The sequence below is a fragment of the Catenuloplanes sp. NPDC051500 genome, from assembly GCF_044454585.1.
Taxonomy (GTDB): Bacteria; Actinomycetota; Actinomycetes; order Mycobacteriales; family Micromonosporaceae; genus Catenuloplanes.
In genome coordinates, this window is the sequence record NZ_JBITDX010000023.1 from 55924 (window position 1) to 113170 (window position 57247).

Sequence of the window (57247 nt, forward strand, 5' to 3'; positions counted from 1 at the left end):
GGTCGTCCCCGGCCACGAGCTGGTCGGCCGGGTCACCGAGACCGGCCCGTCCGTGACCACCCACGCGGTCGGCGACCTGGTCGCGGTCGGCCCGGTGATCGACTCGTGCCGCGAGTGCCCGCCCTGCCTGGCCGGCGAGGAGACACTCTGCCTGACCGTTGCCACCTCGACCTACGGCGCGCCAGACCGGCACGGCGACGGCGTCACCCGCGGCGGGTACGCGGAGCAGATCATCGGCGACGAGCGGTTCGTCTACCGGCTGCCGGACGGTCTCGATCCGGCGGCCGCCGCGCCGCTGCTCTGCGCGGGAAGCACAGTCTTCGCGCCGCTCCGGCACTGGGAGGCGGGCCCCGGTCGCACCGTCGGCATCGTCGGGATCGGCGGCCTGGGACATCTGGGCGTGAAGTTCGCGCGGGCAATGGGCGCGCACGTGGTCGCGTTCACGACGTCGCCGGCCAAGGCCGAGGACGCGCTGCGGCTCGGCGCGCACGAGGCGGTGATCACCGGCGATGGCGAGATGCCGGCCAACCGACTTGACCTGATCATCGACACCGTGCCGGCAGTGCACCCGATGACGCCGCTGGTCCAGGCGCTCGCCACGGACGGGACGCTTGTCAGCGTCGGACTGCCGGCCTCGTTCGACGTGGCGCCGTTCGCGCTCGCGGTCGGCCGGAAGTCGATCGCGGGCGCGGGCGCCGGCGGGACCCGCTCCACCCGGGAGATGCTCGAGTTCAGCGCGGCGCACGGGATCACCGCGGACATCGAGGTGGTCGGCACCGGCGACATCAACACCGCGCTGAAGCGTCTTGAGGCGAACGATGTGAAGTACCGCTTCGTCATCGACATGAAGCGCTGAGCCCGCCGCCCCGGCACCGGACCGGCGTCAGGCCGGGTCCGGCGGCAGCTGGGTGAGGAGCCACTCCAGCTGGTGGGCGGCGTGGAAGGCGTCGCCGGCCTCGTGGCCGTTGAAGGGGTACGCGTGGATCTCCTTCGGGGTGCGGGGCCCGCCGTAGGCGTTGAAGGCGGCGTACGCGCCGGTCGGCGGGCAGACGTTGTCCCGGAGGCCGGTGCCGAAGCAGGCCGGGGCGGTGGCGCGGCGGGCGAAGGTGACGCCCTCCATGTAGGACAGCGTGTCGAAGGCCGCGGGCGTCAGGTCCCGGCGGACGGCCAGGTAGGAGGCGACCTCGCCGTAGGGCGACGTCTCCACGTGGGAGAGCGCGTGGTGGATGTCGCACAGGAACGGCGAGGTGACGAGCAGCGCGGCCAGGTCCGGCACCAGGCCGGCGACGGCGAGCGCGAGTCCCCCACCCTGGCTGTTGCCGATCGCCGCCACCCGTGACGGGTCGACGCCGGGCAGCGCCCGCACCGCGAGCACGGCCCGGACCGCGTCAGTGATCAGGCGCCGGTAGTAGTAGGTGTCTGGTGAGCCGATCCCCCAGGTGACCGGCCACGGCGCGTCCGGGACCGCGCCGGGGTCGGGCGTGTCGCCGCCGTTGCCGTAGCGGCCGCCCTGGCCGCGCACGTCCATCAGCAGGTGGGCGTAGCCGGCTGACACCCACATCAGGCGCTCGTGCGGAAAGCCGCGGCCACGGCCGTAGCCGGGGAATTCGACGACCGCCGGGATGGTGACGTCCTCGACGAAGGACGGGCGGGAGTACCAGGCGCGGATCGGATGGCCGCCGAAGCCGGCGAACGCCACATCCCAAGTGGAGATCAGGCGCAGGCGGGTCTGCACCGGCGTCACGGAGAGCAGGATCGGGCCGCGCCGCTGCAGCGTGGAGGACCAGAACTCGTCGAAGTCAGGTGGGACGAGCACCTCCGGGTCGTACCCCTCCAGGTCCGGGGTCATGACGGCGGCGCCGTCGTCTCCCGCAGTACGAGCGAGGTGACGAAGTCGATGCGGCTTGCCTGCACGGGTACGCCCCGGGCCAGGTCGAGCAGCATGCGGGTGGCGGCGCCGGCCATCTCGCGCAGCGGCTGGTTGACGGTGGTGAGCGCGGGCCCGGTCCAGGCGGCGGTGGGCAGGTCGTCGTAGCCGATGACGGACAGGTCGCGGGGGACGGAGATGCCGAGGCGGGCGGCGGCGCGGAGCACGCCCATGGCCTGCATGTCCGACCCGGCGAAGATCGCGGTGGGGCGGTCCGGGCGGTCGAGCAGCCGGGCGCCGTGGTGCAGGCCGGCGTCGGCGGTGAAGTCGCCGTAGCGGACCAGGTCCGGGTCGACCGGCAGGTCCACCGACTCGTGGGCGAACCGGTAGCCGGCGACGCGGGCCTGACTGCAGAGCACGTCGCGCGGGCCGGAGACGACAGCGATCCGCCGGTGGCCGAGGTCGAGCAGGTGGCGGGTGGCGAGCAGGCCGCCGTTCCAGTTGTTGGCGCCGACCGTGGGCACGCGCGCGGAGGTGGCGCTGTCCGTGTCCACGATGACGAGCGGGATGCCGCGCCGGTCGAGCTGGAGCCGCTGCGCCTCGGCGAGCGCGCAGAGCACCATGAGCACGCCGAGCGGGCGGCGGGACATCAGCCGGTCGATGCGGGCGCGGTCCGGGCGGTGGCTGCCGTCGAGGTGCGAGACGACGACGGGCGTGCCGTCCGGTTCCGCGACCGAGCTGACGCCGCGCAGGATCTCCATCGCCCAGACCGAGTCGAGTTCGTGGAAGACCAGGTCGATGTGGCCGGCCGCGCGGCGGGTGGTGCGGCGCTGGTACTGGTGGCGGCGCAGGCTGGCCTCGACGCGATCGCGGGTGGACGCGGCCACGTCGGCATGGCCGTTGAGGACCTTGGACACGGTGGTGATCGAGACGCCGACCTCCTCCGCGATCAGCGCGATTGTGGGCTGGGTCATCGAAAGCAGCGCCGCAAGTTTCGGTCACGCGCAACAACCATGATCAACCCCAAGAGCCATCGTGGGTACGGGTAAAGCCTGTCTACACCGGTTGCGCCGCGATATCGAGACCTTGACATGTGTAGATGAATGGATTTAGGTTCCCGGCAGATATACCGGTTCAACTGCCGAAACTTTCGGAGGGGGTGCGCGTGACCACACTCGTGAAGGCACGGCCCACCACCGGAGGCACGACGCGCACGAAACGCCCGTGGCGCCGGGACCTGCAGCTCTACTCGCTCGCCGTACTCCCGCTGCTGTTCTTCCTGGTCTTCCGGTACGCCCCGATGCTCGGCAACGTGATCGCGTTCCGCCGGTTCCGCCCTGGTGGCAGCGTGTTCGGCGAGTACTGGGTGGGCCTGCGGTACGTCGAGATGTTCCTTGCCGACCCCGGTTTCTGGCAGGTCTTCACGAACACACTGATCCTCGGCGCGCTGTCGCTGGCGCTCTGCTTCCCACTGCCGATCATCCTGGCGCTGCTGCTCAACGAGGTGCGCATCAGGACCCTCAAGCGGTTCGTGCAGTCCGTGTCGTACCTGCCGCATTTCCTGTCCGTGGTGATCGTCGCGGGCATGATCGGGCAGTTGCTCTCCGTGGACGGCGCGATCAACGCGCTCGCCGGGACGGAGATCCCGTTCCTGCAGCGCCCCGAGTGGTTCCGGACGATCTACGTAAGTTCCGAGGTCTGGCAGACCGTCGGCTGGGGCACGATCCTCTACCTGGCCGCGCTGACCACGCTTGACGAGGAGCTCTACGACGCCGCGAAGATCGACGGGGCCGGGCGGTGGCGGCAGACCTGGCACGTCACGCTGCCCGGCATCCGGCCCACGATGATGACGCTGCTGATCCTGAACATCGGCACGTTCATGGCGGTCGGCTTCGAGAAGGTGCTGCTGCTCTACAACCCGCTCACCTACCCGACCGCGGACGTGATTCCGACCTATCTCTACCGGCTCGGCGTGGTCAGCGGGAACTTCTCCTACGGCGCCGCGATCGGGCTGTTCGAGGCGCTGATCGGGCTGATCCTGGTCTTCTCCGCGAACGCCATCAGCAGGCGCACTGTCGGAACGAGCCTCTGGTGAGACGCCTCTTCCACGTGATCAACGCGCTGATCCTCACCACTGTCGTCGTGGTGACGCTCTACCCGTTCGTCAACATCGTGGCGCGGTCCTTCTCCGACGAGGAGGAGATCATCGCCGGGCGGGTCACGCTGCTCCCCCGCGGGTTCGACCTGACCACGTACCGGCTGGTCATGTCCGATGATCTGTTCTGGACCAACTACCGCAACACTGTGGTCTACACGGTGGTCGCCACGCTCATCTCGATCGTGCTGACCACCTGCTACGCGTACGTGCTCTCCAAGCACCACCTGCGCGGACGCGGCCTGCTGGTCGGCATCGCGGTCTTCACCATGTTCTTCTCCGGCGGCCTGATCCCCAACTACGTGCTCGTCACCGGCCTCGGCCTGCGGAACACGATCTGGGCCGTGGTGCTGCCGAACGCGATCAACGTGTTCAACCTGCTGGTGATGAAGGCGTTCTTCGAGGGCCTGCCGGTCGAGCTCGAGGAGCAGGCCGCGGTCGACGGGCTCAATACCTACGGCATCCTGCTGCGGATCGTGCTGCCGCTGTCGAAGGCGATCGTCGCCACCATGCTGCTCTTCTACGCGGTCGCCTACTGGAACTCGTGGTTCACCGCGTTCCTCTACCTGGACCGGGCCGAACTGTTCCCGGTCACCGTCTACCTGCGGAACCTGATCGCGGGCGCGACGGACGCCACCTCCACCGGCAGCGCCGGCACCGACGTCGCACAGGTCGCGGCCAACATCAAGGCCGTGACCATGGTGCTGACAGTGGTGCCGATCCTGGCGGTCTACCCCTTCGTCCAGCGCTACTTCGTCTCCGGGGTCATGCTCGGCGCCGTCAAGGGCTGAAAGGTCTTCCCACTCATGAAACGTGTTGCAGCCTCCCTTCTTGCGTTAGCGACAGTCGCCGCCTGCGGTTCGAGTCCGGAGAGCACGAACCTGGACGAGAACCGGGCCGGCGCCATGACCGACTACGCGGTCGGCACGCAGTTCACCGCCACCGAGCCGATCACGTTCGACATGCTCTACAGCGACCACCCGAACTATGCGATCAAGAACGACTGGCTGTTCTGGCAGGAGCTGAGCAAGCGCACCAACATCACGCTCACGCCGTCAGTGGTGCCGGCCAGCGACTACAACCAGAAACGAAGCCTGGTGGTCAGCGCCGGAGACGCGCCGTTCATCATCCCGAAGGTCTACCCGCCGCAGGAGCAGCCGTTCGTGTCGTCCGGCGCGGTGCTGCCGGTCAGCGACTACGTCGACCTGATGCCGAACTTCAAGGACAAGATCGCGAAGTGGCGGCTGGAGCCACAGATCGACAACCTGCGTCAGGAGGACGGCAAGTTCTACGTGCTGCCCGGCCTGCACGAGGAGGTCTGGCAGGAATATTCGCTCGCCGTGCGCACGGACGTGCTCGCCGAGCTGGGGCTGCCCACGCCGAAGACCTGGGACGAGCTGCACACGACGCTGAAGGCGCTCAAGGCGAAGAACCCGGGGGCGTACCCGTTCTCCGACCGGTTCGCGATCCCGGACCCGGGCGGCAACCTGCTCAACATGATCTCGCTGGCCTACGGCACCACCGGCGGCTGGCAGTACCACAACGAGACCTGGGACGGGCAGAACTTCGTGCTCACCGGCGCGATGCCGGAGTACAAGGCCATGCTCACCTACCTGCACACGCTTGTCGCGGAAGGGCTGCTCGACCCGGAGAGCTTCACCCAGACCGACGACCAGGCCAAGCAGAAACTCGGCGCCGGCAAGACCATGGTGATCAGCACGAACGCGCAGACCCTGGTCAACGACTACCGCCCGCTGCTCAAGGACGGCGCCACAATCGCGAAGCTGCCGTTCCTGTCCGGGCCGGCCGGCGAGGTCAAGGGCTACACGCGGCTGGAGAGCGGCCTCATGATCTCCTCCAAGGCACGCGAGTCGAAGAACTTCGTGGCGCTCATGCAGTTCATCGACTGGCTCTACTACTCCGACGCGGGCCAGGAGTTCGCGAAGTGGGGCGTGGAGGGCGTCACATACACCAAGGACGCGACCGGCAAGCGCACGCTCACGCCGGACGTCAACTTCGTCGGGCTCAACCCGGCCGGCTCCAAACACCTGCAGAAGGACTTCGGCTTCTCCGGCGGCAACTTCGCCTACGGCGGCACCACCGAGCTGCTCAACTCCACGTTCTCCGCCGAGGAGCAGGCCTTCCAGCAGGGTATGGCCGCGAAGACGTCGATCCCGGTCCCGCCGCCCGCGCCACTGACCGACGAGGAACGCGAGCAGGCCACGCTCTGGGAGACCCCGCTCAAGGACTACGTCACCCAGCAGTCCCTGCGCTTCATCCTCGGCCAGCGCGACCTCGCCGAATGGGACACCTACGTCACGGAGCTGAGCGCCAAGAACGGCCCCGCCTACATCGAACTGGTCAACAAGGCCAGAGCCCGCTACGCGGACAAGAACAAATGACAACGCCATGAGGGTACGGCCGGAGGCGTCGATCCTGGACAGCCGGGCGGCCCGCACGGCGGCGTCGGTGCACCGGCTCCTCGTCACCGGCGTGTGGACCGCGCTTGGGTGTTCGCCCACAGTCGCCGCCGGGCTTGCGCTCGGCGGCGACGGGAGCAACCTGCCCCTGCTGGCCGTGGCCGCGCTGCCGGTCGGACCGGCCGTCGCGGCGGCGTTGTTCTCGCTTCGGGCACACCGGCCGGACCTGGGCGACCTGCATCCGTCCGCGGACTGGCTGCGCGGGTGGCGGTCGCTTGCCGGGCGGGCACTGCTGCTCTGGGCACCGTTCCTGGCGCTGCTCACCGTGCTCTCGATCAACCTGACGCACCTGGACGTGGCCGGAGTGCCCGGGTGGTGGGCAGCGCCACTGACGGTGATCGCGGTGACGGCGTGCCTGTGGGTGGCGGTGGCGCTCGTGCTCGTCGTGCTGTCCGAGGACGCGCCGGTGTCGGTGGTGGCGCGGCGGGCGGCGTACACGCTGATGACCCGGCCGCTTGTGACACTCGCGGTCGCGGTGCTGCTGATCGTGGCCGCCGCGGTCACGCTCGCCTGGTCCGAGGGGGCGCTGCTGATCGCGGCGCCGGTGCTGCTGCTGGCGCTGCTGCGAGCGGTGACCGCGTGAAGAGCACTCGCCCTTGATCAGCGCCAGTTGATCAGCGTCTTTGATCGGCGTCTTTCAGAGGGGCTGTCAGCGCTTGATCGCGACGCCGCCGCTCATCTGGACGTGCGGGTCCTGCTCGGCGGGGTCGGTGCCGGGCTCCGGGCGCCAGCGGTGGACCATGACCACGCCCGGCTCCTCGAGCTCGAGCGTGCGGAACAGCCCGCGGACCTCGTCGTCGGTGCGTGGCTTCGCCGGGATGCCGCGTGCCTTGTAGCCGGCGGCCGCGCCGACCGCCTGCGCGCTGTTCGCCGTCACTGTGGAGATCGCGAGCGCGCTGCCGGCCGGGACCGCGCTCAGCAGCTCATCGATGATCGCGTGCGCCTCCGCCTCCTCCGTGACGAACTGAAGTACCGCGATGAGGCTGATCGCAACCGGCTTGCTCAGGTCGAGCGTCTCGAGCAGCTGCTTCGCCCCGAGGATGGCCGGCACGTCGCGCAGGTCGGCGTCGAGGTAGGCGGTGATCCCGTCCGCGTGCGAGCTGAGCAGCGCGCGGGCGTGCGCCAGGACCAGCGGGTCGTTGTCGACGTAGACCACGCGGGACTCGGGCGCGACCTGCTGCACGACCTCGTGCAGGTTCGGCGAGGTGGGCAGCCCGGTGCCGATGTCAAGGAACTGGCGAATGCCGTGGTCCCTGGTCAGGTGGCGGGCGGCGCGCACCATGTAGTCGCGGTTGGCCCGCATGGAGATCGGCAGGCTCGGCGACGACTGCATGATCGCCTCGGCCGCCTTGCGGTCGGCCTCGAAGTTGTCCTTGCCGCCCAGCAGGTAGTCGTAGATGCGGGCGGAGTGGGCAACTGTCGTGTTCAGCTCAAGGGGCGGCACGACTGTTGAATCTACCTCCCACACGTCGTGCGTGGACAGCCGGTCTCATCGCGTTTTGGCATCACCCTCCGTAGATAACCGCTGCTTCCGACCGGTCGGTTCTCGCGATCATGACGCAACGCATACGCCGATGTCAATGATCGCTTTCGGGCGCCGTCCACAGTTGACTGAGCCACCGGACAGTGCGCATAGTCGATGTCGACGGCAGCCGATACGGGGGTTGAGGTTGGCCGTGCGTGCGATTCAGCGCGTGCGATGACGCCCCCGTGCGGTCCGAACCGACACGAGGGACAGCGATGAACAAGCTCAGCAAGGCGGCGTACGCAATCGCCGGTGGCATGGTGCTCAGCACGCTTGTGGTGGCGCCCGCACAGGCCGTTACCGCACACGGTTGCGGCTGGCCGCGGGTCTGCTTCTACCAGTCGGCCTCCCGCTACAACGCCGCCAACCCGAACGCGGCCTACCAGGACCGGGGCTACCAGACGCTCACCACCGCCGCGAAGGGCGCCGACTACATCTACAACAGCCGCAACGACGACGGCGCCCTGCTCTACACCCGCTGGGACGACGGCTCCTCCCGCACCTTCTGCATCTTCCCCAACGAGACCGTCCACCTCCTCAGCGACGAGACCGTCTACGCGATCAACATCAAGAACGCGGAGAACTGCAGCTCCTGACCCCCACCGGCCGGTCACGCCGCGGTGAGGCGCGACCGGCCGGTCACCTTTGCGATCATGTCCGCATGACACAGTGGAGGCCGGTCCAGGGGTGGCGCTTCGGGCATGTCCTGGTCGGGCTGATGTTCCTGTTCGGCGTGGGGATATTGGGAGTGGTCACGGTCGGCGTGCTGAGCGCCGAGGACGGCGACCCGAGGTCGCTGCTGGCCTACCCGTTCATCGCCCTGTGGCTGAGGCTCGTCTGGCAGATGGGCACGACCGGGCTGTTCGTCGGGCCGTCCGGCATCCGGATCCGGCGGTTGTTCCGGAGCCGTACCGTGGCATGGTCTGAAATCGCCCGGTTCGTCGTCGCGCCCGGTGAGGCGTCGGGTGGGCGGGACGCGATCTGGGTGTGGCTGGCCGACGGTGAGCGGCTCTCCACCAGGGTGTATCGCGACACGGGCCTGAACGTCACGCGGAACAGGCAGGACGAGGTGCTCAGCGCGGAGCGTTTCGACAGGGTCCTGGAGGATCTTCGCGGCCGGCTGGCGGTCGCCTGAGCTCAGCTGTGGAACTCCTCGACGTGGCGGCGCAGCACGTCGTCGCCGAAGTCGCAGTCGGGGTCGCGCCACACGGTGTGGACGTGGTTGACGTTGCGCTGGGTGTTGTCGTACTCGGCGAGCAGGTGGGGGCCCTGGAGACGGTAGTAGTGCGGGAGACCGCGCTCCAGACCGCCGGCCCAGGCGACGTGCACGTCGTGGAGGCGGTCACCGGCGAACTTCTCGGCCTCACGCGCGGCAAGCTCCTCCGGGACGCGGCCGATGAACACGTCGAGGAGCGCGCGGAGCCGGGCCTGCTGAGACGCGGACAGCTCGGCGGCGGCAATGCCCTTCGGAGCCGCGGTGAGACCGACCGCATCGTGGTGCTGCGGGCCGAAACCGGCGCGGGCCTCGGCGTTCTGATGGATCGAGGTGGCCAGGTCGTGCAGGCCGGGCTCGGGGAGATGGCCGCGCCAGACGTCCGGGAGCGGCATCAGGCGGTCGCCGTCACCGAGGCGCGGCCGGTTCCCGCTGACGATGTCGACCGGCGCGACCGGGCTGATCACCGCGCGGGAACGCTGCTCCTCGTCGAGCGACTCGATCAACTCGCGGGCCAGCTCCTCCGCCGCACCGAGCGGGCGCAACAGCAGGCCGCCGAGCAGCGGTGACGTGGCCGGATCGGCGCCGAGGAAGCACGGCGTGCTGGCCCGCACGCGGCCGTCCAGGATCAGGTGGTGCACGGAGACGTGGTGCCCGCCGAAGCGCCACGACCACGGCCCGGACAGGCTCGGCTCGCCGAACACGGTCAGCCAGTAGGCCAGCGGGTCGCGGTTGCGCTCCCGGCCCCAGTTGCCGGCCCACCCGTCCGCCTGGTCAAGCACATTCTCCAGGCCGATGATCGTCGACGCGGTCACGTAGCCGGGGTGCGACAGGCCGGCCGCGACCAGGCGCATCGCACGCTGCTGCTGCGCCGGGCGCATCCGCTGCAGCGGGAGCCCGCCGTGGTCGGTGGGCGTGTAGTACCAGCGGTGCCGTTCCTCCTCGGACGGCCAGGGCCGCACCGCGGCGGCACGCTGCTCACCGTCCAGCAGGTCCAGCCAGGCACGCGCCGCCTCGACCATGCGCTCGCCCACGACCCGGTCCGGCACGGACCCTCCCTCGCCTGCAGAATTCCCAGGCGGGAGCGCATGGGAGACGGCGGGCCCGCGAGGACAGGATCGACTCAACGGCCCGACGCGGCCCGGCGCGCCGGCCGGTCAGGCACGCCAGCCGGTCAGGCACGCCAGCCGGTCAGGTCCCATCGCGAATCCGCCACCGTCGACGATAGAACATCCTGATCGCCCACGCGCCGCACCCCGGACCGATCGGCCACGGAAACGCACGCCCGCCGGTCTTCCCGGGCCACGGCGGCACCGGCTCCGAGCGACGTGCGGAACGCCAGCGGAGCCCGACGCGCCGGCTTGCCCGCAGGAGCAACTCTGTTGCCATTCGCGTCCGGTCGTCTGGGGACCGACGATCGAATGGGCTGGGGCGTGGTGAGTGGTTTCGGCCGGTCGTTGCGGTTGCAGAGGGCGAGCAGCACGGCCGTCGTCACGGCGGCGGGCCGAGGCGCTGTGGGTCGAGACAGATCCGAACCGGGGCAGCCGCGAAGCGGGGCAGCCGCGGCTTGGGCGGGCACAAGGGCCGGCACCGAGGCCGCGGATTCCGCAGGAATGCGGGTTGGTCGTGGCACTTCAGCAGGCCTCAGGGCCGGGCATGAACGCAAAGCAACACCGGATCCGCATATGTCAGGACACAGCCCGCGCTCACGGCCCGCGTCAGGTGGAGGCCCCGCGGTCAGTGCCCAGGTCCGAGCGCTATGCGCCCGACATATCGTTATATGAGTGCCTGCCTGTGCGTTCATCCTGACGCCGAAGGCGCAGGAAGGCCCACGTCAAGATCCTTGCGGCTCTGGTGGCCCTTATCGCGCTCGGATAAGGGCCACCAGAGCCGCAAGGATCTTGCATCCCGCCAGATGGACGCGAGATCCCGCACAACGAACCCATCTCGGCGCGGAGCGCCCGAACTGCCGCAAGCCCTGGCGCGGCGATACGCGACAGCCAAGATCGACCGCAGCCCTGGCGCGGCGACACGCGAGAGCCAAGATCGACTGGTGCTTCGGCAAGCTCCCGGCTTCGGTGCGGGCCCTTGCGACCGCCCAGGCCGAGATCACCCCCGTGCCGGCCCTTCGACCGTGAGGCCGCAGACCGCCGCACGCGCATGGGCAGCAGAGTCGGGAGTGTGCGGGCCGCGACCACCCACAGAGTGGGTAGAGGCGGCTCTGGAATTGTGTGACGGGCCCGGGAGGGGTCGCTCACCTACTCGCCATCGCCGCGGCCGCGACGGTGCTGGTCAGGCTGCCGGGGCGATGAGTGGGCCGCGGCGGCCGAGGGCCCAGACCGCGAGCGCGAGGGCACAGACGGCGAGCTCGGCCAGGGTGATCGCGGGCCAGCCGCCGGAAGACCACAGTGGGGCGACCACGGCCGAGGCGACGGCGCCGGTCACGAAGTTGGTGGTGATCATCGCGGTGTTGACCCGGCTGCGCGCCTCCGGGACCAGGGCGAACAGCCGCGACGAGATCAGGACGGTGAGCGGGAACAGCGCGATGTGAAGCAGCACGATGCCTGCGATGAGCAGCGGCACGGAGTCCTGCGCGAGTCCGAGCAGCCCGAAGGACACCAGCGCCACACCCCATGTCACCCCGATCGCCGGCAGTGACAAGCCGCGGTCGTGCAGGACGCCGGTGCGTTGCGCGGCGACCGCGCCTGGCAGACCCGCCAGACCGAAAAGGCCGATGACGATCACGGGGTACGCGAACGGGGGCGCGCTGAGCAGGAAGGTCAACGAGGTCCAGAACATCATGAACGCGGCGAACTGCAGCGCGCTGAGCAGCAGGCTCCAGCGCACCATCCGATGCCTGCGGATCACGGTCCCGACCGAGGCGAGCAGCGCTGGATAGCGCAGGCGCGGCCGGTCGGGCAGCACCGGGATGCTGCGGTAGGCGAGCGCGGCCAGGATCAGTGTGGCGACGGCGGCGACCACATAGATGGCGCGCCAGCCCGCGGCTTGGGAGATCAGGCCGCTGAGGGTACGCGAGATGAGCGTGCCGCTGAGGAACCCGGCCATGACGGTGCCGATCACCCGCCCCCGCCCGGCGTCGTCCGCGAGATCCCCGGCCAGCGGGATCGCGACCTGCCCGGCGACAGTGCTCAGCCCGAGCAGCGCGATCGCGGCCAGCAGTGCGCCGAACGTCGGCGCGAACGCGCAGGCGAGCAGCGCCACCGCGGAGCAGGCCAGCAGCGCCGGGATCAGCAGGCGGCGGTTGAGGAAGTCGCCGAGCGGCACGACAAGCACGATGCCTGTGGCGTAGCCGATCTGGGTGGCGGTGACCAGCCAGCCCGCCGTGGCCGTGGAGACCTCCAGATCCTCCGCGATCAGCCGCAGCAGCGGCTGCGCCCAGTACAGGTTGCCGACGGCCACGCTGCCCATCACGGCGATCAGCAGCGTCAGCCCGCGGCTGATCGTGGGACGGGCCGGAGCCGGGTGCACGCTCATCACCCCAGTAGATCAGCGGGGACAGGTCCGCGCGCGCTTGGAGGACCGGCGGGCTGGTCGCGCGCGGCGACGACGTGTCTCAGGGGCGCAGCAGCGTCTTGATCGCGCGGCGCTCGTCCATCGCCCGGTAGCCCTCGGCCGCCTCCTCAAGCGGGAGCTCCAGGTCGAAAACCTTTCCGGGGTCGATGGTGCGGGCGGCGATCAGGTCCATCAGGTGCGGCAGGAAGCGGCGTACCGGGGCCGGGCCGCCGTGCAGGTGGACCAGGGAGAAGAACATCTCCATGCCGGGCAGGGCCACGTCGTGGGTGACGCCCACGTAGCCGACGTGGCCGCTCGGGCGGGTGGAGCGGATCGCCTGCATCATCGACTCCTGGGTGCCGACCGCCTCGATCACCGAGTGCGCGCCGAGCCCGCCGGTCAGCTCCTTGATCCTGGCGACGCCCTCGTCGCCACGCTCCGTGACCAGGTCGGTGGCGCCGAAGTCGAGCGCGAGCTTCTGGCGGGACTCGTGCCGGCTCATCGCGATGATCCGTTCCGCGCCGAGCTGCTTGGCGGCCAGGACCGCGAGCAGGCCGACCGCGCCGTCGCCGACGACCGCGACGGTCTTGCCCGGGCCGGCCTCGGCGGCGACCGCGGCGAACCAGCCGGTGCCGAGCACGTCGGACGAGGCCAGGTAGCTCGGGATCAGGTCGGCGGGCGGGGCCTCGGGCGTGGCGACGAGCGTGCCGTCGGCAAGCGGGACCCGCAGGTACTCGGCCTGGGAGCCGAGCATGCCCATCGGCACCCGGTGCACGCAGCCGCTCTGGTAGCCGGCCCGGCAGATCTCGCAGGTGTTGTCCGACGCCCAGAACGAGCCGACGACGAACTGGCCGGGCCGTACGGTGGTGACCTCGCCGCCGACCGCCTCGACGACGCCGACGTACTCGTGGCCCATGGGTGTCGGGCCGTCGAGCGGCTGGATGCCGCGGTACGGCCACAGGTCCGACCCGCAGACGCAGGCGGCCGACAGGCGGATGATCGCGTCCGTGGGCGCCTCGATCCGCGGGTCGTCCCGGTTCTCCACCCGGACGTCGCCGGGGGCGTGCATGACGGCTCCACGCATGATGTCTCTCCTTGAGGTCGTGCCCGGTAGCGGCGCTTTCTTCAACGCGCCGGACACCTTTCAGGAAACCGCGCCGGGGCGGAACGGGGGAGCCCCTGTGGTGAGGTGTACCGGCAGTACATCCCAGTTGCGCGCGCTGCCGCGTACCGTCGGGGAGGTGAACAACCGAGTCGAGGTGCAGGAGTTCCTCTCCTCCCGCCGCGCGAAGATCACACCGGAGCGGGCCGGCATTCCCGCTGGTGGGCAGCGGCGTGTTCCCGGGCTGCGCCGCGGCGAGGTCGCCGCGCTGGCCGGCATGAGCGTCGAGTACTACTCGAAGGTCGAGCGCGGCGCGCTGGCTGGTGTGTCCGCCGGCGTGCTCGAGGCGATCGCCCGCGCGCTGCACCTCGACGACGCGGAACGCGCCCACCTGATGCGCCTCGCCCAGGAGGCCAACGGCAGCAGCGCGCTGCTCAAACCGAGCCGGCGGCCGAGACGGCGTACGGTCCGGCCGAGCCTGCAGTGGACGCTCGACGCGATCACCTCCCCGGCGATCGTGGTCAACGGACGGCAGGACCTGCTCGCGGCGAACCTGCTCGGCCGTGCCCTGTTCCGCGACCTGTACGCCGGCCCGTCCGCCACGCCGAACTTTGGCACGTTCACGTTCCTCGACGCCGCCGCCCGCCGCCTCTACCCGGACTGGGAGCTGTTCGCGGACATGACGGTGGCGAACCTGCGCACCGCCGCCGGCGTCGACCCGCACGACAAGGGCCTGCACGACCTGGTCGGCGAGCTGTGCACCCGCAGCGACGACTTCCGCCGCCGCTGGGCCGCCCACAACGTCCGCATCCACGGCACCGGCACGAAGGACTTCCACCACCACGTGGTCGGCGATCTGACGCTCGCCTACGAGAGCATGGAGCTGCGCGCGGACAGCGACCTCACGCTGACGATCTACGCGGCCCAGCCGGGCTCGCCGACCGCGGAGGCGCTCGCGCTGCTGGCCTCCTGGGCCGCCACCACCGGCACGGCCGCCGCCGTCCCGTCCTGAGCTGATCGCCGAAGGGCCCCGGAGCGCTCCGGGGGCCCGTTGAGGGCCTGCGTGAGTTCGCCTACCCGCACGCGATCTCCGAGCGCACCGAGCCCGCGACCGGCCCGGTCACGACGACGTTCGGCCGGGCACCGGGCGCGATGGCGGCCGCGCTCGCCGCCGTCCGCGACCGGCTGGAGCGGACGGCCTGATCAGACGTGCCGCCACCGTCCGGGACGCAGGCTGTCCCGGCCGGCCCCCGCCTGTGGGCGAGGGCCGGCCGGGACGTTGCCAGGTGTCACCTCCCGTCGAGGAAGGTGAGGAGCATGGTTGTGGTCTCGGTGGGGTGTTCCTCGTAGATCCAGTGGCCGGAGTCGGGGATGACAGTGCCTGTGACGTCCGTGGCGTACTTCTGTGCCTGGTCACCGACGAAGGTGCCCATGGTGCCCGCCGCGCCGACCGCGAGTACCGGCATGGTCAGCGGCGTCTTCTGGTACTCGGCGTCGTTGGTGATGTCCTGTGGCAGCGTCCGGAACCAGGCGAAGCTCGCGGCGAGGTGGCCGGGCCGGCGCAGGTTGCGGGCGTAGACGGCGATGTCACCGCTTGTGAGTGAGCCCTTCTTGACCATGAGATGGTCGGAGAACGTGTCGATCCACACGTCCTCGTTGCCCTGGATCATCTGTTCGGGCAGGCCGTTGCCGACGGTGAAGAACCCGAAGTTCCACAGGCCGGGGCCGTTCGCGGTCAGCGCGGGGAAGTCATAGATGCTCGGATCCGGGATCGGCGCCTCGCTGAGGACGAGTTTCGTCACGTCGGCGGGGTGGGCGGCGGCGTAGGAGTAGGCGACCATGGTGCCGATGTCGTGGCCGACGATGCGCAGGTCCTTGTCCAGCCCAAGCTGGGTGAGCAGGCCGTGCAGGTCGGCGGCCATGGTCTTCTTGTCGTATCCGGTGGCGGGGGCGTCGCTGTCGCCGGCGCCGCGCAGGTCCGGGGCGACGACTGTGTACTGCTCGGCCAGGGCGGGCATCACGTGCCGCCATTCGTACCAACTCTGCGGGTAGCCGTGGATCAGCAGCAACGTCGGCCCGTGCCCGCCGATGACGTAGTGGATGCCCACGTCCCCGACCGGCGTCTTGTGCTCGGTGAACCCGGCCGGCATCACCTCGGCGGGAGCAGGGGCCGCGGCGTTGCATCCGGTGATCGCCGCGGCGGCGGCAAGCGCGAGTCCGAGGCCGATGCCGAGCGAACGTGAGTAGCGCATGGTGAGCTCCTTGGGGCTGCGAATGGGGGGTGTGCGGGGTGCTGCCCGACAAGAACACCACCGGAGCCCCCACCCCCGAATCAGGGAAACCCCACAGTCCACAGCCACAGCCCCGGGGGTACGACTGGGGAGCCGGCGGATGGTCTACTTGAACGCGTGCCGATAGCTTCCGAGGGCCGGCCGGTCCCGTTCATCGGGCGCCAGGACGAGCGCCGCCACCTGGAAGAGCTGCTTGACGGCCTGCGCGACGGCCGCAGCGGCACGCTCGTGCTCGCCGGTGAGCCCGGCACCGGCAAGACCAGCCTCCTCGACCGGGCGGCCGCGGGCAGCCAGGACGTGCGCGTGGTCCGCATCGCCGGCGTCGAGTCGGAGGCGGTGCTCGGCTTCGCGGCGCTGCACCTGCTGCTGCGCCAGTGGCTGCCCCGCATCGACGCGCTCCCGGCACCGCAGCGGGACGCGTTGCACACCGCCTTCGGCCGGCTGGCCGGCGTGCCCGCGGACCGCTATCTGGCCGGCATGGCCGTGCTCACGCTGCTCGCCGAGGCGGCCGAGGAGCAGCCGCTGCTGTGCATCGTGGACGACGCGCACTGGCTGGACCGGGCGTCCGCCGAGGTGCTGGCGTTCGTGGCGCGTCGCCTGCACGCCGAATCGGTCGGGCTGCTGTTCGCCACCCGCCCGCCGGTCCCGGCCGTGCTCGACGGCCTGCCCGCGCTTACCGTGCCGGGAATGCCGGGCGACGACGCCGGAAGCCTGCTCGCGGCAAGCATCGGCGGCCGCGTCGACGGCACGGTCGCGGCCAGGATCGTCGACGGGACCGGCGGCAACCCGCTCGCCCTTGTCGAGCTGGCCCGCGCGCTCACCCCGGAGCAGCTCAGCGGCGCCGCGCCGCTGCCCCGGCAGCTCCCGGTCGGCACGCTTCTGGAAACCCACTACCAGCGGCAGATCGCGGAGCTTCCGGCCGGGACCCGGGCGCTGCTGCTGCTCCTCTCCGCGACGCCGCCGGAGGAACCGGCGCTGCTCTGGCGTGCCGCCGCGCATCTCGGCATCGCCGCGGACCGGGTCGACCCCGCGTTGTCCGCGGGCATCCTGACCGACTCGCTCGACTTCCGGCACCCGCTGATCCGCTCCGCCACCTACCGGGGCGCGAGTGCGCCCGACCGGCGGCGCGTGCACGCGGCGCTTGCGGCCGTCTCCGATCCGGTGCGGGACCCCGACCGCCGCGCGTGGCATCGCGCGGAGGCCACGATCGGCCTTGACGAGGACGTCGCCGCGGACCTGGAGCGGGCATCCGAACGCGCGCGGGCCCGCGGCGGCAACGCCGAGCAGGCCGCGTTCCTGACCCGCGCGGCCGATCTGTCCCCCGCCCTGGCCGACCAGGCCGCGCGCCTGGTCGCCGCGGCCCGCGCGCACCTCGCACTCGGCGACTCGGCCGCCGCGGTCGCGATGCTCGACCGGGCCGAGGGCGGACTCGACGGCGTCGTGCCGCGCGCGCTCGCGATGCAGGCCCGGGCCACGGCCGCGATGCAGTCGGGCAGGTTCACCGACGTACCCGGAATCCTTCTCGAGGCGGCCGCGTCGATCGCGGACCGGGACGCGGTGCTGGCTCGGCGGATGATGTTCGAGGCGCTCCAGGCCGTGCTGATCTCCGACAACCGCGCCACCACTGTCACCCTTGACGACCTGTCCCACGTGGTGCTGGCCTCGCCCGCGGCGGCGACACCGGCGCCGGCCTATGCCGACCTGTTCCTGACCGGCTACGCGACCCGTGCCGCGGTCGGCTACCGGGAGGCCGTGCCGCTGCTGCGCGACGCGCTGGCCGCGCTTGACGCGGCCGAGAACATCACCGACGAACGCCTGCCGTTCGCGGTCGTCTGCGCGTTCGCGGCCGAGGACGTGTGGGACGACGAGGCCGGACGCCGCGCCTGGCAGCGACTCGAATCCCACGACCGGGACAGCGTCGCGCTGTGGACGCTGCGGACCACGCTGATGGTCGGCGCCACCTGGGAGATGCGCGCCGGCCGGTTCGCGGCCGCCTACGCCCGCCACGACGAACTCGCGGAACTCTCCGACGTGGTCGGCCGCCGGCACCCGGCGATCCAGCGCGTCGAGCTGCTCGCCTGGAGCGGCCGCGACGCCGAGGCCCGCGCGGCCGCCACCGAGGCCCTCGGGGCGGACGACGTCATCCGCAACTGCCTGGCCGTCCTGGACATCAGCCGCGGCCGGTACGCCGAGGCGCTCGCCGGGCTGCTGCCGTCGTTCGCCCGCGACATGCCGGGCATCGCCAACCGCGCGCTTCACGACATCGTCGAGGCCGGCGTCCGCAGCGGCGACAACCAGGCCGCGAAGGCCGCGCTCGCCCGGATGGAGGAACGCGTCCCGGTGAGCGGCACGCCGTGGGGGCTGGGGCTGCTCGCCCGCTGCCGCGCGCTGATGGCCGACGACGACCAGGCCGAGGCGCTCTACCGCGAGTCCGCCGACCAGTTGGCCCGCACGCAGATGGCGGTCGAGCTGGCCCGGACGCACCTGCTCCACGGCGAGTGGCTGCGCCGCGGCCGCCGGCGGGGTGACGCCCGTACCGCGCTGCGCACCGCCTACGACATGTTCACCGGGATGGGCGCGGCAGCGTTCGCGGAGCGGGCTCGCGCCGAGCTGACCGCGACCGGCGAACGGCCGGCGGGCCGCGACGCGCAGACCACCGGCGGCAACGGGCTGACCCCGCAGGAACGGCAGGTCGCGACGCTTGCCGCGGCCGGGTCCACGAACACCGAGATCGCGTCCCGCCTGTTCCTGAGCAGCTCCACTGTCGAATACCACCTCACCAAGGTCTTCCGGAAGCTCGCCATCACCTCCCGCCGCCGCCTCGCCGCCGCCCTGAGCGACGAGGTGTAGCGGCAGCCGCCCGGGATCAGGCCGCCTGCGCGTCGTCCGCCTTGACGGCCGGCGCGTGATCATCCGCGGTGACCGCCGGAGCGCTCGTGGATCCGTTGCGGAGCCGCCCGAGGAGCCCTGCGAAGTCGACCCCGGTCAGGTCCGTGCCCAGCTGCAACCCCTGCGCCACGTTGCCGGCCACCGACCTGGTGATCGACGACGCCCCGTCCGTGGAGATCACCGTCAGCTTGTCGATCTCGCCGATCGGGCGGCTGGCGGCCTCGACGACCTGTGGCAGTACCTGGGCCAGCAGGTCGAGGATGGCGGCCTCGCCGTACAGGTTGAACGACGCCGCCTTCAGCCGCATCGACTCCGCCTCGGCCTGCCCGAGGGACCGCCACGCCGCGCCCTCGGCCTGGCCCTCCAGCTCGGTGGCGCGGGCCAGCGCGGTACGCCGGGCCAGCTCTCCCTCGCCGACCAGCCGGGAGCGTTCCGCCTCCGCCTGGGCCTCGGCGATGGTGCCCTGCCGGCGGGCGTCGGCGGCGAACACCTCGCTGTTGCGGTGCGCCTCCGCCTCCTGCTCCAGCCGGTAGCGGGCGGCGTCCGCGGGCTTGCGCACCTCGACGTCGAGCTCGCGCTCCTTCAGCTCGGCGTTGCGCTCCGCGACCTTGCGCTTCTCGGCCAGGATCGCCTGGTTCTGCTCCGCCTCGGCGAGCGGGCCGGCCGCGGCCGAACGGGCCTTCGCGGCGTCCACCTCGGCGCGGATGCCGGCCCGCTTCAGCTCCAGGTTCCGTTCCGCCTCCGCGACCGACTCCTCGGCGAGCAGCCGGGCCTGCTCGGAGGCCTGCCGGGCCAGCGACTCGGCGATCGCGGCGTCCTTGAGCACCCGGGCCGCCTCGGGGCGGCCGAGGTCCTGCAGGTAGCTGCCCTCGGTGAGGATGTCCTGGACCTGGAACGTGTCAAGCACCAGGCCCTGGTTCGTCATCGAGTGCTCGGCCTCCTCCGCGACCGCGCTCGCGAACGCGACCCGGTCCCCGATGATCTCCTCGATGGTGAGCCGGCCGACGATCGCGCGCAGCGAGCCGGCCAGGACCTCGCGGGTGAACTGGTCGATCTCCTTCTGCTGGTGCAGGAAGCGCTGGGCGGCCGCGCGGACCGCGTCCTCGGTGCCGCCGACCTTGACGATCGCGACGCCGTGCAGGTTCGTGCGGATGCCGAGCTTGCTTACCGCGCCCTGGATGTCGACGCTGATCCGGCGGCTGGACAGGTCGAGTGACTGCTTGCGCTGCACCACCGGCAGCACGAAGACGGACGCGCCCATCACCACCTTCTGGCCGGAGAAGTCGAGCGAGCGGACACCTGCCGAGTCAGTCACCGAGCGTCCCTTGCGGCCGGTGATGATGAAGGCCTCGTTCGGGCCGGCGACCTTGATCCGGGAGAAGACGAACATCACGACGAGGAAGACCACAAGTACGCCACCGGCGGTCGCGATCAGAATCGGCATGCGCTGCTCCTTAGGAGAGACGTTCCACGATGACGCTTGTGTCCGACGGCGCCTCGACCACGAAGATCTCGGCGCCGAGCCCGATCGGGCGGTCCGCGCGGGCGTAGAGCTTCACCGGCAGGCCGCCGAAGCGCACACGCACCTCGCCGTACCCGTGATGGGGGATCGCGGTGACGACCACGCCCATCGCGCCGATCAGATCGGCCCGGGTGGGTGTGGCATCGGTGGGGATGTTCCGGGCCCAGTGGGACAGCCGCACGGCGAGATACGCGGTGGGGACCGCGGCCGCCACGCCGATGCCCGCGGCGGCCAGGAGCTGACCTGGCGTACGCGCGCCGAGCACCTCGGCCGCGATCGCGCCGCCGAAGCCGAACGCACCCAGGAATCCGGCGATCGACTCGACCGAGGCGGGCCCGCCGAGGTCGACGTGCACCACCCGGAGCGCACCGGCGCCGAGCAGCGCCACCGCGAGGATCGCGGCGCCCAGGCCACCCACGAGCAGGAAGATCAGCGTCGGCGGTGCCACCACGGACCCTCCTCACCTCGGAGGCGCCGCACGCTGATGATCACTCACCGTGTGTGTACCTCACCGCGAGAGTAGGCGGCCCGCACCACCCGGCCTTCGTGCGCGAACGCGGTGTACCGGGCCCGCCCGGCTGGCACCATGATCGGAGTGGATCGTCGATGCTTCGGCCGGACAGTGCTGCTTGCGGCGGCGTACCCGCTGATGCCCTCGGGGGTGGCAGTCGACTACGGCGGGCGCATCACCAGGGCGGCCGTCATGGCACGCGCCCACGACTGGCTGAGCCGTAAGGTGCGGTATTCGCAGGACAACCGGCTGGCCCGCTGGGACCTGAACAAGGGCCGCCGCTACCGCCCGGACTGCTCCGGCTTCATCTGCATGGCGTGGGCGATCGACAGCCGCGACCCGCGCTACGGCCGCGCGCTGACCACCTGGGAGCTGCGGCAGGTGGTCACGCCGATCAGCCGGGCCGGTCTGCAGCCCGGCGACGTGCTGCTGCGCGCGCGGGCCGGCCACCGCGGCAGCGACCACGTCCGGCTGTTCGAGGCGTGGGCCGACCCGGCACGGACGGTCGCGACCGTGATCGAGTCGAGCAGCAAGGCAGGCGGCATGCAGCGCCGGACCGTGGTCCTCGCGCAGGCCGCCCGCTACAAGCCCTACCGTTACCTGCGGATCGTCTAGGCGACCGTCAGCTGCCCCAACTCCTGGGTGCAGCGGGTCAGTGCGACGTAGAGCCCGTTCCAGCCGCGTGGCTCGGCCGCGATGCCGTCCGCGTCGACGACGAGCGCCGCGTCCCATTCCAGGCCCTTGGCCTGCGTGGCGGTAAGCACCGGCACGCCGTCCAGCGCTGGCCGCAGCGCGGCGATCCGGCCCGCGGGCGCGACCACGCCGACCGTGCCGCCCTGCCACCGCTCCCGCAGCGTCGCCACCGCGTCCACCGCCGCGGACACCAGCTCGCTGTCCGGCACGGTGCGCTGCCACGGCGCGATGCCGGACGAGCGGACCGCGCGCGGTGGGCTGTTCCGGCTTCCGGCCCGCCGCAGCACCGGCCCGGTCAGCGCCATCACCTCACGCGGCGTGCGGTAGCAGATGGTCAGCTCCGCCGCGGTCCAGCGGTCGCCGAGCGTCGCCTGCACGGCCTGCGCCCAGCTGGTGTGCCGGTGCGCGGCCTCGGCCTGGTCGATGTCGCCGACCGCGGTGATCGAGCGGCTGGGGCAGCGTCGCAACACCATCCGCCACTGCATCTCGGACAGCTCCTGCGCCTCGTCGATCACCACGTGGCCGTACACCCAGTCGCGTTGCTCCTTCGCCCGGTCCGCGAGGAACTCGCCCTGCGGACGTGGGCTCTCCACCGGGCCGAGTAGATCCGCCACCGCGTCAAGCAGCGGGATGTCGCTTGAGGCCCACGGCTCCGGCTCGGCCGCCACAAGCGCGGCGTCCTCGGTGGACAGATGGCTCGGGTCGGCAAGCACCGCGCGGAGCGTGGCCGCCGTTTCCCGGGTCGGCCACACCGACTCGACGAACCTGCCGATGGTCGGGTGTTCCGCGATCCGCTCCCGCAGCTCCTCGATCTCCTCCTCGGACATCAGCCCGTCGACGTCCGAACCGGACCGGCCGTCGTTCCCGGGTTCCGGCCGCCCGAACCGGGCCAGGATGTCCTCGAAGCCCTCCTCCATCTGCTCCAGCAGCGCGGCCCGCTGTTCCGCGACAGCGGTGGCGAGCACCTGATGCAGCTGCTCGGCGAAGACCGCACGCGCCCGGTGGTACGACCGGCCCTGCACCGCAGAGGTCAGCATCTGCGCCATCACGTCCGCGCCGATCAGATACGTCTCACCCGCCCAGCGCAGCGACAACTCGCGCGCCCGCGGCAGCAGCGAGCGCACCCGGGCCTCAAGCGCGGACTGCCACACCGCCCGCCCCTTGATCTCCGCCACCCGCCGCGACTCCGGCCGGGCCACGGCAGCACCCGGCACAAGCGTGTCGCAGGTGGCCGACACGACCGCGGTCTCGCCGAGCGCCGGAAGCACCTGCGCGATGTAGGTCAGGAACCGCGCGGACGGGCCGAGCACCAACACCGCCTGCTCCGCCATCCGACGGTGGGTGAACAGCAGATACGCCACCCGGTGCAGCGCTACCACGGTCTTGCCGGTGCCTGGCCCGCCCTGCACGATCAGCGGCCCGGCCGCGTCCGCGCGGATGATGTCGTCCTGCTCGCGCTGAAGCGTGGAGATCGCTGTCGACATCGTGCCGGTGCGCCGCTCGTTGAGCGCGGACAGCAGCGCGCCCTCGCCCACCAGGTCACCCGCCGCGGCGCCGTCAAGCGGCTCGTCGTCCATACCGACCACCACCACGCCGCTGGTACGCACGTGACGGCGCCGGGCCTGCCCCTGCGGGTCCACAGGCGTCGCCGTGTAGAACGGGCGTGCCGCAGGCGCCCGCCAGTCGACGACAAGCGGATCCGCGTTCTCGTCGTCGTCCCGGATCCCGGCCCGGCCGACACGAAGCACCGTGCCGTCCAGCCCGTCCAGGCGCCCGAAGACCAGCCCGCCGGACGCGCGCCCGATCTCCTCGTACTGGCGGCGGAGCAGGCGGTGCCGGGCGCGCTCGGTGGCGTCCTCCGCGGGCACGGCCAGCTCGGCCGCCAGGCGCGCGGCCAGCCGGTCGCGCTGCGCCACCGCACGGTCGAGGAAATGCTGTTCCTCCGCGACGGCGGTCTCCAGCGACGTGTTCCCGGAATCATTTCGGAGCATTGCAGGACCTCGAATTGACTAATCAGATCGGCTCGTTCCGAGCGGCAATGCTAAAGCGATCCGGCGGTACGTCCCGGCCCGAAACGCCTTGAAGAGACGGTTGTCTCACGAGCTTGCGCCGGGCGCCGTAATGGTGATCTCCGGCCGCTGAACTGCTACTTGACGGGCGGATTCGACTGTGCCCAATGCGTCTTTATCAGGTGGTGAAAATCGCTTGCGTCAGGCAACTCGGATATGACCCGGAGTGCGGAAAAGCCGAAAAGGCTGCACACTGTACGTACGCGAGGCACCACCACCGCTCGGACGACGAGGCCAGGAAACACGATGAAGGGACGGGCGGTCACGGTGCTGGACATCGACGAGGACATAGCGGCGCCGCACGAGACCGTCGTCGCCGCCGACCCGGTCCGCGCCTACCTCAAGGAGATCGGCCGGGTGCCGCTGCTCGGCGCCGACCAGGAGGTCGACCTGGCCCGCCGCGTCGAAGCCGGGCTCTATGCCAGGCACCTGCTTGCCGGTGACGGCGGCCGGGACCTCGCCCCCGCGCTCGCCGCCGACCTGCGGGTCGTCTGCCGCGACGGCGACCGCGCCAAGAACCACCTGCTCGAGGCGAACCTGCGGCTCGTCGTCAGCATCGCCAAGCGCTACACCGGCCGCGGCATGGCATTCCTCGACCTGATCCAGGAGGGCAACCTCGGCCTGGTCCGCGCGGTCGAGAAGTTCGACTACGCCAAGGGCTTCAAGTTCTCCACCTACGCGACGTGGTGGATCCGGCAGGCGATCGCCCGCGCCATGGCCGACCAGTCCCGCACCATCCGCCTCCCCGCCCACCTGACCGAGGTGCTCAGCCGCCTCAAGCGCGCCCAGCGCGAACTGCTGCACAAGCTCGGCCGCGACGCGACGCCGGAAGAGCTGGCCGCCGAGATGGGCAGCACCCCGGAGAAGATCCTCGAGGTCCAGCGCCACGCCCGCGACCCGATCTCGCTCGACGCCTCCCTCAACGGCGAGGACACCTCCCTCGGTGACCTCCTGGCCGACCGTGACGCCGTCGTCCCGCTCGACGCGGCAAGTGCCGCGCTGTTGTCGGTCGCACTTCAGGAGATCCTGAAGACGCTTACCCCGCGCGAGGCAGGCATCGTCCGCATGCGCTACGGCTTCACCGACGGCACGCTTCACACCCTTGACGAGATCGGCCGGGTGTACGGCGTGACCCGCGAGCGCATCCGCCAGATCGAGCACCGCACCCTCGCGAAGCTCCAGCACCCGGCCCGCTCGCACACCCTCGAGGGCTACCTCGACTGACGGTGGCTCCTCGCCCCCGCGATGACGGGGACCTCTATCGGCTACGGGCGGCCCGCAACGCGCCCGGCGCGACTTCGTCGTCCCTCCGGGCCGCCCGCCACGCTCTCCCTATGCTGCCTGCGCTGTAGCGTCGGACCATGTTGTACGCGATGCCCCTGTTGGATGCGGCGGACGTGGAGGTGCTGGGCGAGCTCAGTGAGATGAACTCCGAGCTTCAGGCGCGGCTGCGGTCCAAGCCGCGGTGGGAGGGCCAACTGCGCCGAAGCCTTTTCGCGGCGGCGATCCAGGGATCCAACACCATCGAGAACATCACGATCAGCAACTCGGATGCGCGGGCGCTCGTGGAGCACGCGCCGATGTCCGCGGAGGCCGGTGAGGAGACGCAGCAGGCCGTCATCGGCTATCGGGATGCGATGACCTATGTGCAGCAGACGCCGATGATGACCTTCTTCGGCTATTCGGAGACCCTGTTGTCAGCGCTGCACTTCATGATCACGAAGTATCAGCCCGCGAAGTGGCCGGGCCGGTACCGGGCCGGCGGCATCTACGTCACGAGCGGCGACCCGCTGGAACCGGCCTACACCGGACCCGACGCCGATCAGGTCCCCGGCCTGATGGGCGAACTCGTCGAATGGCTGCATGCCGGAGACCTCGACGCGCCGGCGTACGCGCGGGCGGCCCTGGCCCATCTCAACCTGGTGGGAATCCACCCTTGGCGCGACGGCAACGGCCGCACCGCGCGAGCGCTGCACACCCTGCTGCTGGCCCGCACCGGCGAGTTGGCGGCTGAGTTCTCCTCGATCGAGGAGTGGTTGGGCGAGCAGACGAACACCGTGCAGTATTACGAGGCGCTCCGGTCCACCCAGCAGGGACGCTTCCAGCCGGAGCGCGACACCCATGCCTGGCTCAGGTTCGTCTTCGCATCCCATCACCGCCAGGCGCAGCGCGTGCGCCGGCGATCCGAGTGGACCGTGCGCCTCTGGCACGACCTGGCCGGGCTGGCCGGGGAGAGGGGATTGCCCGAGCGTACGGTGTCCGCCCTCTACGCCGCCGCGGTCGGCGAGGTGCGGCGCACCACCTACCAGCAGGACGAGGGCCTCAGTCGCGACCAGGCGATCCGCGACATCCAGGCGTTGACGCGCGCCGGCCTGCTCTCCGCCCGTGGCAACGCGACCACGCGTGTCTACGTGCTCGACGGCGCCGCCACCGACATCGCGGAGGCTGCCGCCGCGGCCGTCCGCGGCCCCGGCCGCGACCCCTACGCCTAGTCCGGCAGTGCCGCCGCCATCCGCCGCACCGCCTCGGTGAGGACGGCCTCGGAGGTGGCGAAGTTGAGGCGGACGAAGCCGTCGCCGCCGCTTCCGAAGACGTGGCCCGAGCTGAGTGCGACCCGCGCCTCGTCCAGGAGCATGCGTGCTGGCCCCCCAGTCCGTCGGCCGGCCGTGCCGAGGGTAGCCCGAGCGCCCGGCAGTCGGTGGACAGGTTGTCCACTTGAGACTCGTCCGGCCCCGGAGCTGCGCGAGCGACGGCTGTTCCAGCGGATCCATCGACATTCGACGATCCCAAGGTGTTATCGCCGCTATCAAGACAATGTTGCCGCTGGAACCTACCAGTGCTAACTTGAAACTGTTAGCAACGAAAACAACGCAGGGGGTACGTCATGAACGGGCGCGTCGCGATAGTCACCGGTGGAACGCGGGGGATCGGCCGCGCCGTCGCCGAACGCCTTGCCGCTGACGGCCAGCAGGTCGTCCTTGCCTACCTCGGCGACGACACCGAGGCGAAGGCCGCGTCCGGCGCGATCGAGGGAGCCGTCGCCGTCCGGGCCGACGTAGCCGACGAGACCGCGGTCGCCGCGCTCTTCGACCTCGCCGAAGAGCGTTTCGGCGGCGTGGACGTGGTAGTCAACGCGGCCGGCATCATGATCCTGAAGCCGGTCGCCGAGCTGGACCTCGACGACTTCGACCGGATGCAGCGGGTGAATGTGCGCGGCGCGTTCGTCGTCGCCCGCGAGGCCGCCCGCCGGGTCCGCGACGGCGGCGCGATCATCTCGTTCTCCACCTCGGTCACCCGGACCAGGCTGCCCTCCTACGCCGCCTACGCGGGCGGTAAGGCCGTCACCGAGGTGCTCAGCCCGATCCTGGCCAGGGAACTGCGCGGCCGGAACATCACTGTCAACACGGTGGCGCCCGGCCCGACCGCCACCGCGCTGTTCCTCGACGGCAAGAGCGACCAGCTGATCGCCACCATCGCCGGCCAGAACCCGATGGGCCGCCTCGGTGAACCGTCCGACATCGCCGAGGTCGTGTCGCTGCTCGCCGGCCCGGGGCGCTGGATCAACGGCCAGACCGTCTTCGTCAACGGCGGCATGGCCTGAGAACAGGCGAACACCGGAAAGCCATCGCCGGTACGCACACCGTACCGGCGATGACGACCGGCCTCAGGAGCGCTTGAGGAGCGTAATTCCCATCTCGTCCCGTACGACGACGTAGCCCTGGGACTTGGCAACCTCGAGCGCCTTCTTCGTGTCCTCGATGCTGATCGGGTAGCTCAGCGGGCGCTCGAGGTCGACGACTATCCACTCCGGATTCGGCCGCAGACCCTCGAAGCCGAACAGCGTCACCAGGGTACGGCTTGTCAACTGCGGCGCCAGATTGTTCGACGCGGCGACGTGCACGCCGTCCGGTATCTCGTCGAGGATGTCGTTCGCCACCCGCACCCGCTCCGGCTCCCGCCAGGTGTCCGCCCGGAACGTCAGGTAGAGCGGCGTGACCGGGAACATCAGCAGCGCCGCAGCGGTGACCACGGCCAGCTCTACGCGCACGATCCGCCGGTTCTCAGGTGTGTCGACAGACCTGGTCCGGATCAGGGCGGCGATCAGCGCGGCGAACAGGACGGGCATCAGCACCGCGCTGTAGTGGTAGGCCGTACCCCAGAACGCCGGTTTGTCAGCGGCGAAGCGCCAGGCGAACGTCGGCAGCACCACAAGCGCCAGCGGGGAGCGGAGCGCGGCGAACGCGGTGATCCCGAACGTGATGAACAACGTGCTCACCTTGGTCTGCGCGAACAGCACCTCGCGGACGTACCGGCCGGCGGGCACCACCTCGGCCTCGCCACCGACCATCGACGTGTACGCGTACGCGCCGTCCGGGTTCATCGCCGGCAGGAAGACAAGCACCACGAGCGCCAGCCCGATGATCCCGGCCGCTGCGACCCCGAATCCCAGCCGCCGCCTGCCGTAGAACGCGATCAGCAGGCCGATCACGGCGACAGTGAGCCCCAGGTCCTCCTTGACCAGCAGCAGCGGCAACGCCCACGCCGCGGCCGCGACCAGTCGCCGCTCGCCGAGTGCGGTCATGCTGAACGCCAGCAGCGGCACGGCGAACGCTATCTCGTGGAAGTCGAAGCGGACCGCCTGCGCTATGCCGAACGACAGCCCGTACGCGACGCCGACAACGACGGCCGCGCCGGTGCCGAGCGCCCGGTGCGCCCAGGCGACCAGCGGCACCACCGCGACGGCCATCAGCGCGGACTGCGCCACAAGCAGCGTGAGCGGGGAGGGGAACAGCCAGTAGAACGGGGCCAGCAGGATCAGGGCCGGCGCGAAATGGTCACCGAGCTGACGGAAACCGGGGCCCTTGAGCTCCGTGATGCCGAGGTGGCCCTCGGAGTAGGAACGCACGACCTGGTCGAAGATGCCGAGGTCGTACCCGTAGGTCGTCAGCAGTTGATGCCCGCGCACGGACGCGGCGGTGTACAAGGCGAACAGTGCCAGAGCGAAGCCCCAGCCGAGGTACGCGCCCGCTGGAACCCTGGACAGCAGACGCCGTCCCCGGGATGCCGTCTCCGAGGAAGTCAGGATCATGGCGGGTAGTATCGCGATGCCCGCGCCGGCGCCCTCCCGCAGGGTCGGCCCGCCACCGGCGACCTGCCCGGAGATCCCGAACGCCCCGTCGCACGGCCGAATCGACGACCCAGAACCGAAAACCTGCGACGGTACGATCCGGGCGTGAGCGAGTCCCTCCTCGGCCGTGACGAGGATCGTGCGCGGGTGCACACACTTCTGGACGGGGGCGGGGCCGCGCTCGTGCTCGGCGAGCCCGGAGTCGGCAAGACCGCGCTGCTGGCCCGGATCGCGGCCGACGCGGAGCACGACGGGGCGAGGGTGCTTACCGCGTCCGGCGTGCAGTTCGAGTCCGGCGTCAGCTATTCCGGCCTGCACCAGCTGCTGTCCGGCGTGCACGAGCGTTTCGACGTGCTCGACCGGGAGCACCGGGACGCGCTGCGGGCCGCGATCGGCCTCACCACCGGCCCGCCGCCGAGCCGCCTGCTGGTCTGCACAGCGGTGCTGCTGCTCACCCGCGCGCTGGCCGCGGACCGGCCGCTGCTGCTCATCGTGGACGACCTGCCCTGGGTGGACCGGTCCAGCGCCGCGGTGCTCGGCTTCACCGCCCGGCGGCTGGCCGGCGGCCGGGCCCGTCTGCTGAGCGCGGCCCGCACCGGCGACGCCGCCGCCTCCGGGAGCGCGGACCTCGAGGCCACCGACCTGCCCCGGCACTCGCTCGGCCCGGTCGACGACGTTTCCGCGCTGGAGATCCTCGGCCGTCACTTTCCCGGCCTGGCCTCGTCGGTGCGGCAGCGCGTGATCGCCGAGGCGGCCGGCAACCCGCTGGCCCTGCGTGAGCTGCCGACGGCGCTGACCGGTGACGAACGCCGCGCTGCCATGCCCCTGCCGCCCGTGCTGACGGGTGATGAACGCCGCGCTGCCGCGCCGCTGCCACCCGTGCTGACGGGTGATGAACGCCGCGCTGCCGTGTCCCTGCCGCCCGTGCTGACCGGTGATGAACGCCGTGCGATCGCACCCCTGCCGGCCGTGCTGCAGTTGACCGAGCGGCTTGAGCGCCTGTTCGCCGCGCGGGTCTCCGTGGTCCCGCCGTCCACCCGGGAACTGTTGCTGCGTGGCGCGCTCGACAGCAACGGCGGGCAGGCCGCGATGCGTACCGCCGAGAACGCCCTTGACCTGCTCGTGCCCGCGGAGCGGCGGCGGCTGATCCGGGTCGCGCCGGACGCCCGGCATTTCACGTTCCGGCATCCGCTGATCCGGTCCGCCGTGGCCGGCGTCGCCACCGCCGCGGAACTGCGGCGCGCCCACCTGGCCCTGGCCGGGACGCTTCACGACCACCCTGAGCGGTACGCCTGGCATCTGGGCGAGGCCGCGGCCGGCCCGGACGAACAGGTCGCTGCGCTTCTGGAACGGTCCGCGCGGGCCGCCGCCGCGCGTGGCGATGCGAGGGGCGCGATCGTCCGGCTGCACCGGGCGGCTGGCCTGAGCCCGGACCCGGCCGGGCGGACCCGGCGGCTGGCGCGCGCCGCCCACCTCGGCGCCGAGTCGGCAGGAGAGGACAGCAGCGCTGACCGGTTCCTTGCGGAGGCCGGGCGGCCCGCGTCCGCGCCACTGCTCGCGGTCACCGCCACGGCCGCGCTGCAGATCAACGGTGACGGCGACGTGGCGACCGCGTACGCGCTGCTGGCCGGCGCGATCGAGGCCGGCGACCACGGCTTCGACGGGCGCGACGACGCGCTCACCCAGTCCCTGCACATGCTGCTGCTTCTCGCCAGGTACGCCGGCACGGCCGCGGCCTGGGACCGCTACCTCGCGTTGTTCGGCAGGCTGCGCGCCCCGGCCGACCCGGATCTGGCGCTGATCACCCGGGTCTACGCGGACACCACCGACCCGGACCCGGCGGTCATCGCGGACCTCGACGCCCAGTTGGCCGGCCTGCGCCGGGAACCGGACCCGCACCGGGTGGTCCGGATCGGCTCCGCCGTGCGGTACCTGGACCGGGTCAGCAGCGTGCAGAACGACCTGTGGCGCGTGGTCCGGCAGGGCCGCGCCGGAGCAGCCCCGACCCGCCGGCGGATCACCGCGCTCGGCCTGCTCGGGCGGGAGTTGTTCCACGCGGGCGCCTGGGACACGGTCGCGGAGATCGCGGAGGAGGGCCGGGAGCTGTGCATCGAGCGCGGATTCCCGTTCCCCGCCTGGATCTTCCGCAGCCAGCAGGGACTGCTCGCGGCCGCCCGCGGCGAGGACCTGTCCGGCAGTGACGAGCTGGTCCGGTGGGCGGTGGCCCGGCAGGCCGGCGGCGTGGAGATGTTCGCCCGGCACGCGCTGGCGCTGCACCACATCGGGCAGGGCGACTTCGCGGCCGCGTACCGCGAGGCGGCCACGATCGCACCGCCCGGAACACTTCCGCGCTATCTGCCGCAGGCGCTCTGGGCCGGGCTGGATCTGGTCGAGGCCGCGGTGCGCACCGGACGCCGGGACGAGGCGGTAGCGCACGCGGACGCGCTGCGCCGGGCCGGTGCGACCCGGCTCTCCTCGCGGCTCGGACTGCTCGCGGCCGGCGCTGCCGCACTTGTCGCGGACGACGGGGAGGCGCGCGCCGCGTTCGGGCGGGCGCTGTCGCCGCCGGACGTGGCGCGGTGGCCGTTCGACCGGGCGCGGGTACGGCTGGCCTACGGCGAGCGGCTGCGCAGGCTGGGCGCGGTGCAGGAGGCGCGATCGGAGCTGTCCGGCGCGGCCGGCGTGTTCCGCAGGCTGGGTGCGGCACCGTGGCGCGACCGGGCCGAGAACGAGCTGCGTGCGACCGGGCTGTCCCGGCCCCGGGCGGCGGCGGGGGAGCAGCCGGTGCTGACCGCGCGTGAGCGGGAGATCGCGGAGCTGGCCGCGGCCGGGCTGACCAACCGGGAGATCGGCGCGCGCCTGTTCCTGTCCCAGCGGACCGTCGGGTCCCACCTCTACCAGCTGTTCCCCAAGCTCGGGCTGCGCAGCCGGGCCGGTCTCCGCGACGCCCTGCTGCGGCTGACGGACTGAACAGTCAGGCCAGCGGCTGCGGCCCGCGGTTGTCCCACGGCATGCGCGGTGCGCCATCGTACAGCTTCTCGAAGTCGATCGCGTCCGTCAGGCCGTCACCCGCATCGTAGAACGTCACTGTGTTCGCCGGTGCCCCGCGACGGCCCGGCGGCGGCGTCCGCGACGCCCGCACCGCCGGATCCGTGCAGGCGGGCCGGGTTGTCCGACGTCCATCGATGGACCCGCGCTCCGCCGCGCCAGCGCTCATAGGTCGGCCGAGTAGTCTGTGCACGGTCGGGCGCGGCGGGCCGGTGAAGTGCTGGCGAGCCGCGCCGATCGCCGGTCCGGACCGGGCTCGGGCAGCGCCCGCAGCACCCGGAACGCTCCGTCGATGACGCTTCACCGATCGTCACGAAATCCTCCTCGTGTGCGACGACCCGAGCGGGATCTCTCCTCGCCGGGCGACGGCGTACCGCGGAGGTTGCGCTTCTTCACCTGGAGCGCAGCAGGATCTAGAAGGGTAGACGCGATGACCGTAGGTGGGAGCGAGAACCCGCCCTCACGGGCCTCCGGCAGCGCCCGGCCCGGGCCTCCCGGCGGACGCGCCCCGGCCAGCGGCAGCGCCGCGGTCGGCGGGGCGCGCGTGCCAGGCGGCCCCGGCTCCGGGCCCGGCGGCTACGGCCCCGGCCAGGGCGGCTCGGGCCAGGGTGGCTACGGCTCCGGCCAGGGCGGTTCCGGTCAGGACGGCTACGGCTCCGGCCACGGCGGCTCGGGCCAGGGCGGTTACGGCTCCGGCCACGGCGGCTCAGGTCAGGGCGGCTCAGGCCAGGGCGGCTACGGCTCCGGCCAGGGCGGCTCGGGTCAGGGCGGCTACGGCTCGGGCCAGGGCGGCTCGGGTCAGGGCGGCTCGGGTCAGGGTGGCGGTTCCGGTCAGGGTGGGTACGGCCAGGGCGGTTCCGGCCGCGCCTCGGTCGGCGGCCAGCCCGGACGGGCCTCGGTGGGACCCGCGACTCCCGGGCGTGCGTCGGTCGGCGCCGCCCCCGTCGGCCGTGCCGCGCCGGGCCGGGCGGGCGTCCGCCCCGTCTCACCGGACGGTGCGCCGAGCGGCCCCTCGGCTGGAGCGGGTGGACCGGGCGGTCCGGCGGACCCGCCCGGGCGCCGGGCACGGCACGGCACCGCGCCGCTCGATCCGGACGCGGCCAAGCGCCGCAGACGCCGCAAGATAGCCAACTGGTCGATCGCCGCGTTCGCTGTGGTCGTCATGGCGGCCGGCGTCGGCGTCGTCGGCATCACCTACGCGTTCGAGGACATCCCGGACATCAAGACGTTCGAGCCGGAGACGACCTCAGTGGTCTTCGCGGACGGCACCGAGCTGACCAAGCTCGGCGAGCAGAACCGGACCGTCGTACCCAGGGAAAAGATCTCCGAGGTTGTCAAGCACGCGGTCGTCGCGGCGGAGGACAACAAGTTCGAGAGCCACCACGGCATCGACATGAAGGGCATCGCGCGCGCGGCGTGGAACAACGTCTCCGGCGGTGACACGCAGGGCGCGTCGACGATCACGCAGCAGTACGCACGGCACGCGGCGGACCTGACCGGCATCAACTACAACCGGAAGATCCGCGAGGCGCTGCTCGCCCGGAAGATCGAGGACACGTACGAGAAGGACGAGATCCTGTCGTTCTACCTCAACGCGATCTACTTCGGCCGTGGCGCGCACGGGATCGAGGCGGCCGCCAAGGCGTACTTCAACAAGTCGGTCACCACGCCGGCCGGCGACCCGAACGCGATCACCGCGTCCGAGGCGGCAGTGCTCGCCGCCGTGATCAAGCAGCCGGAGCCGATCGAGGGCGGCCACCAGGGCTACGACCCGAAATACAACAAAGACGCGTCGAAGGAGCGCTGGGGCTACACGCTCAACAACATGGTCCAGCTGGGCTGGCTCAGCCAGGCGGACCGGGACGCGGCGAAGTACCCCGAGGACACGCTTGTCGACTACGACCCGGAGGCGTGCCACCTGCAGTGCGTCGGCAACAAGCCGCTCGGTCACGTGATGGGCTACGTCAAGGCCGAGCTGAAGGCGATGGGGATCGAGGACTGGCGGGAGAAGCCGTACCGGGTCCAGGTCTCGATCAACCCGACCATGCAGCGGCTGGCCGAGGAGACCGCGTCGCGCCAGAGCAAGTCCTCGCCGATGAACAAGCTTGCGGAGAACCTGCAGGCCGCGCTTGTCGCGATCGACCCGTCGAACGGTCAGGTGCTCGCCTACTACGGCGGTGACGACGGTTCGGGCTTCGACTATGCGGGCCTCAACGGCGGCCACCCGCCGGGCTCCACGTTCAAGATGTACACGCTTGTCGCGGGCTTGCGTGAGGGCATGTCGATGGACTCGTACTGGGACGCCACCAAGGTCAAGGACGAGAGCCGCAACCGCGAGATCTCCGACGCCGGCCGTGCCGTTCCGAGCTGCAAGCAGTACTGCCCCCTGGAGCAGATGACCATCGACTCCCGTAACACCGCGTTCTACTGGATGACCGACGCGATGGGCCCGGACAAGGTCGTCGCGGCGGCCCGGGACGCCGGCGTGCGCAGCATGTGGACCAACGACGACGAGGTGATCGACCTTTCGAAGCAGGACCCGTCCAAGGTCTCGCCGAGCAAGTTCGACGTCGAGGTCGGCTTCGGCCAGTACAAGGTCAAGGTGATCGAGCACGTCAACGGCCTGGCCACGCTCGCGGCGCGCGGGACGTACAACAAGGCGCACTTCGTGGTCAGCGTCGAGAGGAAGAACGGCTCGACCGGCGACTGGGCGAAGGTCAACGGGGAGAAGTTGGAACCGAAGAAGGTCTTCGACCAGGCCCAGATCGACAGCATGCTGAAGGTGCTGCAGAAGATCCCGGCGAACAGCGAGGTCAACCCGCACGACCTGGCGGGCGGCCGGCCGTCGTTCGCCAAGTCCGGCACCTGGGAGCTCGGCCCGTCCGATCCGGCCTCGAACGGCGACGCCTGGTACCTCGGCGCCACGCCACAACTCGCGGCGGGCGTCTGGGTCGGCACCAAGGGCGACCGCAAGGCGCTCAAGGAGGCCGCCGGCGGCAACATGTTCGGCGGCGGCACCCCGGGTCAGATCTGGGAAGACTTCATGAACGCGGTGAACAAGGAACTCGCCACGAAGGTCGAGTCCTTCCCGGAGGGCGAGAAGGTCGGCGACCCGACCGTGCTCGCCAACGGCGTCTCACCGTCGCCGAAGCCGTCCCCGACGCCAAGCCCGACCCCGTCCCAGACCCAGGAGCAGAACGAGCCGCCGAGCCCCACCCCGAGCCGGACCAACGGCGGCGGTGGCAACCCCGGTGGCGGCGGCAACAACAACACCCCCACGCCGTCGGCGCCTCCGACGTCCGCTCCGACCTCGCGGCCACCGGGCCCAGGCGACGACGACTGACGAACGGCAGTCGGCCGGTACGGTGTGCACCCGCACGCCGTACCGGCCGACTGGTGTTTCAGGCGTCTGTGAGCACCTCCCGGCACCACCTGCGGAACGTGGTCGGGGTGTCCGCGGCGGCCGCGCGCGCGACGCCGAAGTCCAGGCCGCCCGCCTTGGCCAGCGCCATGTCCAGCACCGCCTGGGCCATCGCCTCCGAGTGCCCGCCCCGCATCCGCGCCGCCTTGAACTCCTCCGGCGGGATCTGCGCGTAGCGGACCGGGCGGCCGAGCACGTCCGCGATGATCGCGGCCTGCGCGTCGCCGCTCAGCTCCTCCGGCCCGAGCACCGGCACCTCCTCGTACCCGGTCCAGGCGGTGTCTCGCAGCAGCCCGGCCGCGACCGCCGCGATGTCCCGGGTGGCGACCAACGGCAACGGCAGATCCGGTGGGTACGGCCCGGAGAGCACACCCCGTGCGCGGATCGGCGCCCGCTGCCGCAGCGTGTTGTCCATGAAGGACGGTGCCGTCAGCGCGCGATAGGGCACGCCGGTCGCCGCGATCCGGTCGTCCATCGCCAGCGTCGCTGTGATGTACCCGGCCCGCCCGGCCATCGGTGTGCCCCGCCCCAGCCCGGAGATCCCGACCACGCGCCCGCCCCGGCCGGCCTCGAACGCGGTGATCGCGGCCCGTGCGAAGCCGGAGTAGGCCTGGTCCGCGCTCGCCGCCCGCGGATCCGGTGGCACCAGCCAGAAGACCGCCTCCGCGCCGTCGAAGGCCGCGTCCACCACGGCCGGGTCCGCATGCGACCCGGCCACGATCTCCACCCGTGCCGCGATGTCCGGCGCGAGCCGTGCCGGGTCGCGGGCCACGACGCGGACCGGCGCGCCGTCGTCGAGCAGGCGCCGCACGACCTGAGAGCCGAGGGCGCCGGTGGGAGCGGTAACCACAATCATTGGCGTTGAGTCCTTTTCGCGGTGAATCCGACCCGCTCAGTCAACCGCGGGCCCACCGCCTACCGGAAAGACCTGTCGCCTCCCGATTGAGACCGCCGCGGTCTGAGTGCCGCTCAGTCCAGGCCGCCCAGGGCCGTGATCACCCGGTCCTCGATGCCGGGCGGCCACGGGAACGCCCGGGTCACCGCGCGCTGGTGGGCGAGTCCGTGCAGGCCGAGCCAGAGTGCCACCGCGTCCGCCGCCGGATCCGTGCTTGCGGAGACGCCTGCGGCCGCGCACTCGGCGAGCGCGGCCGCGACCAGCCCCATGCACTCCTTCCCGAGCGCGGCCAGGTCCTCCTCGGTCACCGACCCGCTCTCAAGCGTCGGCACCCACAGCCCGCCGAACATCGTCCGGTACCGCTCCGGGTGACTCTGCGCGTACGCCAGGTACGTGCGGCAGATCGCCTCCAGCCGGGCGCGCGGTGAGTCGGCCTCGGCCGCCGCGGCCCGCAGGATCTCGGTCAGCTCCGCGAACGCGGTGCCCACCACGGCCAGCATGATGGCCGGCTGGTCCGGGAAGTGCGGGTAGATCGACGGCGCCGCGATACCGGCCCGGCGGGCGATCGAGCGCAACGTGAGCGCGCGCTCGTCCCCGGTCTCGGCAAGCAGTTCGACGGCCGCGGCCACGATCTCCTCGCGCAGGCGCCCGCCCTCACCCCGGCGGTTCCGTGCCCGGCTCGCTGTCTCAGTCATGCGCCGACTTTAACTTATGACCGTAAGCTTGCAAGCGTTAGCTAACACGTGTAATCATATTGCCATCCACCCGAGGAGAGCGTCATGACAGTCGAAATCGTCCTGCCCGGCACCGTCGAGCCGGCCGGCCTGCAGATCCGCACTCGCGCACTGCCCGCCCCGTCCGCCGGCCGCGTCACGCTCCGCATGGAGGCGACCGGCGTCTCCTTCGCCGAGCAGCAGATGCGCCGCGGCAGGTACTACGACCAGCCCGCGTTCCCGTTCGTCCCCGGCTACGACGTGGTCGGCACGGTCACCGCCACCGGCCCCGGCGTGGACCCCGCGCTCACCGGCCGCCGCTACGCCGCCGTCACCAAGATCGGCGCCTGGGCCAGCGAGCTGGAGCTGGACGCGGCCGACCTGGTCGGCATCCCGGACGGTCTGGACGCGGCCGAGGCCGAGACGGTCGTCGTCAACGGCATCACCGCCTGGCAGATGCTGCACCGCTTCGCCAAGGTCCGCCGCGGCGGCACGATCGTGGTGCTCGGGGCGAACGGCGGTGTCGGCTCCACGCTGCTGCAACTCGCCCGGCACGCCGGCATCTCGGTGATCGGCACCGCCGCGCCGCAACATCACGACCTGATCCGCGCGCTCGGTGCGACCCCTGTCGACTACCGCGACCCGCACCTCTACGACCGGCTTCGCGAGCTCGCACCGGACGGCGTCGACGGCGTCTTCGACCACGTCGGCGGGCCCGGCATCGCCCGGTCCTGGAAACTGCTGCGCCGCGGCGGCACGCTCGTCTCCTACGGCACCGCCGCCGCCAAGGACGAGGCCGGCAACTCCCAGCTGCCGTTCCTCGCGCTCTACGCCCGTCTCCTCGCGTGGAACTGGCTGCCCAACGGCCGCAGCGCCTACTTCTACAACTTCTGGGCCGGCAACCGGCGTCCCACGACGTTCCGCGCCCGCCTGCACGACGACCTCACCCAGGTTCTCGCGCTGCTCGCCGAGGGGGCGCTGACCGCCCAGATCGCGGCGCGGTTGCCGCTGTCCCAGGCCGCGGCCGCGCTGACGCTCGCGGAGTCACGGACGGTCGCGGGCAAGATCGTCCTCGTACCCGATGCGGCCTGAAAGATCTGCCACGCCCGCGGCGTGAGGAACGTGACGCCCGGCATATGAACCCGCGCGACCTCCAGCCGTCAGTGATGTGGATCTAACGCCTCATCGAGGAGGAACCCATGTCCGACCACGCTTCCGCCACACTGCCGCGCAACAGCGGGCAGCCCGGCCGCCGCTACGTCATCCGCGGCGGCACCGTGATGTCCCTGGATCCGGCAGTCGGCGACTTCGAGACCGCGGACGTGCTTGTCGAAGGCACCAAGATCGTTGCCGTCGGCCCCCGGATCGACGCGCCGGACACGGACGAGATCGACGCGCGCGGCCGGGTCGTCATGCCCGGCTTCGTCGACACGCACCACCACCTGTTCGAGACCGGCCTGCGTTCGTTCCTGCCGAACGGCCTGCTGCTCAACGACGGCTCCGGCACGCCGAGCGCGGACCCGTCCTACATGGAATACATCATCGGCCGGTTCGCGCCCGCCTACCGGCCGCAGGACGTGCACATCAACATGCTCTACGGCCGGCTCTCCCAGCTCGACGCCGGCGTCACCACGGTGCTCGACACCTCGCAGATCCACCACACCCCCGAGCACAGCGACGCCGCCGTCCAGGCGCTTGCCGACGCGGGCGCCCGGTCCGTGGTCGGCTACTGGCCCGGCGACGGCCGCGCCGACTCCCGCCACCCGGAGGACGCCCGGCGCCTGCGCACGCAGTACTTCTCCTCCGCCGACCAGCTGCTGACGCTAGCGATGGGCGGCGAGGTCGCCGGCGGCCCCGACTACGCCGCGGTCTGGACGCTCGCCCGCGAGCTGGACCTGCAGATCGCCGCGCACGCGCTCGGCTTCATGATGGAACCGGTGCTGCAGGGCCTCGCCCGCGGCGACAACGGCATCGCCTTCGGCCCGGACGTGCTGTTCATCCACATGGTCCACATCTCGGACGCGGTCTGGCAGGCCGCCCGCGACGCCGGCGTACGCGTCTCGCTCGCGGTCCCGATCGAGATGGCCATGCGCCACGGCACGCCGCCGCTGATGAAGATGCAGCAGCTCGGCATGGAACCGTCCCTCAGCTCCGACGTCGAGACCACGATGACCGCGGACCCGTTCACGCTGATGCGCTCCACGCTGACGCTGCAGCGCATGCTCGCCAACGAGCACGTCTTCGCCCAGCCCCGCCGCGGTCCCGAGGACATCTGGCCGACCCCGGCCGACGACGCACCCGCGCTGCTCCTGGACCGCGACGTGCTCCGCTTCGCCACCCTCAACGGCGCCACGGACCTTCGCCTCGGGGCCCGTACCGGTTCTCTCACCCCGGGCAAGGAGGCGGACATCGTGCTGCTCGACGCGACCGCGCTCAACGTGGCGCCGATGAACAGCGCGCCCGGCGCCGTGGTGACGCTGATGGACCGCTCCAACGTCGAGTCCGTCATCGTCGCCGGCAAGATCCGCAAGTGGCAGGGCACCCTGCTCGACGCCGACCTGCCGCGCCTGCGTACCGAGCTGGAGGCCTCCCGCGACCACCTGTTCGCCGCCACCGGCATCAAGCAGCAGCTCTTCCCCTGACGGGTCCGGCCTGGCCTGATCCGATCTTCCGCGAGCGTGACACGCCGCCGCCCCGCTCGGGCGGCGGCGTGTCACGGAACTTAGACCACGCTTCCGGCCGGTGCGAACGACGCCAGGCGCGCCACAGTCTGTGTGCCGGAGCAGGCCACCGCGCCGGCCGGCAGGTGTCTCCCCACCGGCCGGCCGCGTCGAATCCGACATGAAACCGCAGGCCTGACCCAACCCCAAATCCCCTCGGGGGTACGCGTCGGAGCGCGCCGGCAGCGCCGCGCCCTCCGGCAGGCCGAACGTGTCCTGGTGCCAGTGCACCGTCGGCAGCCGTGACCCGGACGGGCCCGGCAGCGGGTTCGGCCTCGGTCAGCTCCACCGGGCCGGCGCAGGCCTGCACGGCCGGGCCGCCGCGCGCCGAGCGCGTCGCCCCGCCGGGTCCGGTTGGCACCACTCTCCCGGGTATCCCGGGTCCCCGCGTCGAACCTTTCAGGCGTATCTTCCGTCCATCCTGAGTGGACATGGTGCCGGGCGGACGGGCCCGGGGCGTGCCGGTGACAGCCGGGTGACAGTACGGAAACCGCGGTGACATGAAGGCGATCGACATGGATGTGGCAGCTGTGGATCAGAGTGCACGTGGGGCGGCCAATAGGTCAGGGCTTCGCGCATCGGTCGTCATCGAGAGTTACACTGAGTTCTTATCGCCCATAATGTCGTCGTCCGCTTCAGCGATCACCTCGGCTGCCAATAGCGTCTCCACCCGAAACGGTTTTCCAGCAGCATCGGAATGCCTTGAGCGGGATCTTCACACGGTCTCTCTCGGCGGGGGAGTCGCCTCGGAGGGTGGTCCTGCCTCAGGCGTCGACGCTGTCTGTGGTTCGCCGCCGCGCCCGCAGCTTATGACCCTTTTCGCGCCCGGCGTGGTGACGGTGTCAGCACAGAAAAGGTTGTCATGACCCAGATCCTGCCCATTGGGGCCGGCGGAGGCGCGGAGCCCGCCGGCATGGGGTTGTCGCATGGCGGGGCGAATGATAACTACCCCTGGGACGATTTCGACCCGGACGCCTACTTCATCCACAACTATCGCCAGCTTCGCGATGACGATCGGGATATTCTCGGCAAAGTCCGAGATTTCTTTGCAGATGCCGACATCTCGCCCAGATCGCGGGGAATCGATGTCGGCTCCGGGGCCAATCTCTACCCGGCGCTCTGCATGCTGCCGTTCTGCGAACGGATCACGCTCTACGAGTGGTCCCGGGGCAACATCAAGTGGCTGCGGAAGCAGTTGCGCCGGCACGGGCCCGCCTGGGAGCAGTACTGGCGCCACCTGATCGAGTCACCGGCCTACGGCGCGGTCGACGATCCCTGGACCGACCTGCAGCACAAGGCGCGTGTGACCCGGGGCAGCGTCTTCGAGATGTCCGAGCGCGCGCTGGACATGGGCACCATGTTCTTCGTGGCGGAGTCGATCTCCAAGTGGAGTCACGAATTTGAGTCCGCGGTAGGTGGTTTCCTCGGTGCGCTTCGCCTGGGCGCGCCGTTCGCAGCCGCTTTCATGCAGAATTCTCGCGGTTATACAGTCGGCGGGATCAACTTTCCGGCCGTGCCGATCACCGCGGACGACGTTCACCGGTGTGTCGGGGAGTGGGCGAAGATCGACAGTCTTTACGAGATCGGCAAGGGCGACAAGCCTTTGCGCGATGGCTATGATGGGATGATCCTCGTCACTGGGTGGCGACGGTAACCGCCGGTTTGGATCCCCCGCCGGTGGCTGACTCGCCTCTGGCATTCGGGTGTTGATGGTGGATGCGGATTCGTCCTCGTCAGGAGCTTCTCGAAATCTGGCGCGCGCTCGCGGAGTACTCGATTCGTGACGCCGACGGCAATGGTGACAAGGGGTGGAACTGGGAGGGTCGGGAGGGTCGAAACTCGATCAGCGATGCCGAGCAACTGCTCTGCCTCATGCTGCCGGCCACCCAGGTCGAGCCGTTCGGTCTCGACCAGCCGGATGACACACCAAGCGACATCCTGCAGGTGCTGCGCCCGCTCGGCGACGCGGTGGCAATTCCCCGCACGCTGATCCGGATCGTGACGGAATACTTCGAGCGGTACACCGCCCCTGACGAGACGCCTGTCTTCTCCGGTGGCAGCTACTTCACCTCGGCCGACGACGAGCCTCCCACCGCCGAGCAGCGCGGGCTTGACATCGTCGACTCGTATGCGATGTCCGTGCGGCTCTCGCTCGCCGTGCTCGGTTTCCTGCGGGTGCTGCGGCCCGTCGTCCGCGGCGCCACCATCCGCCGGGAGATGGATGATCTGGAGCGGATGGCCAGCCGGCGACTCAGCGCCGCAATGGTCGGCCTGCTGCGCAGCTTCACGGTGTCGACGTTCGCGACCGACTCCGGCGAGGGCAGGGCGCTGATCCGTACCGCGAACCAGGCGAACGTGCCCGAGCGCAAGGTGGTCGCCGAGCTGCGCCGGGCGCTGCGGGAGACGACCGCGGCCATCGCGGAGATGACGATCGGCTCCGGCCAGGCCACCGACGAGCTGGAGAACCCGAACCGGCTCTTCGAGTGCGGCTGGTCCTGGGGCATCGTGAACGGCGCGCCGACGATCGAGACCACCGAGCCGGTCGGCGGGCAGAGCGAGGGCATCGCGCTCAGCGCACCGTGGCTCTACTTCACAGTCGTCGCCATGGACGCCATCGAGGACCTCTTCTCCGAACGCACCCGGATTCTGAACATCCTCAACGAGGAGCAGCAACGCCTGTCCCGTGCGCTTCAGCTCCGCTGGGACCTGACCCGGTCCTACTGGGCGACGCTTGCCACGTTCGGCGGCGGGCGGCGCTGGCCGCTTGAGGACATCCCGTGGCGCACCGTGGACAACGTCGAGTCCGACTACCTGAGCCTGCTTGTCACCTCGCTTGTCGTGCACGACCTGGTCCAGCGGCGCGGTTCCGACGCGGAGCTGTCCCGGGTCGGCTTCGTCCTCACCGAGCTGGGCAACCGGGGCCGGATCAGCAGGCGCCCGCTTGAGGACGACGAGCCGGCGATGCGCATGCACGCGCCAGGTGTGCCGTTCGACCTGGTGGGCAGCGAGGACCGGGGCGGGCCGGTGCTGCGGTGGTCCGCCACCGACTTCGCGCCGCTGCTGCTCCAGCGCACCACGCGTATCGCCGGGTTGATCAACGACACCGACCGCCGGGCGAACCTGCTTGATCTTGCGGACCGCACCTGGGACCACCTCGCGGAGCGGCGCTTCGACACCGGGCCGAGCCGCAGCCTGTGGGACCAGCCGGGTGACGTCTTCCCGACCATCTCCGCGCGGTACGACCTGCCCTCCTGGTACTACACGGTGCGTGTGGTGCTCGGCGTGGTCGGCGCGACCCGCGTGCTGTTCAGCAATCCGCTGCGGAGCCCGACGCTTACCGAGTTCGCGCTTGAGCTGCTGACCGAGGCCGAGCACCTGTTCGACCAGGAGCTGCTCAGCCGCCCGCTTGGTGACAACGAGAAGATGCGCGGCACGTTCACCGCGATCGGCGCGAGCCTGGCCCGTTCGCGGGAGATCGTGCAGGACCGGCCCGCCACCGCGATCGCGCTGGCGAGCAAGGTGCTGCGGGACATCGATGCGCTCGCTGTCGCCCGCGCCGACGTCGAGGGGACGGACTGATCGCCGGTGTTCGTCTTCGCTACCTCGGACAAGGGCGGCACCGGCCGCTCCGTCACCACGAGCAACCTCGCCTACCGCACCGCGCTGCAGGGGGCGAACGTGTGTTATCTCGACTTCGACTTCGGCTCGCCCACGGCCGGCGCCATCTTCGACATCCCGCGGGCCACCCACGGCACGGACCGGGGCGGCGTCCACTCGTTCCTGGACAAGGGCCCGGGCGGCGGAACCGTCTCCGAGCCGCACCGCATCGATGTGTGGACGGAGTCGGACCGGGCGAGTCTGCGCCAGCGGCCACCCGGCTCCGGCCTGCTGACGCTGATCCCGGGCGACACGGGCGGCGGCGAGTTCCACACCACGAAGTACGCGATCGAGCGGTGCCGGCAGCTGTTCCTGCGGCTGCACGGCGAGTTCGACCTCTGCCTGGTCGACCTGAGCGCCGGCCGCTCACACGCGACGCACATCGTGCTCGCCGCGCTTGCCGACCCGGCGCTGCGGCAGATCACGGCGCGCTGGCTGGTCTTCCACCGCTGGACCCAGCAGCACGTGCTCGCCGCGTCCTCGCTCGTCTTCGGCGAGAGCGGCATCCTTGAGGCCGGCGTGAAGGCCGGGCACGACTACGAGCAGCTTCGTGACTCGCTCCGGTTCGTGCGGACCGCAGTGGTCGATCCGGACTCCTCGGAGCTGTCCGGCCTGACCGCCACCCAGCTCGCCTGGCTGCGGGAATGCAACGAGAGCCTGATCTCGCTGGCCCGGGAGAACCGGGTCGGCCGCACGTCGATCCTCGGTGTCATCCCGCACGACCCGGTCCTGCAGTGGCGGGAGCAGCTGATCTCCGACAACGACGTGTGGGCGCGCAAGGTGGCGAACGAGCGGACCGTGGAGGCGTTCACCGAGCTGGCGAAGAAGCTGACCGACGACGCCGCGTGGGAAGTGCTGTGACCACGGCCGAGCCGGTCTTCCGGGAGACCTCCGCGGAGCCCGCCGCGCGGAACGTGCCGCTCGCCCACCTGTCACTTGAACTCGGCCACCTCTACCGCGAGGATCTCGGGTCCGGGGCCGACGGGCTGGTCAGGTACTTCCGGGCGGTGGCGCCGTGGGCGGAGGCGGCCCGGCAGACCTGCCGGGCGCGGCTGACCCGGGGTACGCCCCGGGTGGCGACGTGCTTCCTGATCGACGACTATTTCGCGCCGTTCGGCCGGCCGGACGAGATCATTCCAATGTTGATGGAGAGCGCCGCCGCCGCGGGTCTCTCGATCGACTACATCGCGCGGGAGGCCGGCTGCGCGGTGGCGGACGGCGTGCCGCTGGCCCAGCTTGTGGAGCACCACATCGTGACCGACCCGGTGCCGGGCAGCAACGGCGACCGGCCGCCGGCGACCGAGTCCGGCTGGCTCTGCAACGGGCAGCGCAGTCCGCACACGGCCGCCGCGCAGGCGATGGTCGACTCGCCCGGCTGGCGCCCGCCGCTTGAGCACGCGGCCAACCGGCACTCGATCTTCGCGGACGTGCAGCTGTGGGACGAGACGGCGGGGGAGCGGACCTGGTCGTGCGCGTTCCTCGCCGCGGTGTGGCAGCTGCTGCGGCTCGGGCTGCTGCGCCATCGTGACGCGCCGGTGGCGGAGCCCCACCCGGTGCCGGAGCGGCTGCCGGACGACTGGCGGCAGGTGCCCGCGATCCTGCGGATGAACCCGCGCGCGGCCCCGTTCGCCGCCTACCGCACCGCCTCGGTGCTCGGCAATCGCTTCCTCAGCACGGAGCACGGTGTCCGCACGATTCTGAGCCAGATCGCTGTCGAGCGCCCGGCGGCCGAGCAGGTACTACGCCGGGCGGCCGCGGAGGGGTTCGACGTGCCCGCGGACCTCACCCGGCGTGTCGAATACGTCTTCGCCGACGTCTGAGTGACAGGCGTCTGAGCGACAGGCGACTGCGCGACAGGCGTCTGAGCTACAGGCGATTGAGCGACAGGCCTCTGCGCCGTCAGCGCTTGCGCACGATCGGCGCGAGGATGGTGTCCCGCTTCCAGTAGAGGCAGTCCTCGGGCGGCGCGACCGGGATGATCCGGTGGTCGATGTCCTCGCGGGCGAACCCGGCGTCGAGCAGCATCTGCAGGTGCTCGGGCCGGTACCCGGTCGGCTCGTCGGAGAAGTAGGTGAAGATCCCCCCGGACCGCAGCAGCCGGTACGCCGTGTCGGCGAAGTGCGCCTGGTTCTGGACCTGCGACTCCTCAAGCGGGTACGCGTCGTGCAGGATGCCGTCGAAGGTGCCCTCGTCGAAGACGCCGCCGGCGGACTCCTTGATCACGTCGTAGGAGACGCCCTCCACGATCCGGACCAGGCCGGGCCGGTGCCTGTCGCGGAACTCGCGGGCAAGCACGGCCACGTCATGGTTGGCCTCGACGATGACGTGCTCGGTGACGCCCTGGTCGTAGAACTGGCTGATGAACCCGGCCGAGATGCCCATCCCGTAGCCGATCTCCAGCACGCGGCCGCCGTTGAGCGTGGCGATCCGGGCGAGCTCCTGCATGTAGGGCCGCTCCCAGTCCTCCATGACGGGATGGCCCAGGATCTTCAGGGAGTGCTCGTCGACTGTGGCGGGCGCGGACTTCCACTTCTCCGGCTCGTAGAAGCCGACCTGGGTATACATCCCGTGCAGCTCTTCGCGGAGGCGCAGCTCGTCCTCGCGGTGCTGACCGGCTTGTTCCCTAAGGACACTCACGTCGACAACTCCATTGTGGGCAGATCGGGGGCGCCCATTGTTCCACGCCGCCCGCGACTGGGCACAGCCGTTCCCTCGTCAGTGTCGCACGCCCGTACCCGTTTGAGCGTGACCGTTTTGCCGGTTTTCACGGCTTTTTTGAGTACCGGTTGTCAGGGCAGCTCCCGCGCGGAGTCCCACATGTCCTCGAACCAGCGGATGCGTTCCCGTACCCGATCGGGTCGCATGACCAGCCGGGTGGTCGCGATGATCGCCTTGGCGGAGCTGTCGACGCTCGATGCGCGGGTCGTCTCGTAGCTGAGCGAGCCGTCGAACACGATGAAGTCCAGCAGTGCGTTGCGAAGCGTCCCCGGTACGGACCGCGGCTCCAGCACCCGTGCCTCGATCCCGGACGCCCGGTGCAGGTCGGACAGCATCCGCAGCTCCTCGTCGTCCTCCCCGGTCGGCTGGTCGAGCACCAGGATCCGCCGGACCGGGACGCCGCGCTTGACCGCCTGGCGTTGCGCGTCAAGGTAGCGCTGGCCGAGGTCGCTGGCCCACAGGCCGCCGCCCTCCAGGACGCCCTTGCTGCCGGAGTCCACGGTCATCAGGCTTACCGCGTCGATACCGACCGCGGAGTCCTCGGTCAGGCAGAGCAGCCACTCCCGGTCCTCGCCCTCGTAGATCGCGTCCGCCTTCTCGCTGAGCTCCCGGAGCAGGTTCGACGTCCGGCGGATCTGGGCGCTGGCCAGGCTCTGCACGAGCGGCGGCGTGGTCGGCCCGATAAGCGTGGAGTGGCGGACAAGCGTGGTGACCTCGTCCGGCTGCATCGTCGAGGTCTCCACAAGTCTGAACAGCTCGGTCGCCTCGGTCAGTTTGTGGAATCGCGATTCGACGAGCTCCTCGACGTGCTGCGCGTGGTCCCGCTGGTGCACCTCGACATTCTGCAGCCGATTCTCGAAGTCGTTCAGAAACTGCACGATCAGGGTGATTCCGCCGATCAGCACGGAGAGCGTGAACCCCGCGATATTCGGTTTGTCGACCAGGCTGGTAATCACATATGCGATGCCGGCGCTCAACGTTGTAGTGCCGACCTTACGTAGAAGTCCCATCGGGATCTTTTCCCGGCTATCCGCCGCACTCTCGATCATCCGGTCATCCCTCGCTGTCTCTCGTCCCCGCTCAGCACCGCGATCGCGTTGACCGTGACCTGATCCCGGATTCTGCTGACGCATGCATTCCACTGCCGGGTGAAGCCGGGCCGCCGCTCCATCCGCTCCCAGACCGGGAGCAACTCCTCGTCCACGCGGGCCGCGGGCATCCACAGGTGCAGCAGGTGGTCGATCGCCGGGCGGAGGCGGCGGACGTTGCGCGCGTCCGCGGCGGCCGAGGTCAGATGCCGGTCGATCATGTTCAGCAGCGTGGTGAGCAGCCAGTCGTGAAGTGCGAGGTCCTCGCAGAGCGTGACCGCCGCCTCCAGCCGCTCGTTCGCCACGGCCACCCGCAGCGTCCGCAGCGTGGGCGACACCACGGTGAACTGCAGCGCGCCGGACGGATCCGCGTCCGCGACCCAGCGGAGGCTGGTCGGTGAGGTCCGCAGCGTGATCCGCCGATCCAGCCGCGGGGACCGCTGCACCTCGTCCATCGCCCGGTCACAGATCGCGCCGAGGTCAAGCGCGCCGGGCGGCCGGGCCGGGCCGAGGAAGCCCTGTGCCAGATCCTCGTCGTTGCTGCGGCCGATCGTCTCCACCTGGCCAGGCTGCCCCAGGTAGTGCGCCCACGGGAGTCGCCGCCCGGCGCCCGGCCGGACCCGGGTGTACGCCGAACCCTGCAGGACGTGGCCCTCCGTCACCGCGGCCCGGCTGAGCACCGTGCCGACGCCGCGCACGGCCGCCCGGCTCTGCGAGCTGAGCGGGCAGTCGACGCCGACCAGCCGCTCGGGCGACGTGGCGTGGTGAATCGGCCGCTCCGACACGCGGACCCGCTCGCCCATCACCAGGTCGAGAAGAAGTGCGGCGTCAATCTTCGACAGCGCCGTGGAGTTCTGCAGGAGGCCGGTACGGACCTCGCCGAGCACGAGCATTCAACCTCCGGGTCGGGCGGTGACGACCGGACCACCGACGGTTACCCGGCCGCTCATTCTCTAATGGAAGTTGCCTGACTGTCGAGATCGCTATGCTTCTCCGAGCCCATTGTGCGGAAACGGTTGATCGAGTAAGGACGGGGCGAAGATCGCATATACCGCTGCGGCCTGAGCGCGCGTTAGGCTCCTATAATGGCCCGTTCAGGCATTGACGTTCTTGTCATCGGTGCCGGTGTTTCCGGCATAACGACCGCGCTGCGCCTCGCCGAGCGCGGCCATCGGGTGCGCATCCGCGCCCGGGAGCTGCCACACGAGTCCACCTCGTGCGCGGCGGGCGCGCTGTGGGGCCCGGTCGTCGCCGAGCACGAGCGGGTGACGGAGTGGAGCACCGAGACGCTTGAGGCGTTCCGGGCGCTCGCCGCCCACCCGGAGACCGGGGTGCGGCTGGTGCGCGGCCTGGAGGCGTCGCACACCGGGATGGCGCCGCCGGTCTGGCTCCGCGACCTGCCGGACCTGACCGTGGTGCACCCGGCCGAGCTGCCCGCCGGATATCTGTCCGGGTGGCGGTACACCGCGCCGATCGTGGACATGCCGATCTACCTCACCTACCTGGTCATGCGGGCGAAGGACGCGGGCGTGCAGATCGAGCAGGGCGAGGCGGGCCCGCTGGCCGCTCTGCCCGCCGGGTACACCGCGGTGGTCAACTGCTCCGGCGCCGACGCCCGCGAGCTGGTTCCGGACCCGGACGTGGTGCCGGTCCGCGGCCAGCTCGTCGTGGTGGAGAACCCGGGCATCCACGAGTTCTTCGCCGACGCGGAGGACGCGGCCGAGATGACGTACTTCCTGCCGCACGGCGAGCGGATGGTGCTCGGCAGCACCGCCCACGCCACGCGTACCGACCGGGCCTGGGACCCCGCGCTCGCGGAACGGATCGTCGCGCGCTGCGCCGCGGTCCGGCCGGAGCTGGCCGGCGTCCGCGTCCTGGAACACCGGGTCGGCTTCCGGCCCACGCGGTCGCGGGTGCGGGTCGAGCGGGAGGAGATCGACGGTGGGCATCTGGTGCACAACTACGGTCATGGCGGGGGCGGGGTCAGTCTGTCCTGGGGCTGCGCGTCGGCCGCCGCGGACCTGGTGGAGGCGCCGAGGTCGTGAGCGGCCGGCCACAGCTCCTCGAACCGCTGCCGTTGCAGGTCGATGCGGCGGCTGTCCAGGAACAGCTGCGTGCGGACGTACATCGGCGGGGCGTGTCGCTGTCTGGTCGGCGCCTGCTCGGACTCGTAGCTGGCGACGCCGTCGAAGAGGATGAAATCCGACACGAAGCTCAGTCCCGCGATCCGGATCTCCGGCAGCGCGATCGCCCGGACCTGGATGCCCATCGCCGCCTGCTCGTCGTAGATCTCGCGGAAGACCGGGTCGGCTAAGAGGCTCTCGTGGTCGAGGATGAAGATCCGGCGGATCGTCACGCCGTTGCGCAGCGCCCGGCCCTGCGCCTCCAGGTACCGCCGGCCCAGCTCGGTCCGCCACAGGCCCTCGTCGAGGAACCGGCCGTCCGGATCGCTTCCGCCCGGGCTGATCGCGTCAAGCGTGGAGCGCACGTGGTGGGTCAGCGCGAGCAGCCACTCCCGGTCCTCACCCTCGTAGGTGACCTCGCCGCTGCCGACCTGCCGGAGCAGGTGGTCGGCGTACTGCAGCTGCGATCTGGCCAGGTCCACCACAAGCGGCGGCAGCGTGTGCCGGACCTGCAGCGCGCTGTGCGCGACCTGCAGGACGTCGTCGCGCAGCGGTGAGTTCTCCACCCGGCCGAACAGTTCCGTGGCCTCGCTCACCGCGGCGAACTTGTCGGCAAGCAGGTCACGCAGCTCGGTGGTCAGCCGGCCCTGGCCCGCCTCCACGGCCGCCACCCGGTTGTCGAACTCGGCGAGCAGCTGCACCACAAGCACGACGCCGCCGACGAAGAACGCGAGCATCACCGCCTGGGCGGGCGGCTGCTTCACCAACGCGCTGGTGAGGAAGGTGGCGCCGCCGACTGTGGTGGTGATCAGGATCCGCGCCATGAGACGGCTGCGCTGGCTCATGGGGCTCCTAGGGTGAGGTGGCGCTACCCATAGTGAGGCATCCATGCCACCTGGTGAGGTGGCTGCCGTGTGCACACCTGTCACAGCGGAAGACGCCGAAAGTCACGCCTGCGGCGGTCGCGGAGTTCGTCGCGGGGTGACAATGGGCCGATGCTGGATCAGGTACGCGACCTTGGCCCGACGATCCGTGAACTCGGCCCCAGGATCGACCGGGAGGCGGCCGTACCCCCGGAGATCGTTGATGCTCTTCTGCACCTCGGTGTGTTCCGGCTGGCGGCGCCGGCCGCGTCCGGCGGCCTGGAGGCCGCACCGGAACACCTGGTCGACGTCTTCGAGGAGCTGGGCCGGGCCGACGGCGCGACCGGCTGGGTCGCCATGATCGGCGGCGCCACCGGCATCGCGCTGGCCTGGCTCGACCCGGACGTGGCGAAGCGGCTGCTCGCCGACCCGCGCTTCCTGATCGCCGGCGTGGCCGCGCCGATGGGCCGGGCCGAGGCGGTCGACGGCGGCTTCCGGCTGACCGGCCGCTGGGCGTTCGCAAGCGGCTGCCGGCACGCCACCCACCTGGTCGCGGGCGCGATGACCCCGCTCGGGGTGCGGATGTGCGTGCTCGACGCGGCCGACGTGACGGTCCACGACACCTGGCAGGTGATGGGCCTGCGCGGCAGCGGCAGCCACGACTTCTCCGCCGACGGCGTGTTCGTGCCGGCCGAGCGCGTGTTCAGCCTGGCCGAGCCGCCGCGCGCGACCGGCCCGCTTCACCGGCTGCCACCGTTCACCACACTGTCGCTCGGCATCGGCGCGGTCGCGCTCGGCATCGCCCGCGCCGCGATCGAGGACTTCACCGCGCTCGGCCGGGTGGGCCGCCCGCCGTCCCGGACCGCGCTCGCCGAGGCCACCGCGCTGCACGCGTCAGGCCTCGCCTACCTGCGCAGCGAGATCACCCAGGGCGGCGCCGGACGCACCCGCCGCGCCGCCCAGCGCCTCGCGATCGTGACCGCCACCCGTCACGCGGCCCACGCGGTTGACCTGCTCTACGCCGCGGCCGGCGGCACCGCGCTCTACGACGCCGCCCCGCTCCAGCGGCGTTTCCGCGACGTGCACGCCGCCACCCAGCACGCCATGGTCTCCGCAGACATCGTCGAGACGGCCGGCGCGGTCCTGCTCGGCGAGAAGATCGACACCACACGCCTGTAGGGCCGGTTGAGCCACGGTCCGGCCCGCGGGCGCCGAGCCGGGAAACGACATTTCTTCCCGCTTCCGCGGTGGTGGCGGCCCGCATGCTCCCGCGGGCAAACCGGAGCGGCGGGCTCCGCTGGCGCTCCGCACGTCGCTCCGGAGCCGGTCCCGCGGTGGTCCCGGAAGACCCGGGTAGTTCTACGCTGATACTGTTCCGCGCCGAAGATCTGAGGAGGCCCCGAGTGCTCGACGCCGCGACCGGACCGGAGGCGCAGCGTGACCGCCTGCTGCAAGGGCTGCGCGAGCACGGCACCGTCTTCGGGGAGCTGGGGCGGCAGTTCGGCGCCCGGATGGGCCTGCACACCACTGACGGTCACGCGCTTGTGGAGATCCTCTCCGCGCAGGACCGGGGCGCGCCGCTGACGCAGGCCGAGTTGGGCCATCGCGTCGGCCTGACGCCCGGTGCCACCTCGGCGCTGCTCAACCGGCTTGAGGCCGCCGGCCACGTGACCCGGTCCCGGGACAGCGTGGACCGGCGGGTCGTCACGCTGCGGTCGACCGACGGCGTCGAGGCCATGGTCGGCCGGTTCTTCGGCCCGCTCGCCGACCGGATGGGCGCGATGATGAGCACCTACCCGCCGGAGCTGCTGGCCGAGTTCGAGCGCTTCCTCGCCGAGGTCTGCGCCACGATGGACGCCTACGTCGCGGAGTCCGCTAACCGATGATCGCCCGGCTCGGCACGTCCGCGGCCTGAAAGACGGCGGCGGGCGTGCCGTCGGCCGTGGACACCAGCCAGTAGTGGCCGGCGTAGGACGGCTGGTCGTAGCTGTAGCCCGGCTCCAGTGTGGCGTACGCCGTCGTGGTGCCGTCCGCCTCGAGCCACGAGATCAGATGCCGCTCCCCGGTGTGGTTCTCGAACGCGATCTGCGTCTCGGCCCCGCTCCCGGTGCCGTCCGGCGCGGTGTCCGCGGGCAGCGCGGTCAGTTCCGGCCAGTTCTCGTGCGTGTTCTCCGCCGGTGCCGGCGCCGCTTCGTCGGTGGGGGCCGGTGGCGCGGTGGACGCGTTGTCCCGGGGCCGCAGCAGCACGAAACCGGCACCTGCGGCACCGACGGCCAGCACGGCCGCGGTCGCGAGGACAACGTGGAGGACCCACCGGGTGGGCCGGGCTTCGCTCGGATACGTCACGTCCGAAACCGTAAGCGGCCATGTCCATATCGACGCGTGCGGTGTGACGCCGACCACCTGAACAGCGTTCAGGATTGAACATCGTTCAGGACTGATGCGACGATGCCCCCATGCAACTCAAGCGGGCGGACATCGTCACCGCCGCGATCGCCCTGCTCGACGCCGAGGGCCTCGACGGCCTGACCATGCGCAAGCTCGGCGCCCGGCTCGGTGTGCAGGCCGGCGCGATCTACTGGCACTTCAAGGACAAGGAGGCGCTGCTCGGCGCGATGGCGGACCGCATGATCGGCGAGTCGGCCGACCCGCCGCTCGCGCCCGGCACCTGGGACGCGCAGCTCACCGAGTACGCGACCCGCGCCCGCCGCGCACTGCTCGCCCACCGCGACGGCGCCCGGGTGATGGCCGGCACCTACGTCCAGGAGCAGAACACCGTGCACGCCGGCGAGATGGGCGTGCGCATCCTGACCGACGCCGGCTACCCGCTCGATCGGGCCGGCTGGGTGATCTTCTCGCTCATGTACTACGTGCTCGGCTACACCATCGAGGAGCAGGCCCAGGCGCAGGCCGGCGACTGGGAGGACCGGGGCATCGAGGACACCGCGCTGCTCAGCGCGATGAGCGACGTGGTCCGGTCCGACCCGGACGAGCGCTTCGCCTACGGCCTCGGCCTGTTCATGGACGGCGTGCGCCTGCGCCTGGCGGAGGCGCTGTCCTGATTCGCGGGCCGTCGCCTGTTCCTCACGGCCGCACCGGCATCAGCAGATTCCCAGAGGAGACACCATGACCACAGTGATCGACACGTCCGAACGGTTGCGCGAGTACGTCAAGCGCCCGCTGCGCCTGATAGCGGAGAAAGGCATCGACCACATCGACGCCGAGTCCCGCCGCTTCATCGAGCTGAGCCCGTTCTTCCTTGTCGCGACCGCCTCCAAGCAGGGGTTCTGCGACGTGTCCCCGCGCGGCGACCCGCCCGGTAGCGCCGCCCTGGTCCTCGACGAGCACACGCTCGCCTTCCCGGACCGCAAGGGCAACAGACGCCTGGACAGCCTGGAGAACATCCTCCGCAACCCGCACGTCGGCCTGCTGTTCATCGTCCCCGGCTCCGGCGACACGCTGCGCGTCAACGGCAGCGCCCGGATCGTGGCCGAGGCGCCCTACGCGGAACGGCTGGCCGTGCAGGGCGTCACCCCGCAGCTGACCGTGGAGGTCCGCGTCGAGGAGCTGTTCCTGCACTGCAGCCGTGCGTTCGTCCGCGCCTCGCTGTGGGACACGGACACCTGGCCCCGGCGCGCGGACGTGCCGACCGCGGGACGCCTCGCCAAGAGCCAGGCCGGCCTGCCCATCCCCGCCTCCATGCTTGACGCGTTCATGGACCGGGGCGCGCGCGACACGTATTGAGACTCTCCCCGCCCGTGCCGACGCGCGGGCGGTGCGAGGCCAGTTCCTCGCGCAAGGCCGCGCGGGCGCGCAGCATCCGGGACTTGACGGTGCCGGCCGGGATGCCGAGCCGCCGCGCGGCCTCCCGGGTGGTGAGCCCGTCCAGGACCGTGGCCTGCACGACCGCCCGCAGCTCCGGCGGGATGCGGCCGAGCGCGCCGCCGGCGTCCCCGTACTCCACACCGACCAGGACCAGGTCCTCGGCGGACGGCGCGATCTGCTCCGCCCCGGTGAGGCGCAGCGTGGCGGCGCTCCGGCCCTGGAAGCGGGCGAAGAGCCGCCGGATCGCGATGCCCCAGATCCAGGCCGCCACGTCGCCGCCGCCCCGGTAGCGGTCCGCGCCGCGCCACACGGCCAGGAACGTGTCCTGGACGACCTCGTCGACCAGGCACGGGTCGGCGCAGCGGCGGGACAGCCGGGGCGTCAGCCAGGCGGCGTGCCTCCGGTACAGCGTCTCGAGCGCCCGGCGGTCACCGTGGCGGATCGCGGCGACGAGGTCGTGGTCGGCGTCCATGCCGGACCCGTCGGGCCGGGGCGGCGCGGTGATGCGGCCGGGCCGGAAGCGCTCGTCATCTGCGTGACCGGGCGTCCCGGCGGGCCGGGCCGGGAGTGGCCGTGGACAGGTGACACAGCCGCGGTCGCGGGGTCGCGGCCCAGCAGACAGGAGTGCTCTCGTGCGCCTCTCAAGAATCCTGGCGGTGCTCGCCGTCGCGGCCGCCGCCTCAATCCTTCCGGGAACGCAGGCCGCCGCCTCGACCGCGCCGGGCCTGTTCGCCGTCACCGACTACACCGGCACCCTGGTACGCGGATCCGGCGTCACAGGCGTGGTCCGGCAGTCGGCGGGCCGGTACGAGGTCCAGTTCCAGCGCAACATGGACCCGTGCTCGTACACCGCGACGATCGCCGGGCCGGGCAACGACATCGTCTACGCACCCGGTGTGGTGACGGTGGCCAGCGGCGGCGCACCCAGCCGCGTACATGTGGAGACGTGGGCGTCGCCCGGCGGTGTGCTCGCCGACTTCCCGTTCCACCTGCACGCGATGTGCCCGCCGGACACCGACTGGGCGGTCGTCGGCGGCGACGGCACGCTGTCCCGCGGGTCGGCGTCGGTCACGTCGGTGGTCCGGCTCGGGCCCGGCCGGTACGAGGTGAGGCTGAACAAGCCCGTGTCCGGCTGCGCCTATCTGGCGACGCGCGGGCACACGAGCTTCACAGGTGTGGCGGCGCCGGGCACGATCTCGACCGCGACCCGGTCCGGCAACCCGAACGCGGTCTGGGTGGAGACCAGAACGCTTCCGGGCGCGTTCACCGACAGCGCGTTCCATCTGCAGGTGCAGTGCCCGGACGCCGGCAGTGTGAGCCGGTGGGCGGTGGTCCGTGCGGACGGTATCGCGGCCCGCACCGCGTCGCTGCTGATCAGCTCCGAGAGGATCGGCCTCGGCCAGTACCGGGTGTACCTGCTCGGCGGCAACTCGTACGGCTGCGCGTTCGTGGCCGTCCCGGGCGACCCCGGCGCGGGCTCGGCAGGTCAGCAGGTGCTCGCGTTCACCACGCGTGACGCCGACTACCCGGACTGGGCGGTCCGGGTGGAGACGAAGAACGTCGGCGGCGGCCTGACCGACGTCCCGTTCCACCTCCAGGTCAGCGGCAACTGCTGACCCGGAGGCGGCGCCTGGCTCAGCGGTCCAGCAGCTGGGCCAGGTGCAGGGACGGCCGGTCGCGCAGGTCGGTGATCTGGGTGCGGCAGGAGAAGCCGTCCGCGAGGACCACGGCGTCCGGTTTCGCGTCGAGCGCGGGCAGCAGGTTCTGCTCCGCGACCGCGACCGAGACCTCGTAGTGGCCGATCTCCACGCCGAAGTTGCCGGCCAGACCGCAGCAGCCGGCCAGCCGCTTGACTGTCGCGCCGGTGGACGAGAGCAGGTCCGCGTCGGCCTTCCAGCCGAGCACGGCGTGGTGGTGACAGTGCGGCTGCGCGACGACCTCCACACCTGACAGGTCCGGCGGAGTCCAGCCGGGCGTGCCGGCGAGCAGCTCGGCAAGCGTCTTCACCGACCGCGCGACCGCGGCGGCGTCCTCATCGCCGGGCAGCAGCTCGTGGATGTCGGAGCGGAGCACGGCGGTGCACGACGGCTCGATGCCGACGATCGGCACGCCGGCACGAGCATCAGGAGCAAGCGCCGCCACGGTACGGGTGAGGATCTTCTTCGCCGCGTCGAGCTGCCCGGTGGTGATCCAGGTGAGGCCGCAGCAGACCGATCCGGACGGCAGCCGCGGCTCGTACCCGGCCGCGCGCAGCACCCGGACCGTGGCCTCCGCGACCTCGGGGGAGAACGCGTCCGAGAACGAGTCCGCGAACAGCACGACAGGTGTTCCGGTGGTGGCGAGCGGCCTGAACACCCGTCGGAACGGCTTGCGGGCGAACGCCGGCACCGAGCGCCGCCCGTCCACCCCGGCCAGCCACAACGCGAGCCGGCCCACGCCGGGCAGCCGCACGCCGAGGTTCGCCAGCCGTGGCGCCCAGCCGGCCAGCCGCGCCCAGAACGGCAGCTTCCCGAGCGTGTAGTGCGAGCGCGGCCGCAGCCGGCCCCGGTAGGTCTGGTGCAGCACCTCGGACTTGTAGGTCGCCATGTCGATGCCGGTCGGGCAGTCCGACGCGCAGCCCTTACAGGCCAGGCAGAGATCCATCGCATCGTGTACGTGCGGGTCGGCGAAGGACAACTCGCCGCGCACCACCTCCTGCAGCACCCGGGCCCGCCCGCGGGTGGAGTCCTTCTCCTCGCGGGTGGCCAGGTACGACGGGCACATCACGCCGCCGGCCGCGGAGTTGTCCGCCCGGCACTTGCCCACGCCGGTGCAGCGGTGCACCGCCTGCCCGAGGTCGCCGTCGTCGTGCGGGTAGGCCATGGCCAGCTGCTTCAACGGGAACCGGCCGGCCGGGCGTACGTCCGCGTCGATCGCGTCCGGGTCGACAAGCACACCCGGGTTGAGCAGGTTGCCCGGGTCGAACGCGGCCTTGACCGCGCCGAACAGGGCGATCGCGTCCGGCGAGTACATGTGCGGCAGCAGCTCGGAGCGGGCCCGCCCGTCGCCGTGCTCGCCGGACAGCGACCCGCCGAACTCGCCGACAAGCCTCGCCGCGTCGGTCAGGAAGTCCCGCATGATCTTCGTGCCGCCGGGCTGGTCGAGCGGCAGGTCCAGGCGCACGTGCATGCACCCGTCGCCGAAGTGCCCGAACGGCGCGGACGTCATGTCGTACGACG

Annotated in this window: 47 protein-coding genes and 2 pseudogenes (2 of these 49 running past the window's edge); 27 read left to right on the forward strand and 22 right to left on the reverse strand. The window is 71.2% G+C overall.

Annotation, left to right across the window (positions count from 1 at the left end; genetic code table 11):
- A protein-coding gene (locus tag ACIA8K_RS33695; RefSeq protein ID WP_396066694.1) for an NAD(P)-dependent alcohol dehydrogenase crosses the window boundary here: on the forward strand, nucleotides 1-856 show its 3' portion. The gene continues 170 nt to the left of window position 1, outside the view; the window shows 856 of its 1026 coding nt (coding positions 171-1026); its start codon lies off the left edge, out of view; it ends in the stop codon at nucleotides 854-856.
- Nucleotides 857-883: 27 nt separating this feature from the next.
- On the opposite strand, the gene ACIA8K_RS33700 is transcribed toward ACIA8K_RS33695, so the two are convergent.
- Nucleotides 884-1849 (reverse strand): acetylxylan esterase, encoded by a 966-nt coding sequence (locus ACIA8K_RS33700; protein ID WP_396066696.1) that lies wholly within the window; start codon nucleotides 1847-1849, stop codon nucleotides 884-886.
- Nucleotides 1846-2841: a LacI family DNA-binding transcriptional regulator gene (locus ACIA8K_RS33705; protein ID WP_396066700.1), complete on the reverse strand. Its 996-nt coding sequence runs from the start codon at nucleotides 2839-2841 to the stop codon at nucleotides 1846-1848. Before ACIA8K_RS33705 ends, ACIA8K_RS33700 begins: the two co-directional genes overlap by 4 nt.
- Before the next feature lie 191 nt (nucleotides 2842-3032).
- Here ACIA8K_RS33705 and ACIA8K_RS33710 point away from each other — a divergent pair, with 191 nt between their 5' ends.
- Genes ACIA8K_RS33710 through ACIA8K_RS33725 form a run of 4 tightly spaced genes read left to right on the forward strand, consistent with a single transcriptional unit; the run spans nucleotide 3033 to nucleotide 7085 of the window.
- Nucleotides 3033-3962 carry an ABC transporter permease gene (locus ACIA8K_RS33710; RefSeq protein ID WP_396066703.1) on the forward strand — a complete coding sequence of 310 codons (930 nt, stop codon included), beginning with the start codon at nucleotides 3033-3035 and terminating at the stop codon, nucleotides 3960-3962.
- A complete protein-coding gene (locus tag ACIA8K_RS33715) occupies nucleotides 3959-4813 on the forward strand; it encodes a carbohydrate ABC transporter permease (protein ID WP_396066705.1) in 855 nt (284 codons plus the stop codon). The genes ACIA8K_RS33710 and ACIA8K_RS33715 overlap by 4 nt, the downstream gene beginning before the upstream one ends.
- Before the next feature lie 15 nt (nucleotides 4814-4828).
- Nucleotides 4829-6424, forward strand: coding sequence for an extracellular solute-binding protein (locus tag ACIA8K_RS33720; protein WP_396066707.1), 1596 nt, complete (start codon nucleotides 4829-4831; stop codon nucleotides 6422-6424).
- Nucleotides 6425-6431: 7 nt separating this feature from the next.
- Nucleotides 6432-7085, forward strand: coding sequence for a hypothetical protein (locus ACIA8K_RS33725; protein ID WP_396066709.1), 654 nt, complete (start codon nucleotides 6432-6434; stop codon nucleotides 7083-7085).
- 66 nt (nucleotides 7086-7151) lie between these two features.
- Here ACIA8K_RS33725 and ACIA8K_RS33730 read toward each other — a convergent pair whose 3' ends face one another.
- Complete coding sequence (locus ACIA8K_RS33730; RefSeq protein WP_396066711.1) at nucleotides 7152-7946, reverse strand: SAM-dependent methyltransferase; 795 nt, start codon at nucleotides 7944-7946, stop codon at nucleotides 7152-7154.
- Between the two features lie 296 nt (nucleotides 7947-8242).
- On the opposite strand from ACIA8K_RS33730, the gene ACIA8K_RS33735 reads away from it, so the two are divergent.
- Together ACIA8K_RS33735 and ACIA8K_RS33740 are read left to right on the forward strand one after the other, a co-directional pair.
- Nucleotides 8243-8623, forward strand: coding sequence for a hypothetical protein (locus tag ACIA8K_RS33735; protein ID WP_396066713.1), 381 nt, complete (start codon nucleotides 8243-8245; stop codon nucleotides 8621-8623).
- 65 nt (nucleotides 8624-8688) lie between these two features.
- Entirely contained in the window at nucleotides 8689-9162 is a 474-nt protein-coding gene (locus ACIA8K_RS33740) for a PH domain-containing protein (protein WP_396066715.1), read from the forward strand.
- Nucleotides 9163-9164: 2 nt separating this feature from the next.
- Here the strand turns inward: ACIA8K_RS33740 and ACIA8K_RS33745 are convergent, their stop codons facing one another.
- From ACIA8K_RS33745 to ACIA8K_RS33755, 3 genes are all read right to left on the reverse strand, one after another.
- On the reverse strand, nucleotides 9165-10289 hold the full coding sequence (locus tag ACIA8K_RS33745; protein WP_396066717.1) for a DUF3500 domain-containing protein: 1125 nt from the start codon (nucleotides 10287-10289) through the stop codon (nucleotides 9165-9167).
- Between the two features lie 1243 nt (nucleotides 10290-11532).
- Nucleotides 11533-12735, reverse strand: coding sequence for an MFS transporter (locus ACIA8K_RS33750; RefSeq protein WP_396066719.1), 1203 nt, complete (start codon nucleotides 12733-12735; stop codon nucleotides 11533-11535).
- A 79-nt stretch (nucleotides 12736-12814) separates the two neighbouring features.
- A complete protein-coding gene (locus ACIA8K_RS33755) occupies nucleotides 12815-13837 on the reverse strand; it encodes a zinc-dependent alcohol dehydrogenase family protein (RefSeq protein WP_396066721.1) in 1023 nt (340 codons plus the stop codon).
- 157 nt (nucleotides 13838-13994) lie between these two features.
- On the opposite strand from ACIA8K_RS33755, the gene ACIA8K_RS33760 reads away from it, so the two are divergent.
- Entirely contained in the window at nucleotides 13995-14867 is an 873-nt protein-coding gene (locus tag ACIA8K_RS33760; protein WP_396066723.1) for a helix-turn-helix transcriptional regulator, read from the forward strand.
- 277 nt (nucleotides 14868-15144) lie between these two features.
- Here the strand turns inward: ACIA8K_RS33760 and ACIA8K_RS33765 are convergent, their stop codons facing one another.
- Complete coding sequence (locus ACIA8K_RS33765) at nucleotides 15145-16107, reverse strand: alpha/beta fold hydrolase (protein WP_396066725.1); 963 nt, start codon at nucleotides 16105-16107, stop codon at nucleotides 15145-15147.
- Nucleotides 16108-16263: 156 nt separating this feature from the next.
- Here ACIA8K_RS33765 and ACIA8K_RS33770 point away from each other — a divergent pair, with 156 nt between their 5' ends.
- Nucleotides 16264-18996: an ATP-binding protein gene (locus ACIA8K_RS33770; protein ID WP_396066727.1), complete on the forward strand. Its 2733-nt coding sequence runs from the start codon at nucleotides 16264-16266 to the stop codon at nucleotides 18994-18996.
- A 16-nt stretch (nucleotides 18997-19012) separates the two neighbouring features.
- Here ACIA8K_RS33770 and ACIA8K_RS33775 read toward each other — a convergent pair whose 3' ends face one another.
- Both ACIA8K_RS33775 and ACIA8K_RS33780 read right to left on the reverse strand, forming a co-directional pair.
- Nucleotides 19013-20479, reverse strand: a complete 1467-nt coding sequence (locus ACIA8K_RS33775; RefSeq protein WP_396066730.1) for a flotillin family protein — start codon at nucleotides 20477-20479, stop codon at nucleotides 19013-19015.
- A gap of 10 nt (nucleotides 20480-20489) precedes the next feature.
- A complete protein-coding gene (locus ACIA8K_RS33780) occupies nucleotides 20490-21008 on the reverse strand; it encodes a hypothetical protein (RefSeq protein WP_396066732.1) in 519 nt (172 codons plus the stop codon).
- Nucleotides 21009-21152: 144 nt separating this feature from the next.
- Here ACIA8K_RS33780 and ACIA8K_RS33785 point away from each other — a divergent pair, with 144 nt between their 5' ends.
- Entirely contained in the window at nucleotides 21153-21683 is a 531-nt protein-coding gene (locus ACIA8K_RS33785; RefSeq protein ID WP_396066734.1) for a hypothetical protein, read from the forward strand.
- Here the strand turns inward: ACIA8K_RS33785 and ACIA8K_RS33790 are convergent.
- Nucleotides 21680-23752: a HelD family protein gene (locus ACIA8K_RS33790; RefSeq protein WP_396066736.1), complete on the reverse strand. Its 2073-nt coding sequence runs from the start codon at nucleotides 23750-23752 to the stop codon at nucleotides 21680-21682. The genes ACIA8K_RS33785 and ACIA8K_RS33790 overlap by 4 nt on opposite strands.
- 381 nt (nucleotides 23753-24133) lie before the next feature.
- On the opposite strand from ACIA8K_RS33790, the pseudogene ACIA8K_RS33795 reads away from it, so the two are divergent.
- Together ACIA8K_RS33795 and ACIA8K_RS33800 are read left to right on the forward strand one after the other, a co-directional pair.
- Nucleotides 24134-25054: pseudogene (locus ACIA8K_RS33795) on the forward strand (RNA polymerase sigma factor); the annotation flags it as partial.
- Nucleotides 25055-25203: 149 nt separating this feature from the next.
- Nucleotides 25204-26322 (forward strand): Fic family protein, encoded by a 1119-nt coding sequence (locus ACIA8K_RS33800; RefSeq protein ID WP_396066738.1) that lies wholly within the window; start codon nucleotides 25204-25206, stop codon nucleotides 26320-26322.
- Here the strand turns inward: ACIA8K_RS33800 and ACIA8K_RS33805 are convergent.
- Nucleotides 26319-26527: pseudogene (locus tag ACIA8K_RS33805) on the reverse strand (cystathionine beta-lyase); the annotation flags it as partial. The gene ACIA8K_RS33800 and the pseudogene ACIA8K_RS33805 sit on opposite strands and share 4 nt — an antisense overlap.
- 187 nt (nucleotides 26528-26714) lie before the next feature.
- Here ACIA8K_RS33805 and ACIA8K_RS33810 point away from each other — a divergent pair.
- Nucleotides 26715-27431, forward strand: a complete 717-nt coding sequence (locus ACIA8K_RS33810) for an SDR family oxidoreductase (RefSeq protein ID WP_396066740.1) — start codon at nucleotides 26715-26717, stop codon at nucleotides 27429-27431.
- Nucleotides 27432-27494: 63 nt separating this feature from the next.
- Here ACIA8K_RS33810 and ACIA8K_RS33815 read toward each other — a convergent pair whose 3' ends face one another.
- A complete protein-coding gene (locus ACIA8K_RS33815) occupies nucleotides 27495-28919 on the reverse strand; it encodes a DUF2079 domain-containing protein (protein ID WP_396066742.1) in 1425 nt (474 codons plus the stop codon).
- Nucleotides 28920-29063: 144 nt separating this feature from the next.
- Here ACIA8K_RS33815 and ACIA8K_RS33820 point away from each other — a divergent pair, with 144 nt between their 5' ends.
- Nucleotides 29064-31928 (forward strand): AAA family ATPase, encoded by a 2865-nt coding sequence (locus ACIA8K_RS33820; RefSeq protein WP_396066744.1) that lies wholly within the window; start codon nucleotides 29064-29066, stop codon nucleotides 31926-31928.
- Nucleotides 31929-31932: 4 nt separating this feature from the next.
- Here the strand turns inward: ACIA8K_RS33820 and ACIA8K_RS33825 are convergent, their stop codons facing one another.
- Nucleotides 31933-32100: a hypothetical protein gene (locus ACIA8K_RS33825; RefSeq protein WP_396066746.1), complete on the reverse strand. Its 168-nt coding sequence runs from the start codon at nucleotides 32098-32100 to the stop codon at nucleotides 31933-31935.
- A 336-nt stretch (nucleotides 32101-32436) separates the two neighbouring features.
- Here ACIA8K_RS33825 and ACIA8K_RS33830 point away from each other — a divergent pair, with 336 nt between their 5' ends.
- Nucleotides 32437-35349, forward strand: a complete 2913-nt coding sequence (locus ACIA8K_RS33830; protein WP_396066748.1) for a transglycosylase domain-containing protein — start codon at nucleotides 32437-32439, stop codon at nucleotides 35347-35349.
- 58 nt (nucleotides 35350-35407) lie between these two features.
- On the opposite strand, the gene ACIA8K_RS33835 is transcribed toward ACIA8K_RS33830, so the two are convergent.
- Both ACIA8K_RS33835 and ACIA8K_RS33840 read right to left on the reverse strand, forming a co-directional pair.
- On the reverse strand, nucleotides 35408-36283 hold the full coding sequence (locus ACIA8K_RS33835) for an NAD(P)H-binding protein (RefSeq protein ID WP_396066750.1): 876 nt from the start codon (nucleotides 36281-36283) through the stop codon (nucleotides 35408-35410).
- A gap of 113 nt (nucleotides 36284-36396) precedes the next feature.
- The gene (locus ACIA8K_RS33840; RefSeq protein ID WP_396066752.1) at nucleotides 36397-37017 is read right to left on the reverse strand and encodes a TetR/AcrR family transcriptional regulator; all 621 of its coding nucleotides are present in this window, start codon (nucleotides 37015-37017) and stop codon (nucleotides 36397-36399) included.
- A gap of 84 nt (nucleotides 37018-37101) precedes the next feature.
- Between ACIA8K_RS33840 and ACIA8K_RS33845 the strand changes: the two genes are divergently transcribed.
- The 6 genes from ACIA8K_RS33845 (at nucleotide 37102) to ACIA8K_RS33870 (ending at nucleotide 45232) form a co-directional block, all read left to right on the forward strand.
- Nucleotides 37102-38127, forward strand: a complete 1026-nt coding sequence (locus tag ACIA8K_RS33845) for a medium chain dehydrogenase/reductase family protein (RefSeq protein WP_396066754.1) — start codon at nucleotides 37102-37104, stop codon at nucleotides 38125-38127.
- Between the two features lie 107 nt (nucleotides 38128-38234).
- Nucleotides 38235-39677 (forward strand): amidohydrolase family protein, encoded by a 1443-nt coding sequence (locus tag ACIA8K_RS33850; RefSeq protein ID WP_396066756.1) that lies wholly within the window; start codon nucleotides 38235-38237, stop codon nucleotides 39675-39677.
- 940 nt (nucleotides 39678-40617) lie between these two features.
- Nucleotides 40618-41409, forward strand: coding sequence for an SCO2525 family SAM-dependent methyltransferase (locus tag ACIA8K_RS33855; RefSeq protein WP_396066758.1), 792 nt, complete (start codon nucleotides 40618-40620; stop codon nucleotides 41407-41409).
- A 62-nt stretch (nucleotides 41410-41471) separates the two neighbouring features.
- Complete coding sequence (locus tag ACIA8K_RS33860; RefSeq protein ID WP_396066760.1) at nucleotides 41472-43334, forward strand: SCO2524 family protein; 1863 nt, start codon at nucleotides 41472-41474, stop codon at nucleotides 43332-43334.
- A gap of 6 nt (nucleotides 43335-43340) precedes the next feature.
- Nucleotides 43341-44273, forward strand: a complete 933-nt coding sequence (locus ACIA8K_RS33865; protein WP_396066762.1) for an SCO2523 family variant P-loop protein — start codon at nucleotides 43341-43343, stop codon at nucleotides 44271-44273.
- Nucleotides 44270-45232 (forward strand): SCO2522 family protein, encoded by a 963-nt coding sequence (locus ACIA8K_RS33870; RefSeq protein WP_396066764.1) that lies wholly within the window; start codon nucleotides 44270-44272, stop codon nucleotides 45230-45232. Before ACIA8K_RS33865 ends, ACIA8K_RS33870 begins: the two co-directional genes overlap by 4 nt.
- A 79-nt stretch (nucleotides 45233-45311) precedes the next feature.
- Here the strand turns inward: ACIA8K_RS33870 and ACIA8K_RS33875 are convergent, their stop codons facing one another.
- The 3 genes from ACIA8K_RS33875 to ACIA8K_RS33885 form a co-directional block, all read right to left on the reverse strand.
- A complete protein-coding gene (locus tag ACIA8K_RS33875) occupies nucleotides 45312-46049 on the reverse strand; it encodes a class I SAM-dependent methyltransferase (protein ID WP_396066766.1) in 738 nt (245 codons plus the stop codon).
- A gap of 152 nt (nucleotides 46050-46201) precedes the next feature.
- On the reverse strand, nucleotides 46202-47140 hold the full coding sequence (locus ACIA8K_RS33880) for a DUF6879 family protein (RefSeq protein WP_396066768.1): 939 nt from the start codon (nucleotides 47138-47140) through the stop codon (nucleotides 46202-46204).
- Between the two features lie 35 nt (nucleotides 47141-47175).
- A complete protein-coding gene (locus ACIA8K_RS33885) occupies nucleotides 47176-48111 on the reverse strand; it encodes an SCO2521 family protein (protein WP_396066770.1) in 936 nt (311 codons plus the stop codon).
- 192 nt (nucleotides 48112-48303) lie between these two features.
- Here ACIA8K_RS33885 and ACIA8K_RS33890 point away from each other — a divergent pair, with 192 nt between their 5' ends.
- Nucleotides 48304-49263, forward strand: a complete 960-nt coding sequence (locus ACIA8K_RS33890) for an FAD-dependent oxidoreductase (RefSeq protein WP_396066772.1) — start codon at nucleotides 48304-48306, stop codon at nucleotides 49261-49263.
- On the opposite strand, the gene ACIA8K_RS33895 is transcribed toward ACIA8K_RS33890, so the two are convergent.
- Entirely contained in the window at nucleotides 49185-50186 is a 1002-nt protein-coding gene (locus ACIA8K_RS33895) for a hypothetical protein (protein WP_396066774.1), read from the reverse strand. The two genes, ACIA8K_RS33890 and ACIA8K_RS33895, sit on opposite strands and share 79 nt — an antisense overlap.
- Nucleotides 50187-50336: 150 nt before the next feature.
- Between ACIA8K_RS33895 and ACIA8K_RS33900 the strand changes: the two genes are divergently transcribed.
- Both ACIA8K_RS33900 and ACIA8K_RS33905 read left to right on the forward strand, forming a co-directional pair.
- Complete coding sequence (locus tag ACIA8K_RS33900; RefSeq protein ID WP_396066776.1) at nucleotides 50337-51383, forward strand: acyl-CoA dehydrogenase family protein; 1047 nt, start codon at nucleotides 50337-50339, stop codon at nucleotides 51381-51383.
- A gap of 224 nt (nucleotides 51384-51607) precedes the next feature.
- Nucleotides 51608-52090, forward strand: coding sequence for a MarR family winged helix-turn-helix transcriptional regulator (locus ACIA8K_RS33905; protein WP_396066778.1), 483 nt, complete (start codon nucleotides 51608-51610; stop codon nucleotides 52088-52090).
- Here the strand turns inward: ACIA8K_RS33905 and ACIA8K_RS33910 are convergent.
- The gene (locus ACIA8K_RS33910) at nucleotides 52080-52550 is read right to left on the reverse strand and encodes a hypothetical protein (RefSeq protein WP_396066780.1); all 471 of its coding nucleotides are present in this window, start codon (nucleotides 52548-52550) and stop codon (nucleotides 52080-52082) included. The two genes, ACIA8K_RS33905 and ACIA8K_RS33910, sit on opposite strands and share 11 nt — an antisense overlap.
- 110 nt (nucleotides 52551-52660) lie before the next feature.
- Here ACIA8K_RS33910 and ACIA8K_RS33915 point away from each other — a divergent pair, with 110 nt between their 5' ends.
- Together ACIA8K_RS33915 and ACIA8K_RS33920 are read left to right on the forward strand one after the other, a co-directional pair.
- Complete coding sequence (locus tag ACIA8K_RS33915; protein WP_396066782.1) at nucleotides 52661-53266, forward strand: TetR/AcrR family transcriptional regulator C-terminal domain-containing protein; 606 nt, start codon at nucleotides 52661-52663, stop codon at nucleotides 53264-53266.
- A 64-nt stretch (nucleotides 53267-53330) separates the two neighbouring features.
- Nucleotides 53331-53948, forward strand: coding sequence for an MSMEG_1061 family FMN-dependent PPOX-type flavoprotein (locus tag ACIA8K_RS33920; protein WP_396066784.1), 618 nt, complete (start codon nucleotides 53331-53333; stop codon nucleotides 53946-53948).
- Here the strand turns inward: ACIA8K_RS33920 and ACIA8K_RS33925 are convergent.
- Complete coding sequence (locus tag ACIA8K_RS33925; RefSeq protein ID WP_396066786.1) at nucleotides 53917-54501, reverse strand: RNA polymerase sigma factor; 585 nt, start codon at nucleotides 54499-54501, stop codon at nucleotides 53917-53919. The genes ACIA8K_RS33920 and ACIA8K_RS33925 overlap by 32 nt on opposite strands.
- Before the next feature lie 160 nt (nucleotides 54502-54661).
- Between ACIA8K_RS33925 and ACIA8K_RS33930 the strand changes: the two genes are divergently transcribed.
- On the forward strand, nucleotides 54662-55645 hold the full coding sequence (locus ACIA8K_RS33930) for a hypothetical protein (RefSeq protein ID WP_396066788.1): 984 nt from the start codon (nucleotides 54662-54664) through the stop codon (nucleotides 55643-55645).
- Nucleotides 55646-55664: 19 nt separating this feature from the next.
- Here ACIA8K_RS33930 and ACIA8K_RS33935 read toward each other — a convergent pair whose 3' ends face one another.
- Nucleotides 55665-57247 carry the 3' portion of an FAD-binding and (Fe-S)-binding domain-containing protein gene (locus ACIA8K_RS33935; RefSeq protein WP_396066790.1) on the reverse strand. The gene runs 1216 nt beyond the window's last position, so 1583 of the gene's 2799 nt are visible here — the last part of the coding sequence; its start codon lies beyond the right edge, outside the window; it ends in the stop codon at nucleotides 55665-55667.

What these genes read in the sequence shown, in the direction of transcription:
- ACIA8K_RS33720 (WP_396066707.1), top strand. Translation starts at nt 4,829, where the DNA reads ATGAAACGTGTTGCAGCCTCCCTTCTTGCGTTAGCGACAGTCGCCGCC.
- ACIA8K_RS33860 (WP_396066760.1), top strand. Translation starts at nt 41,472, where the DNA reads ATGCGGATTCGTCCTCGTCAGGAGCTTCTCGAAATCTGGCGCGCGCTC.
- ACIA8K_RS33725 (WP_396066709.1), top strand. Translation starts at nt 6,432, where the DNA reads ATGAGGGTACGGCCGGAGGCGTCGATCCTGGACAGCCGGGCGGCCCGC.
- ACIA8K_RS33895 (WP_396066774.1), bottom strand. Translation starts at nt 50,186, where the DNA reads ATGAGCCAGCGCAGCCGTCTCATGGCGCGGATCCTGATCACCACCACA.
- ACIA8K_RS33890 (WP_396066772.1), top strand. Translation starts at nt 48,304, where the DNA reads ATGGCCCGTTCAGGCATTGACGTTCTTGTCATCGGTGCCGGTGTTTCC.
- ACIA8K_RS33790 (WP_396066736.1), bottom strand. Translation starts at nt 23,752, where the DNA reads ATGCTCCGAAATGATTCCGGGAACACGTCGCTGGAGACCGCCGTCGCG.
- ACIA8K_RS33830 (WP_396066748.1), top strand. Translation starts at nt 32,437, where the DNA reads ATGACCGTAGGTGGGAGCGAGAACCCGCCCTCACGGGCCTCCGGCAGC.
- ACIA8K_RS33705 (WP_396066700.1), bottom strand. Translation starts at nt 2,841, where the DNA reads ATGACCCAGCCCACAATCGCGCTGATCGCGGAGGAGGTCGGCGTCTCG.
- ACIA8K_RS33700 (WP_396066696.1), bottom strand. Translation starts at nt 1,849, where the DNA reads ATGACCCCGGACCTGGAGGGGTACGACCCGGAGGTGCTCGTCCCACCT.
- ACIA8K_RS33915 (WP_396066782.1), top strand. Translation starts at nt 52,661, where the DNA reads ATGCAACTCAAGCGGGCGGACATCGTCACCGCCGCGATCGCCCTGCTC.
- ACIA8K_RS33920 (WP_396066784.1), top strand. Translation starts at nt 53,331, where the DNA reads ATGACCACAGTGATCGACACGTCCGAACGGTTGCGCGAGTACGTCAAG.
- ACIA8K_RS33835 (WP_396066750.1), bottom strand. Translation starts at nt 36,283, where the DNA reads ATGATTGTGGTTACCGCTCCCACCGGCGCCCTCGGCTCTCAGGTCGTG.
- ACIA8K_RS33880 (WP_396066768.1), bottom strand. Translation starts at nt 47,140, where the DNA reads ATGGGACTTCTACGTAAGGTCGGCACTACAACGTTGAGCGCCGGCATC.
- ACIA8K_RS33810 (WP_396066740.1), top strand. Translation starts at nt 26,715, where the DNA reads ATGAACGGGCGCGTCGCGATAGTCACCGGTGGAACGCGGGGGATCGGC.
- ACIA8K_RS33840 (WP_396066752.1), bottom strand. Translation starts at nt 37,017, where the DNA reads ATGACTGAGACAGCGAGCCGGGCACGGAACCGCCGGGGTGAGGGCGGG.
- ACIA8K_RS33800 (WP_396066738.1), top strand. Translation starts at nt 25,204, where the DNA reads ATGCCCCTGTTGGATGCGGCGGACGTGGAGGTGCTGGGCGAGCTCAGT.
- ACIA8K_RS33735 (WP_396066713.1), top strand. Translation starts at nt 8,243, where the DNA reads ATGAACAAGCTCAGCAAGGCGGCGTACGCAATCGCCGGTGGCATGGTG.
- ACIA8K_RS33775 (WP_396066730.1), bottom strand. Translation starts at nt 20,479, where the DNA reads ATGCCGATTCTGATCGCGACCGCCGGTGGCGTACTTGTGGTCTTCCTC.
- ACIA8K_RS33845 (WP_396066754.1), top strand. Translation starts at nt 37,102, where the DNA reads ATGACAGTCGAAATCGTCCTGCCCGGCACCGTCGAGCCGGCCGGCCTG.
- ACIA8K_RS33900 (WP_396066776.1), top strand. Translation starts at nt 50,337, where the DNA reads ATGCTGGATCAGGTACGCGACCTTGGCCCGACGATCCGTGAACTCGGC.
- ACIA8K_RS33925 (WP_396066786.1), bottom strand. Translation starts at nt 54,501, where the DNA reads ATGGACGCCGACCACGACCTCGTCGCCGCGATCCGCCACGGTGACCGC.
- ACIA8K_RS33765 (WP_396066725.1), bottom strand. Translation starts at nt 16,107, where the DNA reads ATGCGCTACTCACGTTCGCTCGGCATCGGCCTCGGACTCGCGCTTGCC.
- ACIA8K_RS33740 (WP_396066715.1), top strand. Translation starts at nt 8,689, where the DNA reads ATGACACAGTGGAGGCCGGTCCAGGGGTGGCGCTTCGGGCATGTCCTG.
- ACIA8K_RS33815 (WP_396066742.1), bottom strand. Translation starts at nt 28,919, where the DNA reads ATGATCCTGACTTCCTCGGAGACGGCATCCCGGGGACGGCGTCTGCTG.
- ACIA8K_RS33755 (WP_396066721.1), bottom strand. Translation starts at nt 13,837, where the DNA reads ATGCGTGGAGCCGTCATGCACGCCCCCGGCGACGTCCGGGTGGAGAAC.
- ACIA8K_RS33850 (WP_396066756.1), top strand. Translation starts at nt 38,235, where the DNA reads ATGTCCGACCACGCTTCCGCCACACTGCCGCGCAACAGCGGGCAGCCC.
- ACIA8K_RS33855 (WP_396066758.1), top strand. Translation starts at nt 40,618, where the DNA reads ATGACCCAGATCCTGCCCATTGGGGCCGGCGGAGGCGCGGAGCCCGCC.
- ACIA8K_RS33750 (WP_396066719.1), bottom strand. Translation starts at nt 12,735, where the DNA reads ATGAGCGTGCACCCGGCTCCGGCCCGTCCCACGATCAGCCGCGGGCTG.
- ACIA8K_RS33885 (WP_396066770.1), bottom strand. Translation starts at nt 48,111, where the DNA reads ATGCTCGTGCTCGGCGAGGTCCGTACCGGCCTCCTGCAGAACTCCACG.